The organism is Streptomyces zhaozhouensis, from assembly GCF_900230195.1.
Taxonomy (GTDB): Bacteria; Actinomycetota; Actinomycetes; order Streptomycetales; family Streptomycetaceae; genus Streptomyces; species Streptomyces zhaozhouensis.
Map to the genome: position 1 here is coordinate 1 of NZ_OCNE01000006.1, position 57671 is coordinate 57671.

The window sequence follows — 57671 nt, forward strand, 5'->3', positions numbered from 1 at the left end:
AAATAACTCAAAAATCTGGCATTGACTTTTGGCACGCTGTTGAGTTCTCAAGGAACGGACGCTTCCTTCAAACCCCTCTCAGGGCCCTCCGGGCGTTCCCTTCGCTGTGTCCACTACTTTAGAACCAACCCCGCCCGAATTCCAAATCCGGGCTCCGGAACCCCAATTCAGACATACCTCGGACAAGCCGAAGCAGACCCTCACCGGGAATCAGGTTCACACGAAGTGGGTGCCACACATGGCGGCAGAGTTGCGCCCTTGACGAGCGCTTGAGGAACCTTACGTGGTCACCCCAACGGCGTCAACTCGCGTCGGGGAGGGCGAACTCCGCCCAGACCGCCTTTCCTCCCTCGGGGAGCCTGCGGGCTCCCCACTCGGCCGCGATGGTGGCCACCAGGGCGATGCCGCGGCCCGCCTCGTCGGCCGGTTCCACCTGCTGGCGGCGGGGCAGATGCTCGTCCCCGTCCGTCACCTCGACGATCAGTCGGCGGTCGGTGCGACGCAGTCGCAGGCGCATGGGGGCGCGGCCGTGCTTGAGGGAGTTGGCGACGAGTTCGCTGGTGGCCAGCACTCCCCACTCCCGCAACTCCTCGGGGAAGCGCCAACTGGCCAGCACCCCGTCCGCGAAGGCGCGGGCGCGGGGCGCGGCCTCGATGCCGCCGAGCAGGTCGAGGGCGGCGCCCCGGAAGAGGTCCGCCTCCTCGCCGTGGCGCTCCGGGCAGGTGAGGACGAGCACGGCGACGTCGTCGTCGTGGTCCTCGGTGATGTCGAGGGCGCGCAGCAGGCGGTGGCAGGTGATGCCGGGGCTGTCGCCGGCGCCGGCCAGCGCGCGTTCCAGTGCGCCGAGGCCGACATCGATGTCGGCGTCGCGGCGCTCCACCAGGCCGTCGGTGTAGAGGACGGCCTGCGCGCCGGGGCGGAAGGGGACGGTGCCCGAAGCGTGGATCCAGCCGCCGGTGCCGAGGGGCGGCCCGGTCGGGTCGGTGACGCGGTGGACCGTGCCGTCCGCCTCGCGGATCAGCGCCGGCAGGTGGCCGGCCGAGGCATAGGTGAGGCTGGCCTCGTTGGGGTCGTAGACGGCGTAGACGCAGGTGGCGATCTGGCTGGCGTCGATGTCGGCGGCCAGGCCGTCGAGGAGGCCGAGCACCTCGTGCGGCGGCAGGTCGAGCTTGGCGTAGGCGCGGACGGCCGTGCGGAGCTGGCCCATGACGGCGGCGGCGCGCACGCCGCGGCCCATGACGTCGCCGATGACCACGGCGGTGCGTCCCGCGCCGAGCGTGATCACGTCGTACCAGTCGCCGCCGACGGCGGCCTCCAGGCCGCCCGGCTGGTAGACGGCGGCCACCCTGAGGTCGTCCGGCTGCTCCAACTTCTGCGGGAGCAGGCTGCGTTGCAGGGTGACGGCGGCGGCGCGCTGCTCGCTCTCGCTCTCCCTGAGGCGCTCGGCGGCGACCACCTGGTCGGTGATGTCCGCGGCGAAGACCAGCACGCCGCGCTGGGCGGCGCCGCCGTCGGGGCCGGTGAGGCGGATCGGGGTGCAGGTGAAGGTGAAGTGGCTGTCGCGGGTGTCGCCGGGGACGCTGCGGGACTTCATGGTGCGCGGGGTGCCGCTGCGCTGGACCTGGTCCATCAGGGGGAGGAGGCCCAGCTCGACCAGCTCGGTGAGGGACTCGCGGGCCGGGACGCCCGGCTGGCGCGTGCCGAAGAGCGCGGCGTACGCCTCGTTGACGTAGGCGACGCGGTGGTCGGGGCCGTGGACGACGGCGACCGGGGCGGGGACCTGGCCGAGCAGCTCGTGCACGGCGAGGGCGTCGACGCCGGGGCCGCCCGTGCCGCCGGTCGACGGGGCCCTGGCCGCCGGCTCGCGGGGCTCGGCCCTGGCCGCCGGGACGGAGGCCGCCGGCTCCTTGCCGGTGCCGGCCGGTGCCGGGGAGCGTCCTTCGGTGGCGCCGTGACGGCGCTGTGCTCCGGGCAGCCGGATTCCCCAGCGCGTCAAATTCACAGCGTTCCGATCCGATTCGTTCCGGGAGTCGTCTGTCTTCTTACTCTTGGGTGAGCGGCGTCCCACCCATGGTCACACGGTCGAGGGTCGGGTCGGACCCGTGGGCGTGGCCTCAGGGGCGCTTTCGGCGGCGGTCGGGGTCGGCTGCCAGCTCGAACTCGGCCCGCGGGTGTTCCAGCGAGCCGAGTGAGACGATCTCACGTTTGAACAATCCCGCAAGGGCCCATTCGGCGAGGACGCGCGCCTTGCGGTTCCCCGTGGGCATCCGCCCGAGGTGGTAGACGCGGTGGAGCAGCCAGGCGTTGAGTCCCTTGAGTTTCCGGCCGTATACGCGTGCGACGCCCCGGTGCAGGCCGAGGGAGGCGACGGAGCCGCCGTGGCGGTGTCGGTAGGCGGTGGTGGGCCGGTCCCCGAGGGTGGCGACGAGGTTGTCGGCGAGGGTGCGGGCCTGCCGGACGGCATGTTGGGCGTTGGGGGCGCACATCGGGGTCCGCACGCCGGGGTGCGGGGGTCGGGCGCGGGGCGCATCGGGGTGCGGCGGCTTGTCCGCGGTGGTTTTCGGGGCCTTCCCCTTCCGGGACTCGGCTGGTTCGGCTGCCTCGGCCGCCTCCGCGGCGGCGAGGTCGGGGACCGCGGCGGCGTCGCCGGCGGCCCAGACATGGGGGACGTCGGTGACCCGCAGGTCGGGGTCGCAGCGGACCCGGCCGGACTCGTCGAGGGGGACGCCGCAGTCGGCGAGGACGGGGTTCGGCTTGACGCCGGTGGTCCAGACGAGGGTGCGGGCCGGGTGGCGTGAGCCGTCGTCGAGGACGGCGACGCGGTCCTCGCAGCTGACCAGGCGGGTGTTGAGCCGCACGTCGATGTTGCGCCCGCGAAGCTCGCGCAACGCGTGGGCGCCCATCTCGGGCCCGACCTCGGGAAGGATCCGGTCGCTCGCTTCGACCAGCAGCCAACGTGGTTCGTCCGGGCGGATGTTGGGGTAGTAACGGCACGCGTACCGCGCCATGTCCTCCAGCTCGGCCAGGGCCTCGACCCCGGCGTAGCCGCCGCCGACGAAGACGAAGGTCAGGGCGGCGTCCCGGACCGTGGAATCCCTGGTGGAAGAGGCGATGTCAAGTTGCTCAAGCACATGGTTGCGCAGGCCGATCGCCTCCTCGATGTTCTTGAAGCCGACGCCGTGTTCCGCGAGACCGGGCACGGGGAGGGTGCGTGAGATGGAACCGGGGGCGAGCACAAGCTCGTCGTATTCCAGCCGGAGGGGTTCGCCGGACGCGTCGGCCTGGGCCGCCGTGCGGACCATCACGGTGCGCGTCACGGGATCGGCGCCGACGACCTCACCGGGCAGGAACCGGCAGTGCGGGAGCACCCGGCGCAGGGGAACGACGACGTGGCGAGGGGAGAGGGAACCGGCCGCCGCCTCCGGAAGGAACGGCTGGTAGGTCATGTAGGGATCGGGGCTGACCACGGTGATCCGGACGTCGCCGCCGCGCAGCTCGCGTCGCAGCCGACGTTGGAGGCGGCGGGCCGAGTACAGGCCGACGTAGCCGCCGCCGGCCACGACGATGTGCGCGGTGTGCTTGGTCACACGACCATGAGGCACCGGGGGACGGAGTTTTGTCCACAGGTCGTCGGAGGCCGTCTCCGTTCGGGGGGCTTCTCCGGGGCGTCCGCGGGGCTCCTTCGGGGGCGTTTCCCGGCGGCCGCGGCGCGTGCGGCCGGGGACGCGGCGGCGCGGCGCTGGTGGCGGGGGTCGGCTCGTTCGGCGAGGGACGGGGGTGTCAGTGGGGCGGCCTAGGGTGCCGTCGGAGGTTCGGAGAACCAGAAGCACCGACGAGGACGTGTTGCACGGGGGAAGTGGATCGACCGCTTCCTCGAAGGACTTGCCCGGCCGCGCGACGCGCGGGTGGGCTACGGGGGGTCACATGCGTGTCAAGGAGTCGGCCGACGGCCGCGAGACCGGAGAGAAGTCGAGCCTGGTGGTGCACGGGCGCTGGCAGGAGGGTCAGCGGCGTTCGGCGCCCCTGCGGGTCGACGCGCAGCGGAATCTGCGCCATGTGCTGAGCGCGGCGCGGGCCGTCTTCGGCGAGCAGGGGTACGGGGCCCCGATGGAGGAGGTGGCCCGCCGGGCGCGGGTCGGTGTGGGGACGGTCTACCGGCGGTTCCCCAACAAGGAGGCGCTGGTCCGGCACATCGCGGCCGAGGAGACCCTGCGGCTGACGGAGCGTGCCAGGGAGGCGCTGGCCGTCGAGGACGAGCCGTGGCACGCGCTGGCCGGGTTCGTGCAGCGCTCGGCGGCGGCGGGCGCGGGGCGGTTGCTGCCGCCCGAGCTGCTGTCGGCCGGCGGGCGCGGGGAACGGGTGCCGCCGCAGCGTTCGGTGCCGGCGGCGCCGGAGGCGGCGGCCGAGGCGGCGCGGGCGGTGGTGCCGGACGAGGCGGCGCGGGCGGTGGTGCCGGACGAGGCGGAGGAGGTGCCGGCCGAGTCGGGCGAGCTGCTGGCGGCGGTCGAGCAGTTGGTGGAGCGCACCAGGGCGGCCGGGCAGTTGCGCGCCGATGTGACCGTGGCCGACCTGCTGTTGGTGATAGCGACGACGCCGCCGCGGCTGGACGATCCCGCACGGCAGACGGCGGCCGAGGCGCGGCTGTTGGAGATACTGCTCCAGGGGCTGCGTCCCGGCGAGGGCTGACCGGGGGGACGCGGGTGCCGCGCGCGGCGCGTGCGCGGCGCGTGCGCGGGGGGAAGCCCCGGCGGGCGCGCGCCCGTTGAACGGCGAGGGCGCCCTGTACACCGCCCGAAAGGGTGGTTTGTGGGGTGCCCTCTCCTCCCCGGGTTGCGGTCATGGCAGCCTGTCGTCGGTGCTGACACCCGCGTAGACAGCGCGGGAGCCACGAGAACAACGGGGGCCGGTCCCATGGACTTTGACGGTCGGAGCGAACTCTCCGAGGAGTCCACCGTGCCCCGCCAGCGTGAGGAGCGCTCGGGGACGGCCGACCTCGCGCTGATCGACCGGATGCGTCGGGGCGAGCCGGGGGCGTACGACGAGCTGTACCGGCGCCACGCCGACTCCGTGCGCCGGTATGCGCGCACCTGCTGCCGGGACGCGGACACGGCGGACGACCTGACCAACGAGGTGTTCGCCGCGACCCTTCAGGCCGTGCGGGGCGGCGCCGGGCCGCGGACGGCCGTGCGCGCCTACCTGTTGACCTCGGTGCGGAGGGTCGCGGCCGAGTGGGCGCGGACCACGCGCCGGGAGCAACTGGTCGAGGACTTCGCGGTGTTCGCGCTCTCCGACGCGGCGACCAGGGACGGGCGTCCGGGCGCCGAGGAGTCGCCGGCCGAGGTGCGGGCGATGCGCGAGGCCGAACGCAGCATGGCCGTGCGGGCGTTCCGCTCGTTGCCGGAGCGCTGGCAGACGGTGCTGTGGCACACCGCGGTCGAGGAGGCGTCGCCGCGCGAGGTGGCGCCGCTGCTGGGGCTGACGCCGAACGCGACGGCGGTGCTGGCGCATCGGGCGCGCGAGGGGCTGCGGCAGGCGTTCCTCCAGGAGCACGTGAGCCGGACGCTGACCGAGGGCGGCGAGTGCGCGAGCTACGCGGAGCGGCTCGGGGCCTATGCCCGGGGCGGGCTGCGCATTCGGGCGGAGCGCGGGCTCCGCCGTCATCTGGAGGAGTGCCAGCGCTGCGCGTCGGCCGCCGTCGAGGTACGGGCGATCAACGAGAACATCGGGTCGCTGCTGCCGGTCGCGTTCGTGGGGTGGTTCGCCGCCGACGCGGGCGCGAAGGGCGGGCTGCTCTGGTCGGGCGCGGCGGGCGCCGGCGCGGGTGCGGGTGCGGCCGGTGCCGGCACGAGCGGCGGTGCGGGCGCGGCGAGCGAGGGGCTGGGGGCGCCGGTCAAGGCGGGCGTCGTCTCCGGGGTGGTGGCGACGGCGGTGGCGGCGGCCCTGGCGCTGGCCATGATGGGTGGCGAGCCGGAGCCGAAGGCCCCGCCGGAGGCGGCGGACGCCAAGCCGCCGGCCGCGCCCGCCCCCGAGCCGGAGCCGGCACCGGAGCCGCCCCCCGAGCCAGAGCCGGAGCCGACGCCGGAACCGGAACCGGAACCCGAACCCGAACCGGAACCCGAACCGGAGCCCGAGCCGACGCCGCCCCCCAGCGAACCCGGACCAGAGCCGGAACCCGAACCGGAACCCGAGCCGGAACCGGAGCCGGAACCCGAGCCCGAGCCCGAGCCGGAACCCGAGCCCGAACCCGCCCGGCCGTACGAGCTGCACGAGTTGGCCTTCGACGTGTGGGGCGCGCAGGACGAGCCCACCGTGCGGCTGGCCGACAGCACCCCGATCTGGCAGCGGGAACGGCTGAGCGTCGGCGGCGTCGAGCATCCGCACGGGGTGACCGTCCCGGCCTCGTCCTCGGTGGTCATCGACCTGAACGACAGCTGCCTGAGCTACTCGGCACTGGTCGGCATCGACGACCTGAGCCAGGGGATCGGCGCGGCCGTGTTCTCGGTGCACGGGGACGGCGCCGAGCTGTGGCGCTCCCCGGAGATCGCCGCCGGGGAGCCGGCGGTGCCGCTGACCGTTCCGCTGAACGGCGTGAGCGAGCTGCGGCTGGACGTCGAACCCCGGGGCGCGCTGGGCGCGTTGGCCCTGGCGGACTGGGCGGAGAGCCGGATCGTCTGCGGCTGACCGCCGCGTGCCCGCACGTCAGGGCGTGACGCCGCTGGTGACCGCGCGCGGGTCGTGGTGGCCCTCGGTGGTCCAGCAGGAGCCGCGCCGCAGCAGCAGACGGCGCAGCCACAGCTCGACGGAGACCAGCTCGGCCAGGCCGTCGAGCGCCAGCGACTCGCCCTGGGAGGCGGCGCGCAGCGCCTTGCGGACGACGCGGGCCTCGACGAGGCCCGCGTCGGCGAGCAGCGGCGCGTCGAACAGGTCGACGAGCGGCCCGACATGGGTGGTGAGCCCGGCGCGCAGGGTCTCGTGGTGGGCGGTGGCGCCGGTCGCGCCCCAGCCCGAGGGGAGGTCGCGGACCCCGGCGCCTTCCAGCACGGTACGCAACACGTCGGCACGCGCCCCGGGTTGGACGCGGACGCTCTCGGGCAGCGCCTGGCAGGCGCGGACCACCTGGTTGTCGTAGAACGGCGCGTGCAGCCGCTGGTGGCGCAGCTCGGTGGCCTGCTCGAAGACCCGCTGGTCGGCGGCGTGCCGGGCGAGCGCGGCGCGGGCCCTGCGCACCCCGGGGCGGCCGGCCATCATCGCGCTGCGGGGGCTCGCGGCGACCGCGTCGAGCCGAATCGATACTTCCGCGAGCGCCTCCCCCGTCAGCCAGCGGGCCGCCGGTCCCGGCCGGCACCAGGCCAGCGCGGCGAGCGAGGCGCCCAACGCGCCGTCGGCGGACCGGGTCTCGTCGAGCGGCTGGCGCAACAGCACCGCCGCGCTGCTCAGCCCCTCGTGGTACGGGGTGCGGGCCAGCCGGCGGGCGGCGCGGTAGACGGTGAAGGGGACGAGCACCGAACGGCCGCCCCCGCCGGCGGCCTTGGCCAACGCCGTGGCCGGGCGCAGCAGATGGCGTCTGCGGCGGTCCAGCACCAGGTCGGCGAGGCGGGCGGGGTGGGCGTCCAGCACCTCCCTGGCGCCGTTGCCGATGAGGTGGTCGGCGCTGCCGGCGGAGAGCCGGTGGCGGTGGCCCGCGGCGACGACCAGGGAGGGGCCCGGCTCGTCGGTGAGCGTGCCGGACTCCAGGTCGCCGAAGGGCAGCGCGTCGTCGCCGCCGGCGACCACCACGTGGTGGAGGCGCGGGTTCTCCCCTATGGCGCGGGCGCGTTCCAGCTCGGCGGCGCGCGCGGCGGCGGCGGGTCCCGCGAGCTGCGGCAGGTCGTTGAAGGTGACGGCGAGCAGGCGCTCGCCGGCCTGGGTCGCGCCGGTGCCGTACACCGTGCCCGGCATCCCCGGCAGGCCGGCGGCGAGCAGCGCCAGGGTGGCCGAGGCGCTGCCGCCGGAGAGGTCGGCGCCGACGCCGGGCGCCGGGTCGGGTCCTGAACGGGCGGCCCTGCGGTCGGCGGGGCCCATGCCGGGCACCGGGCCCGCGTCCCTGGCGGGTGCGTGCCGGGGCGCGGCGAGCCGGGTGCGGACAGCCTCGACCAGCGCCTCCCGCACCCCGGCGACCGCCGCCTCGCGCTCCAGCGGGGGCGCGGCGACGACCAGGGACGGGGCCGGCTCGTAGTCGGAGATGTCGCGGCTGCCGCCCTCGCGCAGCAGCAGCGCGTGGCCGGGCGGGACGCGGCTGACGCCGTCGTAGGGGGTGCCGTCGCCGAGCGCCTCCGGCGACTCGGGGCAGGCCAGCAGCGCGGCGAGGTGGCCGACGTCCAGCTGGGCCTCGGTGAGGTCGGCCAGCGGCAGGGCGGCCGTGGCGTAGGCGGTGCCGCCGGCCCAGTCGGTGTGGAAGACGGGGCGGTTGCCGGCCAGGTCCGCGGGGATCACCGTGCGCCGCCCGAAGCGGGCGACGGCGGTGTAACTGCCTGGCCAGGTCGTGAGTTGCCGGAGCGCGCCGGCGCGCGCCGAGACCAGCGCGCGGCGCAGGGTGGCGTCGTCCGCGCCGCAGTAGCCGAAGACCGCGAGATGGGTGTCCCCGTCGCCGGGGACCAGACGGATCTCGTCGGGCCGCCAGTCCCCCACGGCCCAGAGCGGATCGGGGCCGTCCCACAGGAGTTGGGCCCCCAACGGCTGAATGTCTCTGGCCGCGCTGGCGGATGCCCCGCTCCACCCGACCAACCACCGCATCGGCGCCTCCCCCACTGAATTTTCGGGCCCTGTGGTCCCGGCGGACCGGTGCCGTCGCGTAGGTGTCAAGGCCAATGCTGCCATGGGAGGGGCGGATGCGGGGCATACCGGGGAGGTAGTTCGCTCGTGTGGCGAACTACCTCGGACGCGACGGATGCCCGCGAAGGGCCGCCGCACTCTCTGATCCGCCGTCGGAGACGGCGTTTGTTTTCGGCCAAAGTCTCGTGGCCGCAAGCTACTTGATCAAGCGTCACGCACGTCGGGAGAGCTTGCGGTCCGGGAGACGCTGGCTGTCTCCCGGACCACACCGCCGTCCGCGGGGAATGAGACGACGGCTTCCCCCGACCCGCCGACCTTCGGGGCAGCGGGCCGACCCACGCGGAAACATGGAAGCGCTCACCTCGGAGACTGCCCAGAGCGCACACCCGGGCGCACGGCCACATGCCGGGAGCACGATCCCCCGACCGAACGGCACTCGTACGGGGGTACGGACATAATCCCGCCAACCGGCATCCACCCCCTTAACGGTGAGCAGGCGGCGAACTACGCTGGGTTCGCGGAGGCACGGGAATGCCCTGCGCTGGTCGTGGGGCTGCCGTTGGTGTGTCAGGGGTGCGCGCATGTCCAGGGAGCAACGCGGGCCGAACGAGAAGCTGGGCGCGGTTCTCGCCCTCGCGGGGATCAGTAACGCCGGGCTGGCCCGTCGGGTCAACGACCTCGGGGCGCAGCGGGGCTTGACGCTGCGCTACGACAAGACATCGGTGGCCCGATGGGTGACGAAGGGGATGATCCCCCAGGGGGCCGCCCCGCATCTGATCGCGGCGGCCATCAGCAGCAAGTTGGGACGCCGGGTCCCGCTGCACGAGATCGGCCTGGCGGACACGGACCCGGCCCCCGAGGTCGGGCTGGCCTTTCCGCGCGACGTGCGCGGGGCCGTCGACTCGGCGATGGAGTTGTACCGCCTCGATGTTGCCCCCGGCAAAGGCATCTGGCAGTCGCTGGCGGGATCCTTCACCGTCGCCGCGTACGCCACCCCGGTCTCGCGGTGGCTGATCACCCCCGCCGACGCCTATGTCGGTCGGGCCACCCCCGCGCAGGGGCCGGCCGCCGCCGGCCGCGTCGGGCACACGGACGTCTCCAAGCTGCGCGAGGCGGCCGAGGAGGCCAGGCGCTGGGACTCCAAGTACGGCGGCGGCGACTGGCGTTCGTCGATGGTGCCGGAGTGCCTGCGCACGGACGCGGCGCCGCTGCTGCTCGGCAGCTACGCGGACGACGTGGGCCGCTCGCTCTTCCGGGCGACGGCGGAGCTGACGCGGCTGGCCGGGTGGATGGCGTTCGACACCGGGCAGCAGGAGGCCGCGCAGCGGTACTACATCCAGGCACTGCGGCTGGCCAGGGCGGCGGCCGACGTGCCGCTCGGGGGCTATGTGCTGGCGTCGATGTCGCTCCAGGCGACCTACCGCGGCTTCGCGGACGAGGGGGTCGACCTGGCGCAGGCGGCGCTGGAGCGGAACCGCTCGGTGGCGACGGCGCGGACCATGAGCTTCTTCCACCTGGTGGAGGCGCGGGCGTTGGCCAAGGCGCACGACGCGCCGGGCTGCGGCGCCGCGCTGTCGGCGGCGGAGAGCTGGCTGGAGCGCTCCCGGGAGGGCGACGGCGACCCGGGCTGGCTCGACTTCTACGCCCACGACCGGCTGGCCGCCGACGCCGCCGAGTGCTACATCGACCTCAAGGTGCCGGGCCAGGTGCGGCACTTCACCGAGCAGGCGCTCTCCGAGCCGACGGAGGAGTTCGTGCGCTCGCACGGGCTGCGGCTGGTGGTGGCGGCCGTCGCCGAGCTGGAGTCGGGGAACCTGGACGCGGCGTGCGCCGCCGGTTCCCGCGCGGTGCAGGTGGCCGGGCGGATATCCTCGGCCCGGACGACGGACTATGTCCGCAACCTGCTGCACCGGCTGGCTCCGTACGGTGACGAGCCGCTGGTCAAAGAGCTTCAGGAGCAAGCTCGCCCGCTCCTTGCCACTCCGGCATGACCGGGCACATGACACCGGCACAGACCGCTGGCCCTCCGGGGGTCCGAGGCGTTTCGGACGGTCACCGTTCGTAGGCGTGGAGGCGCAGCTTCGGGGTCGGGGTGGCCAGGGCCGTGAGCAGATAGAGCTGGTTCTCGTCGAACGCGGCGAACTGGCGGTCGTAGGCGCGGTCCGGCGAGAGCGCGACCGAGTCGCCCGCCGAGATCTCGCCCGTGGCGGGGTCCAGCGTCCGCACCCGCAGCAGGTCCCCGTCCGTCGGCTCGGCGAGCAGCGGCTCGCCCGTCTCGTCCAGGCCCAACAACTGCGTGCCGGCGGTCAGTTCGGTGGTCCACCGCTGCTCGCCCGTGGCCAGCTCGTAGCCGGCGAGCGGCCAGACGTCCGCCGGGACCTCGGCGCCCGGTGCCGGCTGGTAGCGGGTCACCAGCGTCTCTCCCGCCACGACGGAGTGCTCCCCGGCCAGCGGCCCGGGAACCGGCGGGCCCTCCCCGTCGCCTTCCCGCGCTCGCTCCCCGCCGGCGGAGCCCAGCGGCAGGCGCCACAGCTCCTGCCCGGTCTCGCCGTAGGCGACCAGCCCCGCCTCCGCGTCCCGCCCCTCGACGAGCAGCACCGGGTCGCCCGCCACCACCTCGCGCAGGTCGAGACCGGCGCCCGGCGCCGTCTCGTGGCTCCACTCCCAGTCGCCGGAGTCGGCGTCGTGCACGCTCAGCTCCCTGCTGCCGGGGGTGCCCCGGCACTGGCTGAGCACCAGCAGCCGGTTGCCGCGCTGCCGGACGGCCACCGGCTGCCGCAGCTCCGGCCGGCACTCCGCCTCGGCCCGCTCGGGCGGCCGGGGCAGCGGCAGCGTCGCGCCGTCCGCGACGGCCAGCCGGTGGAACGCCTCGGGCGCGCCGTCCCCCGACAGGCCGACGGAGACCGTCTCGGGGCCGACGGTGACGGTCACGCCGGCCGCCCCGGCCGGCTCCTCGCCCGCGGCCAACTGCCGCCACCAGCGCAGCTCGCCCCGTTCGCCGTCCACCAGGGCCAGCACCGAGCAGCCGCCGTCCGCGCCCTCGTAGAGCACGGCGCCCTCGCCTGCGGCGTTGGCGCGGGGCGCGGCGGCGCACGGGGCGCCGGCGCCGGGCGGCGCGTCGGCGTCCCAGGTCTCGCGGCCGTCCACGGTCCGGTAGCCGCGCACCGCCCGTGCCGTCACGACGGTCACCGTCTCGTCGTGCGGCCAGACCCGGATCACGTCGGCGTCCGCCCCGCTCACCGGCGCCAACACGGCCGGCGCCGCCCAGAGCCTGGCCAGCTCCTCGGGGGGCGTCGGCCGCTCCTCCGGCGGGTTCGCCGTCTCCTCGGCCTCGACGGCGTCGCCGTCCTGGCGGGTCAGCACCACCACCGAGACGGTGAGCAGCGCCAGCAGCACCACGCCGACGGTGGCCACCAGTCCTATGCGGTCCTCGCCGTCCGCCACCGTTGCTCCCCCCGTCACGTGGATGTCGTCGGCGCCCCCGCGCGCCGTCGCGCGCGGGGGCGTCACGGCCGGTTCGACGCCCGCCTTCTGGGTCCGACGTTCCTCGCCGCCCGCGCGGTTCCGGTGCGCCGTACCATCGAAGGCACTGTGTCCGATTCACTGTCCGAACCCGCCAGCGCGCCGTCCGCCGTCTCCGCCGACGCGCGACCCCGCATGTTCCCGCCCGGCGTCGGCCCCGCCGCCGACCCGACCGAGGGCGGGCCGACCGAGCGGGCCATCCGCAGCTTCCAGCCCCGGCGCAGCCGGGTCACCCACGCGCAGCGGCAGGCGCTGCTGCGGCTGTGGCCGCGCTGGGGGGTGGAGATCGACGGCCGCACCCCTCTCGACCTGGGCGAACTATTCGACGGCCGGCCCGTCGTGCTGGAGATCGGCTTCGGCATGGGCGAGGCGACCGCCGCGATGGCCGCCGCTGACCCCGCGACCGGGGTGCTCGCCGCCGACGTGCACACCCCGGGCCAGGGCAACCTGCTGCGCCTGGCCGACCAGGCCGGCCTCGACAACGTGCGGGTCGCCAACGGGGACGCGATCCTGCTGCTCCGCGACATGCTGCCGGCCGGTGCGCTGGCCGGGCTGCGGGTCTTCTTCCCCGACCCCTGGCCGAAGACGCGGCACCACAAGCGGCGGCTGATCCAGCCCGCGTTCGTCGAACTGGCCGCCGAACGGCTGGCGCCCGGGGCGACGTTCCACTGCGCGACGGACTGGGAGCCCTACGCGGAGTGGATGCTGGAGGTGCTGAACGGCCACGAGGGGTTCGCGAACACCGCCCCCGACGGCGGCTTCGCCCCCCGGCCGGCACACCGTCCGCTGACCCGCTTCGAGCGGCAGGGCCTGGCCAAGGGCCACCGCGTCCGCGACCTCGTCTTCCGCCGGCTGCCCTGAGGGCGGCGGGGAGCGGCGCGGGACAGGCCGGTTGACGACTTCGGGACTGCCCCGGGTCGGGAACAGGCCGTAGGGTCATGGGGTGCGCCTCTCGCTCCCCCCATTTCTCGGCGCCCGCCGCCCTCCCGCTCTGGTCGTCTGCGTGCTGCTGTCCCTGTGCGCGCTGGTGGTCGGCGCGGTGATCCACGACGAGACGGGCACCGGCGGGTTTCTGGTCGGGTTCGGCCTGGCGACGCTGCCGCTGCCGTTCGTGGTGCTGGCCGCGCGCTGGCTGCGCGCGGTCGCTCCGCTGAGCCCGGGGGCGTGGCTGTTCGCGTTCGGCTGGGGCGCCTGTGTGGCGACGCTGATCGCGTTGACGGCCAACGGGCTGCTCATCCAGTGGCTCTCGGGCGAGCCGGCGCGGTTGGCGCCCTCGCAGCCCGACACCCTCCAACTGACCGTGATCGCGCCGATGGTGGAGGAGGCGGCGAAGGCGGGGGCGCTGCTGGTGTTCTGGCTGCGCGGGACGCCGCGCGGCCACGGGGTGCTGGTCGGGCTGGCGGTGGCCGGCTGCGCGGCCGCCGGTTTCGCGTTCACCGAGAACATCCTCTATCTGGGCAACGCCTTCGCGCAGGACCAGCGGCTCGGCGTGTGGGGGCTCTGGGACTCGGCGACGGTGGTGACGTTCGTGGTGCGGATGGTGCTGGCGCCGTTCGCGCACCCGCTCTTCAGCGGGCTGGCCGGGCTCGGCTTCGGGCTCGCGGTGGTCCTGGGACCGCGGCTGGGCCGCTGGCGGCTGGCGTTGCCGCTGGTGGGGCTCGGCCTGGCGATGGCGCTGCACTCGCTGTGGAACGCGTCGACCTCGCTGAGCTTCTTCCGCTTCAGCGCGGTCTATCTGCTGCTGATGATCCCGGTGCTGGCCGCGCTCTGCTGGGTGGCACTGACCGTGCGGCGGCGTGAACTGCGCGCGCTGCGACGCGTGTTGAACCACTATGTGGCGGCCGGCTGGCTCGCGCCAGGCGAACCGTCGGCGCTCGGTTCGCCCGGTGGGCGGGCGAGGGCGCGCAGGGCCGCGCGCCGGGCGCGCGGTGCGGCCGGCGCGCGGGCGCTCGCCGACTACCAGCGCGCGGCCACGGAGTTGGCCGGGCTGCGCGGCGAGGCGACCCGGGGCCGGGTCCCGCGCGACTTCGCGACGCAGGAGCGCACCCTTCTCCACACCCTGTGGAAACACCGGGAGTTCGCGTCCCCCACCACCCTGGCCACGGCGCGCGAGAACGCCGGCGCGCAGCAGGCGCACCGGCGTTGAACGCGCGCCCCGCGCGAACCGGGGCGCGGGGCGGCGGGTCAGCGCAGGCTGGTGACCAGTCCCTCGCCCGAGGTGGCGCGGGTCCGCAGCCAGTGGTGCTCCTCCGGGCGCAACTGGCCGGGGAGCGCCAGGCCGACGACGTCGATCGTCGGATTGACGTCGAGGTGGTCCAGCAGCCGCAGCAAGGAGAAACCGGTGGTGGGGTCGGTGGCCCAACGGGGTTCGCCGAGCAGCGCGGGGTCACGCACCGGGTGGCTGAGCGAACGGTCGCCGAGGAAGCTCTGCGCGCCGGGCACCAGCCGCAGGCTGACCGCCTCGGCCCACTGCTCGGGGCGTTCGCCGAAGACCAGCCGCACCTCCGCGCGGCGTCGCCAGCCGGGGCCGACGCTGGCGTGGGAGACGGCGTGCAGGTCGGTGCGTTCGCCGGTGCCCGACGGGTGCGGCACGTGCGAGTCGAGCCGCATCACCAGGTCGTAGCCGTCGATCCGGGAGCCGAGCCCGCCGGCGGCGACGGCCTCGCCGCCGCCCACCACGCAGACGCTCCGCCCGGCCAGCCACGCGCGCAGGCCGTCGACCGTCATCGGCTCGGGGGCCAGCGCCAGCGGCGCCTGCGCCGAGGCATCCGGCTCGGCGAGGGCGCGGTGACGGCGGTAGGCGTCGCTGGCCTCGCCGAGGCGCCCGTCGGCGGAGAGCGCGCGCCCCCGCAGCAGCCAGGCGTCGCCCGAGCGGGTGCGCAGCGCGACCGCCGCGTCCGCGAGGCGGCGCGCCAGGCGCACCTGACCGGCGGGTATCGCGGCCTCCCCGGCGCGCAGCAGCGCCGCGAAGGATCGGTCGGGGCACGGCTCGACCTCGGCCCGTTCGCGCACCAGCTCCCCGATGGCGGCGACCAGCCGGCCGGTCTCCGGGGCTGCCTCGCCCAGGACCCCGCGGCTCAGAAATCCGGCGCACTCCCGGACGCAGCCGGCGAAGAGGTCCTCCGCCCGCGCCACGCTGCCCGGCCAGGCGCCCGTCCGGTGCGTGCCCTGCGACCTTCCGACGTCCCTTGACCTTCTGATGGCCTTCATGGTCGCGACCTTCCCGCCCGTTCCCCCCGCGCGCGTTGCTCCCGGGTGCCGGGAAGGTGAACGTTGGCGAAATCGCCTTCGGCGCTGGGCACCGGCCCCTCCGGCGCTGGGCGCCGAGCGCCTCCGGGGCGCTGTCCCGCGCGCCCCGGCGCCCGGCTCGGCCGCCCGGCACGGTGGCCGCACCCGTCAGAGAGGTGTTCCGCTCGCGCGGGTGAGGTGTTCGACCTCCGCCTCCGTGAGGGTCAGCTCGTTGACGGTCAGCAGCGGCTTCAGCTGCTCCAGCGTCCGCGCGCTGGCGATCGGCGCCACGACCGTCGGCCGCGCCAGCAGCCACGCCAGGGCGATGGTCGCCGGCGCGACGCCCCGCGCCGCCGCGATCTCGTCCAGGGCGGCGAGCACGCGCCGCCCGCGCTCCGTCTCCAGGTGCCGGGCCGCGCCACCGGCGCGTTCGCTGGCGACCTCGACCCCCGGCCGGTACTTGCCGGTGAGGAAGCCGGCGGCCAGCGACCAGTAGGGGAGCGCGGCGAGCCCCCACTCGGAGGCGATCCGCTGCCGCTCGCCCTCGTAGGTGTCGCGGGAGACCAGGTTGTAGTGCGGCTGGATGGCGACGTACCGGGCCTTGCCGGCGTCGCGGGAGAACTCCAGGGAGGCGGTGAGGCGTTCGGTCGAGATGTTGGAGACGGCGATCTCCCTGACCTTGCCGGCGGTCACCAGCTCGTCGAGGGCGGTGACGATCTCCTCGACGGGCACCGACTCGTCGTCGAAGTGCGTGTAGTACAGGTCGATGTGGTCGACGCCGAGGCGGGCGAGCGAGGCGTCGGCGGCACGGTGGATGTTCTCCCGGGAGAGCCCCTTGAAGTCGGGGTGCGCCCCGACCTTCGTCGCCACCCGCACGTCGTCCCGCCGGCCGCGGCGGGCCAGCCAGCGGCCGATGACGGTCTCCGATACGCCGCCGGGGTTGCCCGGCGCCCAGGAGCTGTAGCTGTCGGCGGTGTCCACGAGGTTGCCGCCGCCGTCCACGTAGGCGTCGAGAACCGTGAACGACTGGGCCTCGTCGGCCGTCCAGCCGAAGACGTTGCCCCCGAGGCAGAGCGGGGAGACCTGGAGCGCGCCCACGGCGCGTGTCGTAGCCGTCATGGCGTGAGCATCTCACGCACCGTCCGTGACACAAGAGGGACCGGCGGCCCTGGCGTCGGGGGGCGCCGCCAGAGCCGCCGGCCGTCAGTGGGGGCCCGTCAGACGGACAGGCCCTTGCCCCGGAGCCAGCTCAGCGGGTCGATCGCGTCGCCGCCCGAGGGACGCACCTCCATGTGGAGGTGGGGGCCCGAGGAGTTGCCCGTGGAGCCGACCCGGCCGATGACGTCACCGGTGGTGACCTCCGCGCCGGCCGAGACGCTCATCGAGGAGAGGTGGCAGTACCAGACCTCGTTGCCGTCCTCCTGCTCGACGATGATCCGGTAACCGTAGGAGCCGGCCCAGGCGGCCTCCTTGACCGTGCCGGTGTGCACGTTCTTCACCGGGGTGCCGGTGGAGGCGGCGAAGTCGGTGCCCGTGTGCGTCGACTGCCACATGGAGCCGCTCTCGCCGAAGCCGGAGGTGAGGCGGTAGCCGCTGACCGGCACGGAGTAGCTGGCGCGCAGCTCGGCCAGGCGCCGCTCCTCCTCCTGCCGCTGCCGCTCCTCCTCCTCGGCGCGCTGCCGCTCCTCCTCGGCGACCCGCTCGGCCTCGGCCTGCTCCGCGGCCCGCTCGGCGGCGGCGGTCCGCGCCTGGGTCACGGCCTCGGAGCGCGCCTGGGTCTCGGCGCTGGCCTCCTGCTGGTCGGCCTGCTGGAGGATGCGCGCCCGCAGCGCCTCGCCGGCGTCGGCACGCCCGGAGGCGACCTCGCTCTCGGTGAGGCCGGCCGTGGTGAAGACGGAGGTGGTCGCCGCGTCGTCGCCGGTGGAGACGAGCGCCCCCAGCAGCGGCAGTTCGGCGACGTGGTCGACGGCGCCGCCCATGCCGGGGACCGAGCCGGCGCCCTCCTCGTTGGCGGTGGCCATGCCACCCGCGCCGACGGCGGCGATGACGCCCACGCCGAGCACGGCCCTGCTGCGGGCGATGGTGCCGCCGCGCTGGCGGGCTACGCGGTGCCGGCCGCGGACCGGGCGGAGGGTCTCCTCGCCCGGGTTCCACTCGGGGCGGGGCTCGTCCTCGGTGACCCGGGGGCCGTAGTACGTGGGGTGGGTCCCGTAGGAGGCGGCATAGGTGCCGTATCCGTCCTCCGGGGGGGTGGTGCGCTCCCGTGGCGGGGCGTCCAGGGAGTCCACGGAGGCGTGCCGGTTCGACGCCACAGGGGCGTTCTCCTTTCCTTCCCTCTCACCTACCGGGTTAGCTGACGGGTTCGGAGCAGGAAGGTCTCCTACGAGCGGCTGGCGGTCTCCCCCCGGCCGTCCGATTCACCCCAAGTGGTGGTTCCCCGGTTCCTTCGGTGCGTTGGTGGCGCACGCGCCGGATTCGGCGATTGCGACGCGGCCCCGCCTCTGGCGGCGGGGGTGACTACCGCGCTGCGTTATCGAACGTTAATAGACGGGACCGCTGGATTCCAAGTGCTGCCGGGAAAAACCCACGGGCGGCGGCGGGACCATCGCCTACCAACTCCTGCAAAACGGGCAAAATTTCAAACCAGTGTGGGCGGAGTCGCATCCTGACGGTGCGTCAATTGTTATCGCAGGGGCACCCTCCTTGCACCCTCGGTGACACCCCTGGGGCGCGTGGGGCGGCCGGGACACCGTCCCGGCCCCGGTCAACTCGCGGCAGTCGAGGGTCCGTTGCCCTCCGGACGCCGGTCAACGTGCTCAAGCCGTGGACGTCCGGGGCGCGTTGGCGACCGAGGACTGGGCGGCCAGCAGCGCCAGGTCGTCCTTGAGACCGCCCCCGCTGTGCGCCGTCACGTCGTCGAGCAGCCAGTCCAGCAGCGCCCTGGGCGTCGGGAAGCGACGGTCCCCGAGGCGCGCCAGCGGGTCGTAGAAGACGCCTTCCGCGTCCCTGGCCTCGCTCAGTCCGTCCGTGTACAGCAGCAGATGCGCCCCGGGCGGGAAGTCCGCCGTGGTCGCCTGGTCGCGGTGCGCCTCCAACTCCCGCAGGCCCAGCGGCAGCGCCGTCTCGGCGGCGAGATAGCGCGCCTCGCCGCCGGGGCCGAGCAGCACCGGCGGGGGGTGCCCCCGGTTGATCAGGCGCAGCCGCAGCGGAGGGCCCTCGGTGAGCTCGACGAGAACGGCGGTGGTGAACCCCTCGTTGGACTCCAGGTCCGGGCGGTTGTGGCGCTCGCGGATCAGGGTGTCCTCCATCCGCGCCGCCACCTCGCCCAGCTCCACCTCGCTCTCGGCTGCCTCGCGGAACGCCCCCAGCAGCACCGCCACCACCTCCGTGGCGCCGAGCCCCTTCCCCCGCACGTCCCCGACCAGCATCCGCACACCGTGGGGGGTCTCCCGCAGGGAGTAGAGGTCGCCGCCGATCAGCGCGTTCCGCTGGGCGGCCCGGTAGCGCGCGGAGACCCGCAGGGGCCCGACGCGCTCGGGTGGTTCGGGCACCACCGCGCGCTGCACGGTCTCGGCGATCCGCCGCGCGGAGGCCACGCGCGCGTCCCTGCGGGCGAGCAGGCGGTTCAGAAAGAGAGCGAAGAGGCCCATCAGCGCCACGGTGCCGATCTTCACCGGCGCCTCGGGGCCGTTGGGAGTGATCCTCGCCACCTCGAAGACGACCAGCAGCGTCGCCAGCACCGAGTAGACCGCCGTCGCCCCGAACGACAGCACGGGTGCCGCCGCGATCGGCGCGGCGACATAGAAGGGGGTGAGGGTGACGTGCGGCGGCGTCACGAAGTCGAGCACTCCCCCGACCACCAGCAGCGCCCCGGGCACGACGGGATAGAGCCGCCACCACGCAGTACCGGGACCCTTGCTCCGCACTCTCCCACTGTGCGCACGGCGCGCACCCCCCGCGACCGCGCCCCGCGGCGCGGCCGGGCCCCAGCAGCCCGGCCGCGCCATGGCACGGCCCCTCTGCGGCCGCGCGGCACCGATGCGCTGATCAGGCGATGGCCGGCCGATCGCCGCGTATCCGCCGCCACACGCCCCGGGAGCGCCGAGCGGGCACCCCAGAACCCACCGTTGGCCACCTCCCGTACCGCCTCATCGGGCCCCCTGCTGTCCCCACGCGACGGCAGCGCCGCGCTGCCAGGGCCAGCATTTCCGGTCGTCCCCGGCGCGAAAACGCCGCGACACCGGCGCGCGGCATCGTCCGGAGTGGTGAACGAGCACGCACGCGCGCCGGTTCGCGGAGCGGGGCGCACGCTCCGGCGTGCGACACAAGCGCCGGCGCCGGCGGGCTACCAGCGGTGGTGCACCTGGTCGCGCAGCCGCTGGTCGTAGAGGTCCCGCACGGCCCGCAGCGTCGGCTCGTCAAGCGGCGGCAGCCCGGCCGCCGCCGCGTTGGCCGCCGCCTGCTCCGCCGACCTCGCGCCCGGGATCACCGTGGTCACCCCCGGCTGCTGAACGGCCCAGCGCAGCGCGCCCGCCGCCGGGTCCACCCCCTCGGGCAGCAGCCGCGCGAACTCCGCGGCGGCCTCGACGCCGGTCGCGAAGTCCACGCCGGAGAAGGTCTCGCCCTGGTCGAACGCCTCACCGCGCCGGTTGAACGTGCGGTGGTCGTTCTCCGCGAAGACCGTCGAGGCGGTGTACCGGCCGGAGAGCAGACCCGACGCCAGCGGCACCCGCACGATCACCGCGACCCCGGCGTCCGCGGCGGCCGGCAGCACCCGCTCCAGCGGCTTCCGGCGGAAGGGGTTGAGGATGATCTGGAGGCTGGCGACCCCGGGCCTGGCGATGGCCGCGAGCGCCTCGTCGCAGGTCTCGACGCTCACCCCGTACCCCGCGACCCGCTCCTCGGCGACCAGGGTGTCCAGCGCGTCGAAGACCGCGTCCGAGGCGATCACCGCGGCCGGCGGGCAGTGCAACTGCACCAGGTCCAGCCGGTCCACGCCGAGGTTCTCGCGCGAACGGTCGGTCCACGCGCGGAAGTTGTCCAGCGTGTAGTGCTCGGGCGACTGCTCGACCCGGCGCCCCATCTTGGTGGCCACCAGCACCTCGGCGTCCGGCCGTTCCCGCAGGTAGCGGCCGATCAGCCGTTCACTGCGGCCGTCGCCGTAGACGTCGGCGGTGTCGAAGAAGGTCACCCCCGCGTCGAGGGAGGCGTCAAGTACCGCGTGTGCGGCGTCCTCCGAGACCTCGCCCCAGTCGGCGCCCAACTGCCAGGTGCCGAGCCCGACGACGGAGGCCCGCCGTCCCAACCTCTCCCACACACGTCGCTCCATGCCCGGCATCCTCTCACCGCCCGTCGGGGGGCGACCGGGGCCGGTGCCAGGTTGCCGACTCGGCGTCGGGCCCGGGGGCCGGGTGCCGCTACCGAGGAGCCGTTCGCCGCCGAGGCCATCGACGCCTAGGGCACCGCCTGGCCGCGACGTCGGTCCGCGGCGCCGCCACCGGCGAGACCGCCGCCGAGATGGCCGTGCCGTTACGGCGTCCCTGACGCCCTCGGGCTGCGCGGCCGGATCGCGTCGGCGATCGCCGACGCCGACAACACCCGAGGGAACGGACCCCGTGACCCACCTACGTGGGCGGCCCGTGCGGCACGGTCACTCGCTTCCGTGACTCGCCGCACCAGGCGATCACTTCGGGCCCGAAAACGGCGACGACCCCCGGTCAGGAGCACTCTGACCAAGGGTCGTTCTTGTAGGCCGTGTGGGACTCGAACCCACAACCAATGGATTAAAAGTCCACTGCTCTGCCAATTGAGCTAACGGCCCGCACGGAGCAGCATAGCCCGCCCCGCACGCCCGGTTCGAGGGGAATCAGCCATGTCGGCACGCCATCCGGGGCCAACAGTGCCACTCCCCCGCCGACCTGCCCGTTCGCCCGGGAGCCCCGGGAAACGGGCCCGCCCCGCCGGTGAGACGGCGGGGCGGTGCGTCGGGTCAGTCGTTGCGCTTCCAGCGCGGCTTGTCGGCGCGACGGTCGAAGGAGCCGCCGGAGCGCTCACCCCGGTAGCCGCCACGGTCACCGCCGGAGCGCTGCCGGTCGTCGCGGCGGAACCCGCCGCCCCCCCGGTGCTCGTCCCTGCGGAAGCCACCCTCGCGACGGAAGCCGCCGCCCTCGCGGTCCCCGCCCCGGTAGCCGCCGCGGTCGCCGCCGCCCCGGTGCTCGTCACGGCGGAAACCGCCGCCGTCCTCGCGCCGCCCGTGCGAACGCCGGTCGTCCCGGAACCCGCCCCGGTCGCCACCGCGCGGCCGGTCGTCGCGGCGGAACCCGCCCCGGTCGCCGCCGCCGCGGTGCCCGTCGCGGCGGAACCCGCCGCGCTCACCTCGTTCACCGCGCTCGTTGCGCGCCGCCTCGGCGCGGGCCGCCTTCTCGGCACGCCTGGCCTCGCGGATCGCCTCCCGCTCGGCCTCGCGCTCCGCCTCGGCGAGGGCCTCGGCCCTGGCCTCGGCGGCCTGCGAGATCGCCTCCGCCGGGTCGTCGCCGCGCTCCCGCGCGGCACGCGCCGTCAGCCGCTCGGCCTCCTCGACCAGCTCGGCCGAACGGCCCCTGGCCTTCTCCAGCTCCCGCGCCAGCCTGGCGACCTCGCGCTCGGAGTGCGTCGCGGCGCCCATCGCCGCCTCGGCCTGCACCTCGGTCAGCGAACGCGCGCCGACGATGTCGGCCACGTCCTGCGAGAAGAGGTCACCGCGACCGATGGTGTGGCGCGCGGCGTCCACGCCCGCGTCCTCCATCAGCCGGAAGATGGTCCGCCGCTGGTGCGGCAGCGCGAGCGAGACCACGGTGCCGGAACGCCCCGCGCGGGCGGTGCGGCCCGAACGGTGCAGGTAGTCCTTGTGGTCACCGGCCGGGTCCACGTTGAGCACCACGTCGATGCCGTCGACGTGGATGCCGCGGGCCGCCACGTCGGTGGCCACCAGCACGCTGGCCCTGCCGTCCTTGAAGTCGGCCAGGGTCCGCGTCCGCGCGCCCTGGGTCATCCCGCCGTGCAGCGCGTCGGCGCGCACGCCGGCCTCGCGCAACTGGCCGGCGACCCGGTCGGCGCCCAGCTGGGTGCGGACGAAGACGATGGTCCTGCCCTCGCCGGCGGCGATCGCCGCCGTCAGCGGGGCCTTGTCGCGGGGCTTCACGATCAGCACGTGGTGGCTCATGGTGGTCACCGCGCCCTGGGCGGCGTCCACCTCGTGGCTCACCGGGTCGACCAGATAGCGCTTGACCAGGGTGTCGATCTCGTTCTCCAGGGTGGCGGAGAAGAGCATCCGCTGGCCGCCGGGCGGGACCAGGTCGAGCAGCTCGGTGACCTCGGGCAGAAAGCCCAGGTCGGCCATCTGGTCGGCCTCGTCGAGCACCGCGACCTGCACGTCGTCCAGCGAGCAGGCACGCCGGCCGATCACGTCGCGCAGCCGGCCCGGGGTGGCCACCAGGACGTCGACGCCGCGCTCCAGGGCGTAGATCTGGTTGCCCATGGAGGTGCCGCCGCAGACCACCTTCAGCCGCAGGCCCAGCACGTCGCCGTAGGGCTCCAGCGCGTCGGCCACCTGCATGGCCAGCTCGCGGGTGGGCGTGAGGATGACGGCGCGCGGCCGCTTGGGCTCGGTACGGCCGCCGGCCAGCCTGGCCAGCAGCGGCAGGCCAAAGCTCAGGGTCTTGCCGGAACCGGTGCGGCCCCGGCCGAGGATGTCGTGACCGGCCATCGCGTCGGGGATGGTGGCGGCCTGGATGGGGAACGGGGTGGTGACTCCGTTCTCCGCGAGTTTACGAACGACCTGCTGGGGAAGTCCCAGATCGGCGAACGTGACGGTGGGCTCGTCCAAGGGCAATACGGCCTCGGGCGTGGTGAGGGACATGCGAGGTGAGAACCTTCCGGAGGTCTGGGTAGTCGGCACGCGCCGCCTTAGCTCCGTAGGTGCTCTGGACCGCCTGCGATGCGATCAGCCACGGCGAGAGGAGGTACGCGCCACACGGCGCGCATCAAGGGGGCGCCGGGCAAGTGGGATCAAACGATCTACAAGCATACGCACGCCGTCGCCCCCGGCGCAAACGCGGCTCGACACCCCTCGTTCCGGGGCGAGTTGGATCCCTCGTTCCGGAGCGAGTTGGATCTCGCCACCCGCCCCCCGGCCGGGCTCAGCCGTAGCCCAGGCTGTGCAGCCGTTCGTCGTCGATGCCGAAGTGGTGCGCGATCTCGTGCACGACCGTCACCTCGACCTCGGCCACCACCAGCTCCCGGCCGCCGCCCTCGCGCGCGACCATCCGCAGCGTCGGCCCCATGTAGACGGAGATGCGGTCCGGCAGCACCCCCGCGTACCACTCGCCGCGCTCCGTGAGCGGGGTGCCCTCGTAGAGACCGAGCAGCTCCGGGTCCTCCGGCGGCGGCTCGTCCTCGACGAACACCGCCACGTTGTCCATCAGCCGGGTCAGCTCCGGCGGAATCCGGTCCAGCGCCTCGCTGACCAGCCCCTCGAACTCCTCACGCGTCATCTCCAGCACAACCCGATTCTCCCGCACCAGCCCGGTCGGGGGGAATGGCCGGCGACCGGTCAACCGTTTTGCCGATCACGCGCGCGATCGCCTATGCTGCTCGGGCCCACGCCGGTGTATTGGTGGGCTTGCGATCAGGCCCCTGTCGTCTAGCGGCCCAGGACGCCGCCCTTTCAAGGCGGTAGCGCGGGTTCGAATCCCGTCGGGGGTACGTCGTATCGCCTTCTTTCCCACGCGGTTTTCCCTCCGTTCTCGTCGAGGGTCCGCTACGCCGCGTGGTCCTCGTTCCCCCCGCCGCCCGAGCGGCCGGCGAACGGGCGCGCTCTCTCCCCGAACCCCCCTCCCAACTGCGGCTTTCCATCCCGCGCCGCCCCCGTGGTGACACGTCGCCACCCCGCCGGGAAAGCGGTGCGGAGGGCCCTCCGCACCGTGATACGCTGATCCAGCGATGCCGGCCGGTGGCACACGGTGAACACTTCTTCACCGTCCATCGACGGCGGACAGCCGGGTCCTGTGGAGCAGTTTGGAGTGCTCGCCACCCTGTCAAGGTGGAGGCCGCGGGTTCAAATCCCGTCAGGACCGCTCCGGCTGGGTAGCTCAGTTGGTACGAGCGTCCGCCTGAAAAGCGGAAGGTCGCCGGTTCGATCCCGGCCCCAGCCACATCCCTTCGTTTCACCCCGGACCCTGGCAGGCCAGCCCGCCAGGGTCCTTTCTCTGTCCGCGGTCTCTCTCCGCCCCGCAGCCGCCCCGCCCCGCGGCCGGTTCGACGTCCGGGTCACCGCCCTCCCGGGTGGCGGTGGCGGCCGGCCAGGAAGACCGTGAGGGAGAGCGCGGACCAGCCGGCCAGTACCAGATACGGCTGAAGATGCTGGTGGCCGGGGAAGTAGACGGCGGCGTGCTGGGCGTTGACCGAGGCACCGGGCGGCAGCCAGCGGCCGACCGTGCCGAAGAGCGACGGCAGCAGCGGCCAGGAGACCGCCCCGCCCGAGGAGGGGTTGCCGAGGAGCATCAGCAGCCCCCAGGTGGGGAGCAGCGCCCACCGCCGAAAGAGCGTGTCGAACATCGTGAAGACCATGCCGGCCGTGAACATCGTCCCCGCGAGGATCAGCCACGTCTGGGGGAACGGCAGCGGCACCGCGTCCAGGATCCAGTCGACCGCCGCCACCACGCACAGTCCGCCGAGCAGCGAGTAGCAGGCGATCACGCAGATCCGCTCCCAGGGCCGCAGACGCGCCGCGTGCACCCCCAGTTGGATCGCGCCGAGGAAGCCGCAGACGATCACGGCCAGATTCATGTAGAAGAGCGCGAGTCCGCGCGGGTCGCCCGGGTGCAGGGGCTTGATGTCGCGGACGGTGATCTCGCTGCCGACCGCGCGGGCCGCCTCGGGGGCCGCGCGTTCCAGGACCTCGGCGACCGAGGCGCCGGCCGCGCCGGCGAGGTCGAGCTCCAGCCGCCCGCCGTCCCGGAGCCGGACGACGGCGAAGGCCCGCTGGTCCTCGATCTCGTCCAGGGCCTGTGGATAGCCGGCGACGCGACGCCGTTCGATCGCGCTGTCCAGCCCTCGGTCCAGGGCGTCCAGGAAGGCGGCCACCCGTGAGGCGCCCCCGGCCGGCTCCTCGAGAACGGCGATCGGGACGGCGCGCGGCGTCGGATCGGCCATGGCGTAGCTGTAGGAGCCGGCGAAAATCCCCGCCGAGACCGCCAGGATCAACGAGATGACCACGGCGGGCAGCAGCGCCTCGCTGCCCGAGGACGGCCGGCGTTCGGCGGTTGGCTGCTGACTCCCCACGAGGGCACCCTAAGCACCCGAAAGCCGCGTAACGGGCAGAACGCGCGCGGTCCGATATGGGCTCGCCGCCCGGCGCGCGAAGGTGAGATTCTGGACTCCGTATGTCTACCGACACTCCTCCCCTCTCCCTCGCGGCCGTGGCCGACCGCCTGCCGACGCTCACCCTCGCCGACGAGCTCCGGCTCGGCCGGCGGCTCGAGGGTGCCAGGCGTATCAGGAAGCCGGCGGCCCGGCAGGCCGTGCTGGCCGAGATCGCCGAGGCCGTCGACACCGCCGAGCGGCGGGTCGAGCGGCGCAGGGCCGCCGTGCCGGCCATCGTCTATCCAGAGCAGCTGCCGGTCAGCCAGAAGAAGGACGAGATCCTGGCGGCCGTCCGCGACCACCAGGTGGTGATCGTCGCCGGCGAGACCGGCTCGGGCAAGACCACCCAGATCCCCAAGATCTGCCTGGAGCTGGGCCGCGGGGTGCGCGGCCTGATCGGCCACACCCAGCCCCGCCGGATCGCCGCGCGCACGGTGGCACAGCGGGTCGCCGAGGAGCTGGGCGGCTCGGTGGGCGAGGTGGTCGGCTTCAAGGTCCGCTTCACCGACCAGGGCAGCGACCGGACCCTGGTGAAGCTAATGACCGACGGCATCCTGCTCGCCGAGCTCCAGCAGGACCGCGAACTGCGGCAGTACGACACGATCATCATCGACGAGGCCCACGAGCGCAGCCTCAACATCGACTTCCTGCTGGGCTACCTCGCCCAGCTGCTGCCGCGCCGCCCCGACCTGAAGGTGATCATCACCTCGGCGACCATCGACCCGGAGCGCTTCGCCCGCCACTTCCGCGACGCCGAGGGCGAGGAGGCACCCATCGTCTCCGTCTCCGGGCGGACCTATCCGGTGGAGGTGCGCTACCGCCCGCTGCTGGAGGAGGGCGGGGACGGCGAGGAGGCCGAGGGCGAGGACCGGGACCAGGTCACCGCGATCTCGGACGCCGTGGACGAGCTGATGGCCGAGGGCCCCGGCGACATCCTGGTCTTCCTCTCCGGCGAGCGCGAGATCAGGGACACCGCCGACGCCCTGGAGAAACGCCGGCTGCCCGGCACCGAGATCCTCCCCCTGTACGCGCGCCTCTCCCACGGCGAGCAGCAGCGCGTCTTCCAGCGCCACGCCGGCCGGCGGATCGTGCTGGCGACCAACGTCGCCGAGACCTCGCTGACCGTTCCCGGCATCCGCTACGTGATCGACCCGGGCACCGCGCGCATCTCGCGCTACAGCCACCGCACCAAGGTGCAGCGGTTGCCGATCGAGCCGGTCTCCCAGGCCAGCGCCAACCAGCGCAAGGGCCGCTGCGGCCGGACCAGCGACGGCATCTGCGTCCGGCTCTACTCGGAGGAGGACTTCCTCTCCCGGCCGGAGTTCACCGACGCGGAGATCCTGCGCACCAACCTGGCCTCGGTGATCCTCCAGATGAACGCGGCGGGGCTCGGCGCGGTGGAGCGCTTCCCGTTCATCGACCCGCCGGACCACCGCAGCATCAAGGCCGGCGTCCAACTGCTGGAGGAGCTGGGCGCGCTGGCCGGCTCCCGGCTGACGGAGACCGGGCGCAGGCTCTCCCGGCTGCCGGTCGACCCGCGGCTGGCGCGGATGGTGCTGGAGGCGGAACGGAACGGCTGCGTCCGCGAGGTGATGGTCGTCGTCGCCGCGCTGTCCATCCAGGACCCGCGCGAGCGCCCGGCCGACAAGCAGCAGCAGGCGGACGCGCGGCACGCGCGGTTCCGGGAGGGCCCCGGCGAGGACTCGGACTTCATGGCGCTGCTCGCGCTCTGGGAGTACGTGCGGGAACGGCAGCGGGCGCTGTCGTCCTCGGCGTTCCGCCGGATGTGCCGCGACGAGTTCCTGAACTACCTGCGGATACGCGAGTGGCAGGACATCTTCGGCCAGTTGCGGCAGGTCGGCAGGACCATGGGCGTGGAGCCGGCCGGCGAGGACACTCCGGCGGCGGCGCCGCAGGTGGTCCACCAGTCGCTGCTGGCGGGGCTGTTGTCGCAGGTGGGGCTGAAGGACCCGGAGAAGCACGAGTATCTGGGCGCGCGCGGCGCGAAGTTCGCCGTCTTCCCGGGCTCCGCGCTCTTCCGCAAGCCTCCGCGCTGGGTGATGTCGGCGGAGCTGGTGGAGACGTCCCGGCTGTGGGCGCGGATCAACGCCAGGATCGAGCCGGAGTGGATCGAGCCGCTCGCGGGCCACCTGGTCAAGCGGACCTACAGCGAGCCGCACTGGGAGCAGAAGCAGGCGGCGGTGCTCGCCTACGAGCGGGTGACCCTCTACGGGGTGCCGATCGTCGCCCGCCGGAAGGTCAACTACGGGCGGATCGACGCGGAGGTCTCGCGCGAGCTGTTCCTGCGCCACGCGCTGGTGGAGGGCGACTGGCGGACCAACCACCAGTTCTTCCAGGACAACCGCCGGCTGCTGGCCGAGGTCGAGGAGCTGGAGCACCGGGCGCGCCGTCGGGACATCCTGGTGGACGACGAGACGCTCTTCGACTTCTACGACCAGCGGATCCCGGAGGACGTCGTCTCCGGGGCGCACTTCGACGCCTGGTGGAAGCGGAAGCGCCACGAGGACCCGGATCTGCTCAACTTCGAGAAGTCGATGCTCATCAACGAGCGGGCCGGGCAGATCACCGAGCGCGACTATCCCGACACCTGGCGCCAGGGCGGCCTGCGGCTCCGGGTGACGTACCAGTTCGAGCCGGGCGCGGACGCGGATGGGGTCACCGTCCATCTGCCCCTTCAGGTTCTGAACCAGGTGACGTCGGCCGGCTTCGACTGGCAGATCCCGGGGCTGCGCGAGCAGTTGGTGACCGAGCTGATCCGTTCGCTGCCCAAGCCGCTGCGGCGGAACTGCGTTCCGGCGCCGGACTTCGCGCGCCGTTTCCTCGCCGAGACGCCGGAGCCGACGGAGGCGCCGCTGCGGGTGGCACTGGCCGCGGGGTTGACGCGGCTGACGGGGACGCGGATCGCGCCCGAGGACTTCGACCAGGACAAGGTCCCGGCCCACCTGCGGGTCACCTTCCGGGTGGTGGACGAGCGGCACCGGAAGGTGACCGGGGGGCCCGCGCCGGAGGACAAGGATCTGGAGGCGCTCAAGCTGCGCTTCAAGCCCCGCGCGCAGGCCGCCCTGGACCGCGCCTTCGACGGGGGCGCCAAGAGCTCCAGAGCGGCGCGCGGGGGCGCGCGCGGGCGTGAGGAGGAGAGCGGGGGCGTTCCGGAGCAGCGCACGGGGCTCACCCGCTGGACGCTCGGCACGCTGCCGAAGGTCATGGAGACCCGGCGCGGCGGTCAACCTGTGAAGGCGTTCCCCGCGTTGGTCGACGAGGGCGGCTCGGTCGCGGTGCGGCTCTTCGACAACGAGGCGGCCCAGGCGGAGGCCATGGCGAGGGGCACCCGCCGCCTGGTGCTGCTCAACCTGCCGTCGGATCCGGGGAAGTTCGCCCAGCGGAAGCTCGACAACGCGGGCAAGCTGGCGCTGGCCAGCACCCCGCACGGTTCGGTGCCCGCGCTCTTCGACGACGTGGTGACGGCCGCGGCCGACCGGCTGGTCGCGGCGCACGGCGGTCCCGCGTGGGACGAGGCGGGCTTCACCCGGCTCTTCGACGCGGTGCGGGCCGACATCGTCGAGCTGACGCTGCGGCTGACGCGGCAGGTCAGGGAGGTGCTGGCGGCCTGGGGCACGTGCGAGCGCCGGCTGGCGACGGTCCGGGGCGCGACGCTGGGGCCGGCGCTGGCCGACGTGCGGGAGCAGCTGAACGGGCTGGTCCACGCGGGCTTCGTCACCGAGCACGGCGCGCGGCGGCTGCCCGACCTGCTGCGCTACCTCCAGGCGGTCGACCGCAGGCTCCAGCAGTTGCCGCACCAGGCGGAGCGCGACCTGGCCAGGACGGCCAAGGTCAGGGAGATGATGGACGAACACGCGTGGCTGCTGGAGCAGTTCCCCGCCGGCACCCCGGTGCCCGAACGGGCATCGGAGATCCGCTGGATGATCGAGGAGCTGCGGGTGAGCTACTTCGCCCACGCGCTGGGCACGGCCTACCCGGTCTCGGAGAAGCGGATTGTCAGGGCGGTCGACGCGCTGGCTCCCGCGAGGCCTTCCTGACCTGGGAGAAGTCCGCTTCTCCCGGGCGGCGGGAACCGATTGGCACGGGACCCGCCGACTGGGGTAGAGTCACCGACGCAGCTTGGTCCTGTGGAGCAGTTTGGAGTGCTCGCCACCCTGTCAAGGTGGAGGCCGCGGGTTCAAATCCCGTCAGGACCGCGTTAGTTCAATTCTTTACCGAAAGCCCGGCCCCTCCGAGAGGGTCCGGGCTTTCGCCGTGTCGGAGCGGGGAAGGATCAAGTCGGGCAGCAAGCGGGCGTACTACCCCGCGAGCGGGGCGCGAGGCAAGCGGAGACGCGTGTGACGGGAGTCACTCAACTTGATTGCGCGCTGGACTCGTTCGACCCCGTAGAGACACCCGCCAATTTAATATGTGCAATTGCACCGGGAGTTGGGGGAACCTCACGGACCCTCAGGAACCGCCCCCGGGGCACAAAAAGATCGCGTCGGACCCGGCGGAGTCCGACGCGATCGAAGCCAAGCGGACCGGAGTGGGGGCCCCGGAGCCTGGGGTGTGCGGTGTTGCTCAGGCCTCGCCACGTTGCTGCGGGATGCCCGCCAACAGTGCGCGCACCTCCGCTTCGCGATAGCGGCGGTGCCCACCAAGCGTGCGGATAGACGTAAGCTTGCCCGCCTTTGCCCAGCGTGTGACCGTTTTAGGGTCGACGCGGAACATCGTGGCAACCTCAGCCGGGGTCAGCAGCGGCTCGGCATCAGGGGTGCGAGCGGTCATGAGCGGCCTCCTCGGGAGAACCGAACCATCACGGTTCTTTCCTCTAAATTCTGCACCTTGACCCACGTTGCCCGAAATGACAGACGCGAGTCGAGTCGGTTATAGGACGAACGGCTTGTCCTCGGCACTACAACTACACCATCCGTCCAGCCGGGTCGGCCAAACCGATGGAATTGCCCTCTCAGGTGTTCAACCTCGGCGGAAGCCGATGGACCATGCCATAGCGGACAGTCACACGACCGTGACGATCAGTCACAACGTGAATGAGTCGCCATCAGCCCTCCCAAGGAGGCGCAATACCGATCCATCCGCCCCGCGACGGACAGATGGAGCCCCTCCGAACTCCTTGTCCTATTTTGACACGAGGGGAGCACTTGAAGGCAAGAGTCCGTACAGTGCCTTCCATCACGCTTGGGGCTTTAGTCCCCTCACGCCCCGCTTTCAGTTGGCGAACTGGCGTTCTCGCACGGCCATCCAGCGATCGGTCAGCCCTTCGTAGATCCGCTGGGCCCGCTCCAGATCGCCGGCGGCCAGAGCGCTCAGCCCCTCCGCCACCTCGGCCGCCGAGTGATCGGCCGCCAGTTGGTCCTCGGAGATCGTATAGACCAACCCGCCGTAGTCCAGTTCGACCAGCGATCGGGGGTGGAACTCCTCGAGCCAGCGACCCACATCGGTGAGCGCCCCCACCATCGGCCCGTCGGGCATCGTCTCCCGGAGCGCGCGCAGCCCCCTGGCCACCCGGCGCCGCGCCTGGACCATCGGCGTGCGGTAACGAAGCCGCGACACTCCGTCCACCGAGGGGCGCCCCACCTCGCGGAACTCCCGCTCGTCGTCCGCGAAGAGCACGAACCAGCGCACCGGCACATGCCAGAGCGCGGAGCGTATCCAGGGGCGCGCGTCCGGATTGCGCTCACGCCAGCGCGTGTACTCGTCCGAGGCGCGCCGTCGCACGCCGGGCGGCAGGGCCGAGTCCACCACCGACTGCGGCATCAGCCACTGCCCCACCTCCCCCATCGCCTGCCAGGACCGCAGCCTGGTCCGCCACGGGCAGACGCACAGCACCCCGTCCAGCCAGGTCACGAACGCGTCGGCGCTCTCCCGCGCCGGCGCCACCCGCGGCGGCGTCGCGACGACCGCCCCCAGCGCCGCCCGCAGCTCGTCCTGGAGCCCCGGCAGCCGCGGGCGCCTGGCGTACTCCGCCCAGTGCGCGCGCTCCGGCTCGGGAAAGGCCGCGAGCGGCTCGTACACCCTCAGATACGCCGCGTACGGAACCTTCGCCACGCCACCCCTCCCAGCTCACGTCCGGCCCCGGCCGCCCTCCGCCCGGGGCCGTGGGCACCGCCCTGATCGTGTCACTACCGCGCACCCACGGCATCCCCGGCGCCCGACCCGCCGTACTCTCGTCTCACCAAAGCCCTCACCATCAACGAGGGCGTCTCGATCGACCTACAGGAGTCACCACCGTGACCGACGTACGTCCCGCTGTCACCGGCGACAGCGCCCCGGAGGCCGAGGTGCTCGACACCCTGTTCCACTCGGACCAGGGCGGACACGAACAGGTCGTCCTCTGCCAGGACCGGCCCACCGGTCTCCGCGCCGTGATCGCCGTCCACTCCACCGCGCTCGGCCCCGCGCTGGGCGGCACCCGTTTCCACGCCTACCCGGACTCCCCCCGTCCCGAGAGCGCCGCGCTCGCCGACGCCCTCCGGCTGGCGCGCGGGATGACCTACAAGAACGCGCTGGCCGGCCTGGAACACGGCGGCGGCAAGGCCGTGATCATCGGTGATCCGGAGAAGATCAAGACCGAGGAGCTGCTGCTCGCCTACGGTCGCTGCGTGGCCGCGCTCGGCGGCCGCTACGTCACCGCCTGCGATGTCGGCACCTATGTCCGTGACATGGACGTCGTCGCCAGGACCTGCCGCTGGACCACGGGGCGCTCCCCCGAGAACGGCGGCGCCGGCGACTCCTCGGTGCTCACCGCCTACGGCGTCTTCCAGGCCATGCTCGCCTCGGCCGAGCACCGCTGGGGCTCCCCCGAGCTCACCGGCCGCGCGGTCGGCGTCGCCGGCGTGGGCAAGGTCGGTCACCTCCTCGTCGACCAGCTGGTCGAGGCAGGCGCCCGGGTCCTGATCCACGACGTCAACGCCGAGGCGGTCCGCCGTGTGCGTGCCGCCCACCCCTCGGTCGTCGCGGTGGACACGGCCGACGAACTGATCGGCGCCCAGGAACTGGACATCTACGCCCCCTGCGCGCTGGGCGGCGTGCTCAACGACCACACCGTCCCGCTGCTCCGGGCCGCCGTCGTCTGCGGCGCGGCCAACAACCAGCTGGACCACCCGGGGGTCGAGAAGGACCTCGCCGACCGGGGCATCCTCTACGCGCCGGACTACGTGGTGAACTCCGGCGGGGTGATCCAGGTCGCCGACGAGTTGCACGGCTTCGACTTCGCACGTGCGAAGACCAAGGCCGCCGACATCCGACTCACCACGCGCGAGATCTTCCAGCGCGCCGACAGCGACGGCGTTCCCCCGGCCGTGGCCGCCGACCGGATCGCGGAACAGCGAATCTCGCAGGCCAGGGGCGTGGATCGCCCGTTTGCGTAAGACATGTCACCCCCTGCGGACGAGTCGTACTGGGAAAGAAGGTAAAATCGCCGTTGACCAGCAGAGAGGGTTCTTCGGGCGGCGGGCGTTGCGGCTCGGGTCCTGCGGACGACGTACCGCGGGGTCCCGGAAGCAGGTACGGTTAAAGGCCGATGGACTGGGCGCTTCTGAGAAGGGCCCACTCTCGATCATGAACGGATGTCAACACTCCGGGGCCGTCGTGCCCCGTCGTTGAGGGGGTCGAGCCAATGGGGCGCGGCCGGGCCAAGGCCAAGCAGACTAAGGTCGCCCGCCAGCTGAAGTACAACAGCGGCCGGACGGACCTTTCTCGCCTGGCCGAAGAGCTGGGTGCTTCTCCGACGCAGGACCAGCAGCCGTCCAACGGCGAGCCTGCCGAGAGCGACGATGAGCTGGACGACGACCTGTACGCGCGGTACGCGGAGCTGTACAACGAAGAGGACGAGGAGGACGACCAAGAGCCGTCCCCCGACTCTTCGAAACGGCGTGGCGCCTGACTGGCGTCGTTCGTCTTCGACCAACTCATGGCGTCCGATGGACGCGTGACGACTGGCCCGGTCCGGGAGCCTCCCGGACCGGTCTCAGTGTTGTGTGGGCCGTCGCCCGCACGCCGGCACGCGCTCCACGGGCGCTTCTTCCACCGCGCGGGCACGACCCGCGCGGTGGTCGGTGTGGGGACCGGTCCTGCCTCCGGCCCCACCGTGGGCGGCTCCACCGTCAACCCGGGTGGTTCCCGCTGAGCGTGGCCGTTCCCCCGTCGGTCTCCGCGGCGACGATCTCGCCGAGGACCCAGGAGGGGACGCCTCGTTCGCCGAGCAGCGCCAGCGCCGGGTCCACCGACTCGCGCGGCAGCACCGCGACCATGCCCACGCCCATGTTCAGCGTGCGCTCCAGCTCCTCCCTGGCCACCCGGCCGACCGCGCCCACCACGTCGAAGACCGGCGCCGGCCGCCAGGTGGAGCGGTCCAGCACCGCGCGCACGCCCTCGGGCAGCACCCGGCCGAGGTTGTTGGCGAGCCCGCCCCCGGTGACATGGGCGAACGCGTGCACCTCGACCGTCCGGGTCAGGGCCAGGCAGTCCAGCGAGTAGATCCGCGTCGGCTCCAGCAGCTCCTCGCCAAGCGTCCTGCCGAACTCGGGCACCTCGCGCTCAAGCCCCCAGCCGGCCTGGTGCAGCAGCACGTGGCGGACCAGCGAGTAGCCGTTGGAGTGCAGTCCGCTGGCCGCCATCGCCACGACCACGTCTCCCGGGCGGACCCGGTCGGCGCCCAGCAGGGCGTCCGCCTCGACCACGCCGGTCGCCGCCCCGGCGATGTCGTACTCCTCCGGGCCGAGCAGCCCCGGGTGCTCGGCGGTCTCGCCGCCCACCAGCGCGCAGCCGGCCAGCACACAGCCCTCGGCGATCCCCTTCACCAGGGCCGCGACCCGCTCGGGGTAGACCTTGCCGACGCAGACGTAGTCGGTCATGAAGAGGGGCTCGGCGCCGCAGACCACCAGGTCGTCGACGACCATGGCGACCAGGTCGCGGCCGACCGTGTCGTGGATGTCGAGGCGCTGCGCGATGGCGACCTTGGTACCGACGCCGTCGGTGGCCGAGGCGAGCAGGGGGCGCCGGTAGCGGGTCAGCGCCGAGGCGTCGAAGAGTCCGGCGAAGCCGCCGAGGCCGCCCACGCTCTCGGGGCGCTGGGCCTTGGCGACCCACTCCTTCATCAGCCGGACGGCGGTCTCGCCGGCCTCGATATCGACACCGGCCGCCGCGTAGCTGGCTCCGGGCACGTTCGTCGTCATCAGGTCTCTCTCGTGTGGTCGTGCGGCACCGGTGCCGGTCGGCTCACGGGCGACGCAGCGCGTCGGCCGCGCCGGGACCGGTGACCAGGGGCAGCGAGGCGCCCTGCCGCGCGGCGCCTTCGTTCCCCCGCTGCTCCAGGAGGTCCTTGCCGAGCAGCTCGGGGTCCGGCAGCTCCACCGGGTACTCGCCGTCGAAGCAGGCCCGGCAGAGGTTGGGCCTGGCGATGGTGGTGGCCTCGACCATCCCGTCGAGCGAGATGTAGGAGAGCGAGTCGGCGCCCAGCGAGGCGCCGATCTCGGCCACGGAGAGCCCGTTGGCGATCAGCTCGGCGCGGGTCGCGAAGTCGATGCCGAAGAAACAGGGCCACTTGATCGGAGGCGAGCTGATCCGGACGTGCACCTCGGCGGCGCCGGCCTCGCGGAGCATCCGCACCAGGGCGCGCTGGGTGTTGCCCCGGACGATGGAGTCGTCCACGACCACGAGCCGCTTGCCCCGGATGACCTCCTTCAGCGGGTTGAGCTTCAGCCGGATGCCCAACTGTCGGATGGTCTGACTGGGCTGGATGAACGTGCGCCCCACGTAGGAGTTCTTCACCAGGCCCGAGCCGTACGGGATGCCGCTGGCCTCCGCGTAGCCGATGGCCGCCGGCGTGCCCGACTCCGGCGTCGATATGACCAGATCGGCGTCGACCGGCGCCTCGGCCGCCAGCCGCCGGCCCATCTCCACCCGGGAGAGGTACACGTTGCGTCCCGCGATGTCCGTGTCCGGGCGGGCCAGGTAGACATACTCGAAGACACAGCCGCGCGGCTTCGCATCCGCGAATCTTGTGGAACGGAGGCCGTTCTGGTCGACGGCGATCAGCTCGCCCGGCTCGACCTCGCGGACCATCGAGGCACCGACGATGTCGAGCGCCGCGGTCTCCGAGGCCACCACCCAGCCGCGCTCCAGCCGGCCGAGCACCAGCGGGCGGAAGCCCTGCGGGTCCCGGGCGGCGTAGAGGGTGTCCTCGTCCATGAACGCGAACGAGAAGGCGCCCCTGACCCGGGGCAGCACCAGCGGCGCCGCCTCCTCCACGGTCAGCGGCTCACCCTGCTCGTCGCGCTGGCCCGCCAGCAGCATCGTGACCAGGTCCGTGTCGTTGCTGGTCACCACCCGCTGGCGGGAGGAGCGGCCGCCCGGCAGCTCGGCGACGAGCTGGGCCAGCTCGGCCGTGTTGACCAGGTTCCCGTTGTGGGCGAGCGCGATCGAGCCGTGTCCGGTCGCCCGGAAGGTCGGCTGGGCGTTCTCCCAGGTGGAGGAGCCGGTCGTCGAGTAGCGGGCGTGGCCGACGGCCATGTGGCCGGTCAGCGAGCCGAGGGAGGTCTCGTCGAAGACCTGGGAGACCAGTCCCATGTCCTTGAAGACCAGGATCTTGGAACCGTCGCTCACCGCGATCCCCGCGGATTCCTGTCCGCGGTGCTGTAGCGCGTAGAGCCCGTAATAGGTGAGTTTGGCGACCTCCTCGCCCGGGGCCCAGACTCCGAAGACGCCGCAAGCGTCCCTCGGGCCTTTCTCGCCGGGGTCGAGGTCGTGGTTGAGTCGTCCGTCACCACGTGGCACACCATGAGTTTAGGCCAGAGCGGGGGGTCGGCGAGAACCCCTCGATTGTGAGACATACCCCATGCCCGGCCCGGATCGACCGGAAAGCGGACGCAGGGCGGTCAGGCGAGCACGGGCAGTTCACCGGCGAGCGCCCCGGCCCGTTCGCCGCTGGCCCGCAGCCGGCCGGCGGCGGTGGCCGCCGCCCAGTCGGTGCGCCCGGTGGCCAGGCGCAGCCAGGTGATCGGGTCGCTCTCCACCACGTTCGGCGGGGTGCCCCTGGTGTGCCGGGGCCCGGCCAGGCACTGCACCGCGGCGAACGGCGGCACCCGCACCTCGGTCGAGGCGCCGGGCGCCTTGGCGGCCAGCGCGTCCGCGAGCACCCGAACGGTGATCGCCAGCGCCTGCCGGTCGAGCCGCACGGGCGTGCCCGTCGCGCGGGTCAGGTCGTCGCTGTGCACCACCAGCTCGACGATCCTGGTCACCGTGAAGTCCAACGCCCGCATCGCGCCGAACCGGTGGGGGACCAGCAGGTCCTCCCTGACCCCCGTCTCGATGACCGCGTCCAGCTCCTCGGCCGCGCCGTCGATCGCCGCCCGGTGGTCCTGCTGGCGGCCGGCGGCCTCGCGGGAGTCCCGGTCCAGCTCCGCCGCGAGGTCGCGAGTGCCCAGCGCCCAGCGCTCGAGGTCGACCTCCGCCCTGGTCACCGTGGGCGCCGGCCGCGCGAGCAGCCGGGGCAGCGTGTCCATCTCCTCGGCGAGATGCGCCAGCAGCACGCGCACGTCCCAGCCGGCCAGACCGGACGGCCGCGTCAGCCGCTCGTCGGGCAGTTCGTGGACGGCCAGCCGCAGGAACTCCACCTGGGCGAGCAGCGCGTCACGAACCCGTTCGGCTTGGTGGACACGGGGTTTGCGGCGGGCGGCAGACATGACACGGAGCTTACGTCGGCCACCCGGCATCGGATGGTGACAAGGTCATACCAACCAGACGCTCCCCCGGGCCGGCTGTCCCCGACGGGCCTAGGATGCGGCCATGGTGTACGCGGACCGGTATCTGGCAGAGGACGAGGAACTCGTCTACGAGACCAGGCAGCACTGGACGACGCTGGTCAGCGAGTTTCTGCTGCTGTGTCTGATCATCGTCCTGGCGAGCGCGGCCATCTGGGTGCTGCCCACCGACGAGGACTGGGGCGGCACCGGCGTCTGGGTGGTGCTCGGGGCGGCGGTGATCGCGGCGATCTGGCTCTGGCTGGTGCCGCTGCTCCAGTGGCGTGCCACGGTCTACTTCCTCACCACCAAGCGGCTGCACAAGCGCTCGGGCTTTCTGTCGAAGCGGGGCCGCAGCATCCCGCTGGCCCGGGTCAACGACGTGTCGTTCTCCGCCTCCCTCTGGGAGCGGCTGATGCGGTACGGAACGGTCCGCGTCCAGTCGGCCTCCGAGCAGGGGATGATGACGCTGCGGCACGTTCCGGACCCGGAGGGTCTCAAGAGCCGGGTCTACCAGGCGATCGACGGCCTGCGCGACGAGCCGCCGGCACAGCCGCCGTACTGAGCCCCCACCCCTCTCGGGCGATACGCCGCGAAGACCCCGGAAGCCCCGGGAGGCACAAAAAGGGGCGCATCACCTGAATGCCCCGCCGGGAACCGGGTACCCCGGACGGCATGGCTGGTATCGAACTGCACAGCACGGCGTTCAACGACCGCACGCCGATTCCAGGCCGCTACACCCTGGACGGCGAGAACGTGTCCCCTCCCCTGATCTGGTCGGCGCCCCCGAAGGGCACGACCGAGCTGGTGCTGCTCTGCGAGGACCCGGACGCCCCGTCCGGCACCTTCGTGCACTGGCTGGTCACCGGCATCGACCCGGACAGCAGCGGAGTCGCCGAGGGAGACGTGCCCGACGGCGGGACCGCCCACCGCAACGACTTCGGCGACCACGGCTGGGACGGCCCCCAACCGCCGGTGGGCGACCGGCCGCACCGCTACCGCTTCCGGCTGTACGCGGTGCCGGAACCGGTGCCGCTGCCCGAGGCGGCGACCGCCGAGCAGGTGCACAGGACCATGAGCCAGCACGGGCTGGCCAGCGGCCTGCTCACGGGCCTCCACCAGCGGTGATCCGGCGCGGGTCCAGCGGTGACCCCGCCCCGGCGGAGCAGAGAGGAGTGCGGCGATGGTCCGCAAGAAGGTCGAGGGCAACGAGGAGCAGCGGCGGGCGGCGGCCAGGGCCGCCAGGGCGGCGGGCGAACGCCCCAGCGCCCGCAACGTCACCACCGGCGCCTCCAAGCAGCGCACCCATCTGCCCGACCGGAACTCGCTCGACCACGACGAACGGATGGAGCCCCTGACGCGCGGCAAGCAGCGGGTCGAGGCCGCCGAGCAGGAGGCCGAACGCGCCGAGCCGCCGCCCCCCGAGCCGCCCGGCCGTTCGTTCACCGGCCGCGAGAACCCGGGCTACGGTCGGGAACACCAGGCCGTCTTCCAGGCCGTGGCCCAGGCCGAGCAGCGCCACGACGGCGAGGCCGTCCACGCCCACGAGGTGGCGCGCGTCGCCGGCCTCCCGCACGACCGGACGAAGGTGCTCCTGCACGACCTGGTGAGCTCCCAGCACCTGGTCACCAAGCTGGAACGCACCGACGACCCCGACCTGGGCCCGCGCTACGAGACCAGGCCCTGAGCGGGGCGCCGGGCGCGGGCCCCCCGGGAGGGGCGGCCGGCCGCGGTGCGAGCGGCCGCCCGACCCCGGTCAGCCGAAGAGCGCGCGGAGCGGGCGCTCGTGCGCCTCGCGCAACTCGTCCAGGGACAGCGTGAACTGCCCCTGGACCTCGATGTCCGCGCCGTCCACCACGCCGATCCTCGCCGCGGGCAGCCCGCGCGCCGCGCACATGTCGGTGAAGCGCACCTCCTCGCCGCGCGGCAACGCGACGACGGCACGCGCCGTGGACTCGGAGAGCAGGAAGGTGAACGGCGCCAGCCCCTCGGGCACCACGAGCCGCGCCCCGAGCCCGCCCCGCAGGCAGGACTCGACGACGGCCTGGATCAGCCCACCGTCGGAGAGGTCGTGGGCGGCGTCGATCATGCCGTCCCTGCTGGCGGAGATCAGGATCTCGGCCAGCAGCCGCTCACGCTCCAGGTCGACCCTCGGCGGCAGGCCGCCCAGATGGCCGTGGACCACGTCCGTCCACGCCGAGCCGCCGAACTCGTCCGCCGTCTCCCCCAGCAGGTAGAGCAGTTGGCCCTCGGTCCGGAACGCCATCGGGGTGCGCCGGGTGACGTCGTCGATCACGCCCAGCACGCCGACCACGGGGGTCGGATGGATGGCTGTCTCGCCCGTCTGGTTGTACAGCGAGACGTTGCCACCGGTGACGGGCAGGCCCAGCTCCAGACAGGCGTCGGCCAGGCCACGGGTGGCCTCGGCGAACTGCCACATCACCCCGGGGTCCTCGGGCGAACCGAAGTTCAGGCAGTCCGTGACGGCCAGCGGCCGGGCACCGCCCGCGGCCACGTTCCGATAGGCCTCGACCAGCGCCAGCTGGGCACCGGTGTACGGGTCCAGCTTGGCGTAGCGGCCGTTGCCGTCGGTGGCCAGCGCGACGCCGAGGTTGGTCTCCTCGTCGATCCGCAGCATCCCGCTGTCCTCGGGCTGGGCCAGCACCGTGTTGCCCAGGACGTAGCGGTCGTACTGGTCGGTGACCCAGGAGACGTCGGCCTGGTTCGGCGAGCCGACCAGCCGCAGCACCTGCTCCCGCAGCTCGGCGCCGTCGGCGGGGCGCGCCAGCCGCGCCGGGTCGTCGGCCTGGAGCGCGTCCTGCCAGTCGGGGCGTGCGTAGGGGCGCTCGTAGACCGGCCCCTCGTGCGCCACGGTGCGCGGGGGGACGTCCACCACCTGCTCGCCGTGCCAGTAGATCTCCAGCCGGTCGCCCTCGGTGACCTCTCCGATCACCGTGGCGATGACGTCCCACTTGGCACAGATCTCCAGGAAGCGGTCGACCTTCTCCGGCTCGACCACCGCGCACATGCGCTCCTGCGACTCGCTCATCAGGATCTCCTCGGGGGAGAGCGAGGAGTCGCGCAGCGGCACGGTGTCCAGCTCGACGCGCATCCCGCCGGAGCCGGCCGAGGCCAGCTCGGAGGTGGCGCAGGAGAGACCGGCGCCGCCGAGGTCCTGGATGCCGGCGACCAGCCGCTCGGCGAAGATCTCCAGGGTGCACTCGATGAGCAGCTTCTCCTGGAACGGGTCGCCCACCTGCACCGCCGGGCGCTTGGCGGGGCCCGTGGAGTCGAAGGTCTCGGAGGCCAGCACCGAGACGCCGCCGATGCCGTCGCCGCCGGTGCGGGCGCCGTACAGGATGACCTTGTTGCCCGCGCCCGCGGCCTTGGCCAGGTGGATGTCCTCGTGCCGCATCACCCCCACGCAGAGGGCGTTCACCAGCGGGTTGCCCTGGTAGCAGGGGTCGAAGACGACCTCGCCGCCGATGTTGGGCAGGCCCAGGCAGTTTCCGTAGCCGCCGATGCCGGCGACCACGCCGGGCAGCACCCGGCGGGTGTCGGGGTGGTCGGCGGCCCCGAAGCGCAGCGGGTCCATCACGCCGATCGGGCGGGCGCCCATGGCGAGGATGTCGCGCACGATGCCGCCGACGCCGGTGGCCGCGCCCTGGTAGGGCTCGACATAGGAGGGGTGGTTGTGCGACTCGACCTTGAAGGTGACGGCGTAGCCCTGGCCGACGTCGACGACGCCGGCGTTCTCACCGATGCCGACCAGCAGCGCGTCGCTGGCGGGGGCCTTCTCGCCGAACTGCCGCAGATGGACCTTGCTGGACTTGTAGCTGCAGTGCTCCGACCACATCACGGAGTACATGGCGAGCTCGGCGCCGGTGGGACGACGGCCGAGGATCTCCCTGATCCGCAGGTACTCGTCCTCCTTCAGGCCCAACTCGGCCCAGGGCTGAGCGGCTTCGGGGGTGTCGGCGGCGTGCTTGACGGTGTCCAGGACGGGCTTGGACTGTGCGGACATCAGGCGACCAGCTTCTTGAGTACCGAGGTGAAGAACGGGAGGCCGTCGGTGGTGGGCCCGGTCAGGGCCTCGACAGCGTGTTCCGGGTGGGGCATCAGGCCCACGACGTTGCCGGCGGCGTTGGTGACACCGGCGATGTCCCGGCGGGAGCCGTTGGGGTTCACGTCCAGGTAGCGGAAGACCACCCGGCCCTCGGCCTCCAGCTCGTCGAGGGTGGCCTCGTCGGCCACGTAGCCGCCCTCGCCGTTCTTCAACGGGACGGTGATCTCGGCGCCGGGCGCGAAGTCCCCGGTCCAGGCGGTGGCGGCGTTCTCCACGCGCAGTCGCTGGTCCCGGCAGACGAAGTGGAGATGGTCGTTGCGGGTGAGCGCGCCGGGCAGCAGATGGGATTCGCAGAGCACCTGGAAACCGTTGCAGATACCGAGGACCGGCAGACCGTCCCTGGCGCCCGCAATGATCGTTTCCATCACGGGAGAGAAACGCGCGATCGCGCCACAACGGAGATAGTCCCCATAGGAGAAACCTCCGGGCAGGATCACGGCATCGACCTGGTGCAGGTCTTTGTCTCCGTGCCACAACGCGACCGGCTCCCCGCCGGCGAGCTTTACCGCACGGCCCGCGTCCCGGTCGTCGAGAGATCCGGGAAATGTGACGACTCCTACACGAGTGGTCACCGGACCGCCCCTTCTTCCGCATTGTTGTCCGCGGACACGGCTTCGGCCGGGTCCTCGACGCGGACCACGAAGTCCTCGATCACGGTGTTGGCCAGAAACGTGCCGGCGATCTCCCTGATCCTGGCGAGCGCCGCCTCGTCGGCGGGCCCCTCCAGGTCGAGTTCGAAGCGCTTGCCCTGGCGGACATCCGCGATGCCCTCGAACCCGAGGCGGGGCAACGCCCGTTGGACCGCCTGCCCTTGGGGGTCGAGGATCTCCGGCTTGAGCATGACGTCAACTACGACGCGGGCCACTGGTTACTCCCGGTGGTGATGCGGTGGTGGTGAGACGGGACGACGCAGCCTGACACGGAGGTGACACGGTGCTTGACGCCGCATGGTTCAGCGTACCCGGCGGCGAAATCTACACGGGTAGACGACCGGATACTGGTCACGTTAAGGTATCGGGCCAACAAACCCCTGCAAGAAACGAGCATGAAAAAGTAGGGTCCCGGTACGTGACGACTCTCGACGTGAGATGCGGGAGAGATCACAAGATGGTCCGTCAGATGACACGCGACGGTATTTCCGGCGTTTCACTTAAGCGCCTCCAGCGCAGTACAAATTAAGAAGAAGCTCACTAACGAGGGGAGCGCCGAGTTCGTGGCCGCCGGGATACCGGCGTGACCCGCCCCGGAACGTCGGGGATACGGCGACACACTCCCGAAAGGACCGATATCCGTGGCACAGCGTGTAGTGGTCACTCTCTCCGATGACATCGACGGCGGGGAAGCCGCCGAGACGGTCGCCTTCGGCCTCGATGGCAAGATCTACGAGATCGACCTCAGCTCGGACAACGCCGAGCAGCTGCGCAGCGCGCTCGCCCCCTTCGTCGAGGCGGGGAGGAAGCGGAGCCGCTCGGGCCGCACCTTCCACCGCACCGCGGTGGCACCCGACCCGCGGGCGGTGCGCGCCTGGGCCGAGTCCAACGGGCTGGGCGTGCCGGCCAGGGGCCGCATCCCCCGGAAGGTGTACGACGCGTTCAACCAGGCGCACGCCACGGCGCGTTGAGCCGAACGACAACCGAGCGGGTGGCGGACTGAGCCGACTTGCCATGCACCCCGGGTGATCCGCTAGAGTCTGGAGCACGCCGAGGGGCGAAGGGCCGAAAGGCCGGAAGCCCCGAGGAGCGCGCGGGTGTAGTTCAGTAGTAGAACACCCTCTTTCCAAGAGGGAGGCGCAGTGTGCAATTCCTGTCACCCGCTCCAGCCGCTGGACCGGTCTTCGGATCGGGTACAGTAGGCCAGCATCACCCGCTCGCGGGTGGCCCACGCGGACGTGGCTCAGTTGGTAGAGCATCACCTTGCCAAGGTGAGGGTCGCGAGTTCGAATCTCGTCGTCCGCTCGGCACGAGGGCCCGATGTCGTTCATCGACATCGGGCCCTCGCTCTGTGCCCGTGTCCTGGTGAACGCCTCGCCCGTGTCCTCGCGACCGCCGCTCGGAGCGGCCCGCCCCCTCTCGTCTCCCGGCCGGTCGGCCCGCGCCGCCGCTCGCTCTCGCCGCCCCCTGACACATGCCCCGCCTCCCTCGCGGTCGCCGTCACGCTCCCGGAAGAGCCCCGCTTTCCCGGCCCCGGAAGCGGCTCTCTGTCCTGGTATGTCGATTCTTCCCGGGGCGGGCGGGCGAGGGAACTGACATCTGTCACATGGGTTGGTGACAGCTCGCACTGCCGACCGGGTCCAGGGGGCGGAAGGCTTGAGGGCATGGATACGGCAATCGAGGTGCAGGGGCTGCGCAGGAGCTATGCCGGCCGGGGGTCCGAGAGCGGGTACGAGGCCGTCAGAGGCCTGGACTTCTCCGTGCGGCAGGGTGAGGTCTTCGCCCTGCTCGGGACGAACGGCGCGGGCAAGACCTCCACGGTGGAGCTGCTGGAGGGACTGGCGCCGCCCACGAGTGGTCAGATTCGGATACTCGGGCTCGACCCGTTCCACGATCGGGCGGTGGTGCGCCCCTGGATCGGGATCATGCTCCAGGAGGGCGGGCTGCCGAGCGAGCTGACCGCCCTGGAGACGGCCCGGATGTGGGCCGGCTGCACCACGGACGCGCGGCCGCCAGAGGAGGCCCTGGCGCTGGTCGGGCTGGAGGGGCGGGCAGACGTCCGGGCCAAGCAGCTCTCCGGCGGTGAGCGGCGGCGGCTGGACTTCGCGCTGGCGCTGACGGGCCGCCCCAGGGTGCTCTTCCTGGACGAGCCGACCACCGGCCTCGACCCGCAGGCCCGCCGCACCACCTGGGAGCTGGTGCGAAGCCTTCGCGACGAAGGGACCACGATCGTGCTCACCACGCACTACCTGGAGGAGGCCGAGGCGCTGGCCGACCGGCTGGCGATCATGACGGAGGGCCGGATCACGGTCTCGGGCACCCCGGAGGAGGTGATGGCGGCACGTCCCTCGCGGATCAGGTTCCTGCTGCCCCCGGGGCTGGCCCCCGCGCAGCTGCCGCTCTCCCTGCCCGCTGCGGTGCACGACCGGCAGGTGGAGATCAGGACCCAGGACCTCCAGACCACGCTCACCGAGCTGCTGCTCTGGGCGAGGGCCCAGGGAGTGGTGCTGGAGGCGCTGGACGCGCGGTCCGCCTCGCTGGAAGAGGTCTTCCTGGAGATAGCGGGCGAGCAGAACGAGCTGAAGCGGCACGCCGCCGCTGTTCAGGGGGGAGAGGCAGCATGAGCATGACGCGGAGCGAGCAGCCCGAGCGGACGGCCCACCAGTCGCACCGGACGACGGCGGTGGTCAGCGCGGCCTCGGTGCGCCGGATGCGGGCGCTGGCGCGGGCGGAGTTGACGCTGCTGGTGCGCAGCAGGACAGCGCTGTGGGTGGCGCTGCTGATGCCGCTGATGATGGTGCTGGCGACCTACTCGGCGACCGAGGAGATGGATCTCTCGGAGGCGGGCCTGAGCCAGGGCGAGGCGGTGCTGACCGGGGGTGTCGGCATGGTGCTGCTGGTGGTCATCTATCTCAACCTGGTGCCGGCGCTGGTGACCCGGCGGGAGGAGCGCGTCCTCAAGCGGCTGCGCACCGGGGAGATAGCGGACAGCGAGATCCTGATGGGTACCGCGCTGCCGACGGTGACGGTCGCGCTGGTCCAGTGCCTGGTGCTGGTGGTCGCCGGCACCGCCCTGCTGGACGTGTCGGCGCCCGGTTCGCCGGTGGTGCTGCTGGCGGGCATAGCCCTGGGCGTGGCCGTGCTGGTCCTGCTGGCGGTGCTGACGGCCGGGCTGACCAAGACGGTGGACAGCGCCCAGATCACCACCACGCCGATGCTGCTGGTCTGCGCGGTCGGCAGCGGGCTGTTCATCCCGCTGGAGATCTTCCCCGACGCGATGACGGAGATCTGCCGGACGCTGCCGCTGACGGCGCCGGTCGAGCTGATCCGTCACGGGTGGATCGGCGGGCTGGACGGGACCGAGCTGGCCAGCGCCGGTGCGCTCTCCTTGGCGTGGGTGGTCGCCGGGGTGTTTGCTGTGAGGCGCTGGTTCCGCTGGGACCCGAGGCAGTGACACGAGCACGGTCGGGCTTCGGCCCTCCGGAGGCACCGGTCCGTGCCCCGGAGGGCCGCCGGGGCGGTGGTACCGCGCCCCCCGGATGAACGAGGTTGTCCAGAGGGGAAGGACCCGCTCGATGCGCTTGCCACGTTGGTGGTCCAGGATGCGCCACTCCAGCCACCAGAGGCGCGTGCACGCCTACACGCGCAGCTCGCTGTACTTCGTCGCCCTCATGGAGCTGGTGTCGACCGCGTTGATCCTGTTCAGCGCCAGTCCGCTGGACGGCGGTTGGGTGACGCTGGCGGTGTGTGTGCTGGTCACCCACCACACCCTGCTGATGCTCTTCACCACCAGGGACGGCCTGGACCACTACCTCCACCAGGGCGAGCGGCCGGTGAAGCTGCTGATCTGGACGGGGTTCCTGACATGTGTCACCTCGCTGGTGGTGGGCGGGGGCATCGCGCTGGACCTGCTCCCGGAGAAGGCCCTGCCCGTGGCGTTCCTCCTGTGCTCGTACTTCGGCGGGCCGGTGGCGCTGCTGGTCCCACTGCGGCGCATGGCCCCCCAGCTGGCGGCGCCGCTCGTCTGCTGTCTGGTGGCCTTCGGCCTCCAGTGCCCGGGGATCACCGCGATCCTGGCGCTCGCGGTCGTGCAGTCGGTGGTGATGGTCCTGATCGGCGCCACCTTCCGCACCTCGGCCTGGACGCTGCGGGTGCTGGATCGGGTGGACGCCGCGCGCGAGACGGAGAAGCGGTTGGCGGTGGCGGAGGAGCGGCTGAGGTTCGGGCGTGACCTGCACGACGTGTTGGGGCGCAACCTGTCGGTCATCGCGTTGAAGAGCGAGCTGGCGGCGCAGCTGGCGCGGCGGGGTTCGCCGGCCGCCGTCGACCAGTTGGCCGAGGTGCAGCGGATCGCCCGGGAGTCGCAGCGGGAGATCAGGGAGGTGGTCCGGGGGTACCGCCAGGTCGATCTGCGGGCCGAGCTGGCGGGCGCCCGCGGGGTGTTGGAGGCCGCGGACATCCGCTGCGCGCTGGTCGGGGTGGACTCGGTGGCGCCGGCGCTGTCGCCGAAGGCCGGCTCGGCGCTCGGCTGGGTGGTGCGGGAGGGCGTCACCAACGTGTTGCGGCACTCCTCCGCGGAGCTGTGCACCATCACGTTCGGCACCTCCCGGGACGGTAGGGCCGAGCTGTCCCTGGAGAACGACGGCGCGGTGGCGAGGGAGACCGCCGCCGCCGGGACGGGCACGGGGCTGGCGGGGCTGCGGGAGCGGCTGTCGGCGCTGGGCGGCACGCTGTCGGCGGAGCGCGCCGAGGGTGGGATCTTCCGGCTCACGGCGCGCGTTCCCCTGGATGCGGAGGATTCCGGGCCGGACGCCCCCGTGGCGACGGGCGCGGAGCGGGTCGGCGCCGGGGACGCGGGCGAGGCGTGGGACGCGGGGAAGGCCGGGGACGTGGAGAGAGAGGTGCGGCGGTGAGCGACGAGCGGTCGGTGATCCGGGTCCTGTTGGCCGACGACGAGCATCTGATCAGGGGAGCGCTGGCGGCCCTGCTGGCCCTGGAGGACGACCTGTTGGTGGTCGCCGAGGCCGCCTCGGGCCCCGAGGCGTTGGCGATGGCGCGCGCCCAGCGTCCCGATGTCGCCGTCCTCGACCTGGAGATGCCCGGCGCGGACGGGGTCACCGTGGCGAACACGCTGCGCACGGACCTCCCCCGCTGCTCCATCATGATCGTCACCGGCCACGGCCGCCCCGGGCATCTCAAGCGGGCGTTGGCGGCCGGCGCGCGGGCGTTTCTCCCCAAGACGGTGTCGGCCCAGCGGCTCGGGGAGATCATCCGCGCGGTGCACGCGGGGGACCGCTACATCGATCCGGAGCTGGCCGCCGACGCGATCAGCGCCGGGGACTCGCCGCTGACGGACCGGGAGGCGGAGCTGCTGGAGTTGGCGGCGGACGGGGCGCCGGTCGCGGAGATCGCGGAGCGGGCCGCGTTGGCGCCGGGCACGGTGCGGAACTACCTGTCCTCGGCCGTCGCCAAGCTCGACGCGGAGAACCGCCACGCGGCGGTGCGTCGTGCGCGGGAGCGGGGCTGGCTCTGAGGGTTCCGGAAGTTCACCCCCGCGAGTGACACGGCGCCGAGGAGTCGGGCGGGTCTCCGGGGTCCGGTGCCGGGCGCCGGTGCGGGGCGCGCGGCCCCGCCCTCGGGCGGGCGGGGCGCGAAGTCACTCGGACGAGTGAGGAGGGTCAGGACCAGGCGTTGCCGGTGAGGAGTTGGTACGCCTCGGCGTAGCGCTCCCTGGTCTGCTCGACGACATGCTCGGGCAGCGGCGGGGGCGGGGTGTCGCCCCGGTGGTCCCAGTCGGCGGCCGGGGAGGTGAGCCAGTCGCGGATGTACTGCTTGTCGTAGGCGTGTTGGGGCTGTCCCGGCTGCCACTCGGACTTGCGCCAGAAGCGCGAGGAGTCCGGGGTGAGCACCTCGTCGGCGAGCACCAGCGGGCGTTCCGACTCCTCACCCTCGCCGTCCGCCGGCCGTCCGAACTCGAACTTGGTGTCCGCCAGGATCACCCCGCGGTCCCGGGCGATGTCGCGGGCGCGGTGGTAGAGGGCCAGGGTGGTCTGCCGCAGTTGGGCGGCCGTCTCGGCGCCGACCCGGCGGGCGACCTCCTCGTAGGAGACGTTCTCGTCGTGCTCCCCGACGTCGGCCTTGGTCGCCGGGGTGAAGATCGGCGCCGGGAGTTCGGAGCCGTCCTCCAGTCCCTCGGGGAGGGCCAGTCCGCAGACGGTGCGGTGTTCGCGGTACTCGGCGAGGCCGGAGCCGGTGAGATAGCCGCGGGCGACGGCCTCGACCGGGACCATCTCCAACGGCTGGCAAATCATGGTCCGCCCCGCCCAGTCCGCCGGCGCGCCCGGCGGCGGTTCGGTGCCCACGACATGGCCCGGCACCAGGTCGGCCACTTGGTCGAACCACCACAGGGAGAGCCGGGTCAGGATGCGCCCCTTGTCGGGGATCTGGGTGCCGAGCACCCAGTCGTAGGCGGAGACCCGGTCGCTGGCGACCATGACCAGTTCGCCGGCCTCGTTGCGGTAGAGGTCCCGCACCTTTCCGGTGTGCAGATGCACAAGCCCCGGGATCTCCAACGGCTCGGGTCGCTCGACGAATCCTGGCACTGCGCCTCCCGGGGCTCGGAGCGGAGGGAGGAAGGCCGGTCCTGGCCGTTCGTGCCCTTCCGCGTGGTCCATGGGCATTCTTCCGCAGCCGACGTCGTCGACCGCACCCGGGTGCGCGGCTCCCGCCGGCCTGCGCGGGTCAGTCGCGTTTGCAGATGCGATCCAGCAGATTGGCGGTCGCCCGGCGGATCACCCGGTCGATGTGCCCCGGCCTGGCCAGGGCAGGCGCCCAGGCGAAGGTGCCGGAGGCGAAGACCCAGGCACCGCTCGGCGCCTGGTAGAGGGAGGTCTGCTGGTGCCGCCGGACGCCGTTCTCGTCCTCGTACGGCGAGTGCGCCAGCAGCACCCGGTCGAGGGCGTCCGGCAGCGGCGTGCGCGGGAAGTAACGGTCCGCCTCGCCCGCGACCAGGCCCGGCAGTTCGCGCCCCTCGCGCACCCCCGTCGACTCCCACAGCCAGTGGTCGGCGTTGCGCACCACCAGCGGGTGCGGCCGGGGCACCCGCCCCGCGTACTGGATGCCGAGCAGCAACTGCTCCGGCTGCCCCTGCTCGCGCCAGAGCACCGCGCGCCCCGGCCCCTGCCGTTTGCGGCAGTGCAGCAGCCGGTCGGGGTCGCCCGAGGGGAGCGGGCCCAACCCGACCTGCCAGTACATGGAGTTGGCGGCGAGGAAGACCAGCGAGGTGCCGATCTCCCTGGCCTCCTCGACGGCCCGGCGCATCGGCACCGACCAGTACTCGTCGTGCCCGGAGAAGACCAGCCCCCGGTAGCGCGCCGCGTCCACGCGCCCCGCGTGCAGGTCGCGCGCCGTCGCGTACGAGAGGTCGTAGCCGTACCCCTCGGCCCAGCGGATGAAGTCGTAGGCGTGCCCGGCGTGCAGCGGCAGCCCCGCGCCCGCGTACGGCCGGTCGAAGGAGACGGCGACGGAGGCGTCCTGCTCGCCGAGGAGCCGGCCCGTCGCGTCCCAGCCGTGGTAGAGGCTGGCGCCTGAGCGGCCGTCCTCGGGGAAGAGGTTGTACGCCTGCCAGGTCACGTCGGGCAGCACCAGCAGCAGGTCGGCCGGCCGGTCGTCGCGCACGGCGAACGGGACATGGGAACGGAACGCGCCGTCCGCCGTGGTCAACACCGCCACATGGGCCCCCGGTTGCCAGTCGGCGGGGACCTGGAGGCGCCAGGAGAGCCACCAGTGGTGGCACGAGGCCGTGCGCCCGGCGAGCAGCGGGTCGGACTGGCGGAGCCCGTTCAGCTTGGGGCTGCGCAGCAGTAACTGGGCGCCGTCGCCCGCGAAGTGGCCGATCCGGTAGACGTCGATGGTGAACTCCTGCGGCGGGTCGACCGTCACCCGGAAGTCCAGCGCCTGTCCCGGCGCGACCACGCCCTCGGAGGCGAACCCCTTGATCTGGCAGCCCACGTCGTCGGCGGTGCGCGGCCCGTAGGGCCCGGAGTCGACGCGCTGGGACGGCAGCGCGTACCCGGCGTCGTAGAAGTGCCCCTCGCTGGACCGCAGCCAGGGCAACGGGCCCTGCCCGTAAGGATCGGAGACCGCGTGGGAGAGCGTCGCCACCTCCCAGCGGCGAATGCGCCCGTTGCTCTCGTCCAAGCTCCCCTCCCTGCACCCGCGGTGTGGTCGTGCCGGAACCCAGCACATCACATATGGCGAGCGTACGGTCACCGTTTGTCGTGTGGTTGACCGTTGCGTGATACGCGGGCCGCCGGCGCGGCCGGATCGCGTCGCCTCCGTCGCGGTCGCGCCCCGTCGACTTCCGGCGGAACGGCCCCGGGCGCCCGCCGCGCGGGGCGAGGAGGCACCGCGACGCCGTCGGCCCGGGGTTGCCCCGGCGGTGCGCAACCCACCGGGGCTCAGACCAGCCGCACCGGCTTGTCCGCGCGGACGCCCGCCGCCACCAGCCAGTCGCGCAACGGCGTCGCGTCGCCGTCCTCGACGAGGGTGTGGACCGTGGTGGTCAGGTCCGGGACGGCGCCGCCCGCCGTGCGCAGCACCGGCCCGTCCAGCCAGTCGAGCCCCGGCGAGGCACCCGCCGTGTCCGCCGCCGCGCAGCAGACCGCCGCGGCCACGTGGTCCACCAGCGACTCCCGCCGCCCGCGCGGCGGTTGCGGGGGAAGGGGCAGCGGCCCCTGCCGCGCGTCGCCGGCCGGCCAGGGGCGCGGCGCGCGCGCCGCCTCCGCCCTCGCCGCGTCGGCGCTGAGCCGCGCGGCCAGCGCGTCCGTGCCGCCTTCGGCCGCCGCCGCCTCGGCCAGGCCGTGCAGCGCGCGCGCCAGCGTGGGCGTCTCCGTGGCGTCCAGCGCCCGGAAGAGGCGGAACGCGCGGTCGCGCCAGACCCGGTCGACGACCTCGTCCGGGTAGGCGGGCCACTCCACGGGGGCCCAGCCGTCTCCCCCGTCGACCGGCAGCCCGTGGAAGATCCGCGCGGCCAGCAGCGACACCTCGCGGTCCACGTCGCCGGGACGTTCCAGCAGATCGCAGGCCGGGCGCTGGCCGAGCCGCGCGGCGAAGCCCTGGGCCAGCCGGTCCCTGCTGGACAGCTCGGTGAGCGCCGCCGCGACCCCGGCGTCCAGGCCGCTCGGCCAGCGCCCGGTGCGCCAGGCAGGCAACGCGACCCGCGTCAACAGCCGGTCCCAGCCCGCGTAGGCGAGCCCGACCTGCTCCTGGGCGAGCGTGCGCAGCCCCTGGTCGACGTCCCTGGCACGGGCGGCCGACGCGGCGGCGACGCCGCGCTCCATCCCGGCCGAGTGGCCGGCCGCGGCCGCCAGCAGCCGGCGGGCCAGCCAGCCGGCGGCCACGGCGAGCGGCGCCGCGGCCGGCCGCAGCCCCTCGGCGCGGCCGGCCGCCGCGTCCCAGGCGCGCAGACAGCGGCGGGCCGAGGCGATGTCGGGGTGGGCGGCGGGGCCCGTGCCGGCGACCACGGGCGCCAGCAGCGCCCGCAGCTCGCCGACCCGCAGCCACCACAGGAACGGGGAGCCGATGACCAGCGTCGGCGCGGTCGGAGCCGCGCGGAGCGCGGGGCCGACCGGCTCCTCCAACCAGCTGTCGCAGTCGGGGGTGAGCGCGATCGCGCCGGGACGCGGCACGTCCAGCTGCGCCGCCAGCTCGACTATCAGCCGGTGCAGCGCGGGCGCCGCCGGCTCGGGCAGCGGGACGCTGGGCGTCGGCGCCTGCGGCGCGGTGGCGACCCGCGCGGCCAGCGCGCCGGCGAGGACGAGCACCGCGGCGGCGAACGCGGCCGCCGTCCAGAGGAACGCCGAGGGGGCGCCCACCACCGCCAGCACGACGGCCACGGCCGCCGGCGTCAGGGCCAGCGCCAGCGCCGTGTTGCGCACCCGCAGCACGGCCAGCGCGTGATCCCGCGCGGAGTATGTGGGGTTACGCGCCTCGCGCTGCACCATGCCCGACCCTCCGCCGTTTGTCCGCTGTCGTCCCCTTCTCCCACTGTGACACCGGGGACCGACAGCGCAAGGCGCGCTGCGCCGAACGCCTGAGGGGCCGGTGGGTGGGGTCGACGACGTTGCGCCGCCCGGTAGTTGGGCGTGCGCCGCACCCTAGTGCGGTGCGGCGGGCGCGTCAGCCGGACCGAGCATCGGTCACTCGATGGTGGGGCTTTGGTCAGAGGCCGCCCGCGCGGCGATGTCCGTGCGGTGCTGCGCACCGGCCAGCCGGATCCGGCCCACCGCCCGGTAGGCGCGGTCCCTGGCCTCGGTGAGGTCCGCGCCCAGCGCGGTCACGGAGAGCACGCGCCCGCCGGCGGAGACGACGCGGCCCGCCTCGTCCAGCCGGGTGCCGGCGTGCAGCACGTGCACGGCGGGGGCGTCCTCGGCGGCGACGGCCTCCAGCCCCTCGACCGGGTCGCCCGTGCGGGGGGCCGCCGGGTAACCCTCGGACGCGATCACCACGGTGACGGCGGCGCCGTCCGACCAGCGCAGCGGCGGGAAGGCGGCCAACTCGCCGGTCGCCGCCGCGTGCAGCAGCCCGGCCAGCGGGGTCTCCAGCCGGGCCAGCACGACCTGGGTCTCCGGGTCGCCGAACCGCGCGTTGAACTCCACCACCCGCACCCCGCGCGAGGTCAACGCGAGGCCCGCGTAGAGCAGCCCGGAGAACGGGGTGCCGCGGCGGCGCAACTCGGCCACCGTGGGCCGCAGCACCGTGTCGAGCACCTGCTCGGTGAGCCCGGGGTCGGCCCAGGGCAGCGGCGTGTAGGCGCCCATGCCACCGGTGTTGGGGCCCCGGTCACCGTCGAGCGCGCGCTTGAAGTCCTGGGCGGGGGTCAGCGGGACGACCGTCTCGCCGTCGGTGACGGCGAAGAGCGAGACCTCGGGGCCGTCCAGATACTCCTCGATCACCACCCGCTCGCAGCCGCGCGCGTGCGCCCTGGCCTCGGCGAGGTCGTCGGTGACGACCACGCCCTTGCCGGCGGCGAGTCCGTCGTCCTTGACGACGTAGGGCGGGCCGAAGGCGTCCAGTGCCGCGTCGGCCTCGGCCGGGGTGGCGCACACGTGGGAGCGGGCGGTGGGCACGCCGGCCGCCGCCATCACCTCCTTGGCGAACGCCTTGCTCCCCTCCAGCCTGGCCGCCTCGGCGCCGGGCCCGAAGACCGGCAGGCCCGCCGCGCGCACCGCGTCCGCGACCCCGGCGACCAGCGGCGCCTCGGGGCCGACCACCACCAGCTCGGCGCCGAGCCCGAGGGCCAGCTCCGCGACGGCCGAGCCGTCGAGCTGGTCGACCGGGTGGCAGGTCGCCGACGCGGCGATGCCGGCGTTGCCCGGCGCGCAGTGCAGCTCGGTGACGGCGGGGTCGCGGGAGAGGGCGTGACACAGGGCGTGTTCGCGGGCGCCGCCGCCGATGACGAGGATTCTCACGCGGGCAGCCTAACCGCGCCGTCCGAGGGCCGGGCGCCCCCGTCCACCACCCGGAACGTGAACGGAGTGAACGGCGCGCGCACGGTGCGGCCCGCGCGACCTCGCGCGTGAGACGCCGGGCACCGGGCACCGGGCTCAGCTGAAGACGATCATCGACCCCTGCGCCAGGCTCCGCGTCGCCGCCGCGTGCAGCCCGAGCCAGACGTGACGTTCCCGCGCGAAGGGACCGCCGCCCTCGACCGGCCCCGCCGCCGGCTCGTCCAGCCGGGTCGGGCGGCTCGGCGGGGTGGGCGGGGCCGGCGGGTTGGCGGGGTCGATCTCCAGCGCGGGCGCGACCAGTTCCAGCTCGCGCAGCAGACCGTGGCTGGAGCCGAGCGGCCCGCCGCCCGCCATCAACGCGTCGTTGACCAGCGGCTGCGGGAAGTCGACCGGCAGATAGGCGCCGGCGTGGTCGAAGTGCCACACCAGGTGCGCCTGCTGCGCGCCGCTCTCGAACATCTCCAGCAACTGCTGGTAGTCGCCGTCCAGCGCGTTCGCCGGCGTCACCGGAAGTCCGCTGCGCTGGAGCAGATAGGCGCGGCGCAGCAGGTGGAGCGCGGTGTAGTCGAAGCCGGCCACCGGCGCGACCTCGCCGACCATCCCCGGCACGTAGCCGAAGACCGGCACCGGCGGCAGCCCGGCGTCCGTCAGGGCCCGGTCGTACTCGGCGATCTCCTCGGCGAACGGATTGTCCGGGCTGTGGCACAGGACGTCAACGAGGGGGACCAACCACAGGTCACAGGCCACGTACGGGCTCACTTCCGGTCCGGCGTCAGGGCCCGCCGAGTTCGGCGGCAAGAGCCAGGATGTGCGACCGGTACTCACAGAGCAACTGTCCGGCCTCCGCGAGGTCGCCCGTCTCGATGGCGTCGGCGAGCGGCAGATGGCCGGCCCACAGCCGCCCGGCGAGGCGTTCCCCACCGCGCAGCCGGGGAACGAGGAAGGCCCAGCAGCGCACCCGCAGCCGGTCGAGGAACTCGCCGACGTGCGGGTTGTCCAGGAGCGCGTCCAACTCCCGCCAGTAGCGCAGGTCGTAGGCGATCAGGATGTCCAGGTCCCCGGCGAGGGCGGCCTGTCGGGCGGCGACCGCGCGGCGACGGATCGAGGTGAACGCGTCCCCCGCCTCCCGCCGCCGGGCTAACAGGGGGTTGCGGTGGAGGACGCCGTCGCTGACCAACGCCAGGGCCTCGACCATCTGTTGGAAGTCGGTCAGGGTCAGCTGCTTGATCCGGTAGCCGCGGTGCTGCTCCACCTCCAGCAGTCCCTGCGCCGACAGGTCGACCAGCGCCTCGCGCACCGGAGTGGCCGAGACCCCGTACTGTTCGGCGATCTCCCGAACGGTGAACTCGGCGTCGGGTGCGAGGCGCCCGGCGAGTATCTCCTCGCGCAGGGCCTCCGCCAGCTGCTCTCGCAGGGTGCTGCGTTGAATCACGGCAGCCCAGACTACCTTCACCCGTTCGACCGGCGGCTGTCATAATCGCCCGCCCCGCACGCCACCGCTTCCCCCGCCGCCGGCAGCCCCGCTGAACGGCACTCCCGCGCCGGCGCGCACCGCGGCCCTCCACGCGCCCCCGCACCCGCCGCACGCCCCCTGTCGCACCGTGCCCGCACCCGTGCCCCCACCCGGGTCCGAGGGTGTCCGCTGGTGGCCAGAAAGCCCCCGTCCTCGGTGGTGAACCGGCGTGTGCGGGGCGCGCTTTGACCTCTATCCTCAGGGTAGGGAACCAATGTCGTCACCGGGGGAGTCTGTTTCCACATGGATCGCCTGAGGCCGGAGGACCCGCAGCGTATCGGTGAGTACCGACTCCTCGGCAGGCTCGGCGAGGGCGGCATGGGACAGGTCTACCTGGCCCGTTCCGAGCGCGGCCGCACGGTGGCCGTCAAGACGATCAAGCGGGAGCTGGCGCAGGAGCCCGACTTCCGCCGCAGGTTCTCCGACGAGATCACCGCCGCACGGCGGGTCGGCGACCAGTGGACCGCGCCGGTGCTCGACGCCGACACCGAGGCCGCCACCCCCTGGGTCGCCACCGGCTACATCGCGGGCCCCTCGCTCCACGAGGTGGTGGGCCGCGACTACGGCCCGCTGCCGGAGCGCAGCGTGACGCTGCTGGCCAACGGGCTCGGCCACGCGCTGCGCGCCATCCACGCCGCCGGCCTGGTACACCGCGACCTCAAGCCGTCCAACGTGCTGATGACCATCGACGGCCCCCGGGTGATCGACTTCGGCATCGCCCGCGCCCTGGAGCCGGGCCCCGGCGCCGGGGTGACCAGGACCGGCGCCACCGTGGGCTCCCCCGGCTTCATGGCGCCCGAGCAGGTGCGCGGCCAGCGGGTCACGCCCGCCAGCGACGTCTTCTGCCTCGGCTCGCTCCTCGCCTACGCCGCCACCGGCCGCACCCCGTTCGGGGCGCTGGACTCGGGCGTGCACATCCTGATGTTCCGCATCGCCGAGGAGGACCCAGACCTCACCGGGGTGCCGGCCTCGTTGCGGCAGTTGATCACCGCCTGCCTGGCCAAGGAGCCGGCGGAGCGGATCGGCGTCGAGCGGCTGCTGGCCGCCACCCAGCCGGAGGCCGCCCTGCACGAGCCCTGGCTGCCGGGCGCCCTGGTGGCCCAGTTGGGCCGGCACGCGGTGCGGCTGCTGGACTCGGAGAACCCGGTCAGCCGGGTGGACAACCCGGTGCTGCCCAGGACCGAGCCCGCCTCCCCCGCGCCGCCCTCGCCGCCGAGCGGAGAGCGCACCCCGCGCCCCTCCTCCGGCCCGGTGCCACCGCCTGGCCCCCCGGGGCAGCCCGCCGGGCAGCCGCCGGGGTCCTGGCCCGGCGGGCGGCCCGCCCCCCGGCCGACGCCGATCCCCTCCCCGTACTCGCAGCCGGACGGCGGTCCGTACTCGCAAAGCTCCGGCGGCTGGTCCCCGCCCAAGTCGCCCTACGGCGCCCCCTCCACCGGCACCGGTTCCGGGGGCTGGCGCGACCGCAGGGGCCCGCTGCTCGCGTTGGCCGCCGCCGGTCTGGCGCTGGTGGTGCTGGCCGTGGTGCTGCTGGTCCGGCTGGGCGGCGGTGGCTCGGACACGGCGATAGACGAGGGGTACCTGGGCGTCTGGCAGGGCGAGTACACCAGCGGCGACGAGGAGGAGCCGCGGGAGCTGCGTTTCGAGATCGCGCAGGGCGAGGAGGGCGAACTGGTGGGTAACGCCCTCACCCTCACCCCCGGCATTCTGTGCGCCTATGATGTGCGGCTCGACTCCTTCGACGACGAGGGGCTGGGCTTCACCGAGGAGTCCGACTGGAGCGTTCCCGAGGAGCAGACCACCGAGGCCTGCCGGGACAACAGCACGGTGCAGACGCTCCGGCTTTCGGAGAACGGCGAGGAGATGACGTGGACTTACGGGGAGCAGGAGGCAACGCTGCACCGGGGTCCGGAACGCACCGACAGCGCCGTTCCCGAGGATCTGGTCGCGGGCTGGAAGCACGAGTTCACCGACCGCAGCGACAACGAGTGGTCGGATCTGATCACCATCGAGCAGGGCGCCGTCGGCGACCAGCTTCTGCGCTATGAAAGGACCAGGCGCGGGAGTGGGGAGATCGAGTGCGTCTGGGAGAACAAGCTGGTCAGGGTCGAGGGCGGGCAGCTTACCTTCGGTCCGGACCAGTTGGCG

43 protein-coding genes, 7 tRNA genes and 1 riboswitch (1 of these 51 running past the window's edge) are annotated in these 57671 nt (G+C 73.4%); of the genes, 23 read left to right on the plus strand and 27 right to left on the minus strand.

The features are described 5' to 3' along the window. Positions 1–301: 301 nt before the first annotated feature. On the minus strand, positions 302–2002 hold the full coding sequence (locus tag CRP51_RS11020) for an ATP-binding SpoIIE family protein phosphatase (RefSeq protein ID WP_097230922.1): 1701 nt from the start codon (positions 2000–2002) through the stop codon (positions 302–304). Between the two features lie 112 nt (positions 2003–2114). Beyond that, complete coding sequence (locus CRP51_RS11025; protein ID WP_097230923.1) at positions 2115–3587, minus strand: NAD(P)/FAD-dependent oxidoreductase; 1473 nt, start codon at positions 3585–3587, stop codon at positions 2115–2117. A 337-nt stretch (positions 3588–3924) separates the two neighbouring features. On the opposite strand from CRP51_RS11025, the gene CRP51_RS11030 reads away from it, so the two are divergent. Next, positions 3925–4686: a TetR/AcrR family transcriptional regulator gene (locus CRP51_RS11030; RefSeq protein WP_097230924.1), complete on the plus strand. Its 762-nt coding sequence runs from the start codon at positions 3925–3927 to the stop codon at positions 4684–4686. 225 nt (positions 4687–4911) lie between these two features. Beyond that, entirely contained in the window at positions 4912–6681 is a 1770-nt protein-coding gene (locus CRP51_RS11035) for a sigma-70 family RNA polymerase sigma factor (RefSeq protein ID WP_097230925.1), read from the plus strand. An 18-nt stretch (positions 6682–6699) separates the two neighbouring features. Here the strand turns inward: CRP51_RS11035 and CRP51_RS11040 are convergent, their stop codons facing one another. Then, positions 6700–8772: an asparagine synthase-related protein gene (locus tag CRP51_RS11040; protein WP_097230926.1), complete on the minus strand. Its 2073-nt coding sequence runs from the start codon at positions 8770–8772 to the stop codon at positions 6700–6702. A 620-nt stretch (positions 8773–9392) separates the two neighbouring features. Here CRP51_RS11040 and CRP51_RS11045 point away from each other — a divergent pair. Then, entirely contained in the window at positions 9393–10802 is a 1410-nt protein-coding gene (locus tag CRP51_RS11045; protein ID WP_097230927.1) for an NsdA family TPR-like regulatory protein, read from the plus strand. Positions 10803–10863: 61 nt separating this feature from the next. Here CRP51_RS11045 and CRP51_RS29950 read toward each other — a convergent pair whose 3' ends face one another. Then, the gene (locus tag CRP51_RS29950) at positions 10864–12273 is read right to left on the minus strand and encodes an outer membrane protein assembly factor BamB family protein (RefSeq protein WP_141514575.1); all 1410 of its coding nucleotides are present in this window, start codon (positions 12271–12273) and stop codon (positions 10864–10866) included. Positions 12274–12468: 195 nt separating this feature from the next. Here CRP51_RS29950 and trmB point away from each other — a divergent pair, with 195 nt between their 5' ends. Next, positions 12469–13194 (plus strand): tRNA (guanosine(46)-N7)-methyltransferase TrmB, encoded by a 726-nt coding sequence (trmB, locus tag CRP51_RS29460; RefSeq protein WP_099459300.1) that lies wholly within the window; start codon positions 12469–12471, stop codon positions 13192–13194. A gap of 142 nt (positions 13195–13336) precedes the next feature. Then, positions 13337–14479 carry a PrsW family intramembrane metalloprotease gene (locus tag CRP51_RS11055; RefSeq protein WP_170970514.1) on the plus strand — a complete coding sequence of 381 codons (1143 nt, stop codon included), beginning with the start codon at positions 13337–13339 and terminating at the stop codon, positions 14477–14479. 38 nt (positions 14480–14517) lie between these two features. Here the strand turns inward: CRP51_RS11055 and CRP51_RS11060 are convergent, their stop codons facing one another. The 8 genes from CRP51_RS11060 to CRP51_RS11095 all read right to left on the minus strand — a co-directional run bounded on the left by CRP51_RS11060 (position 14518) and on the right by CRP51_RS11095 (position 24101). Next, complete coding sequence (locus tag CRP51_RS11060; RefSeq protein WP_141514576.1) at positions 14518–15543, minus strand: tetratricopeptide repeat protein; 1026 nt, start codon at positions 15541–15543, stop codon at positions 14518–14520. Positions 15544–15729: 186 nt separating this feature from the next. Then, a complete protein-coding gene (locus tag CRP51_RS11065) occupies positions 15730–16680 on the minus strand; it encodes an aldo/keto reductase (RefSeq protein WP_097230930.1) in 951 nt (316 codons plus the stop codon). 98 nt (positions 16681–16778) lie between these two features. Then, positions 16779–17873, minus strand: coding sequence for a M23 family metallopeptidase (locus CRP51_RS11070; protein ID WP_097230931.1), 1095 nt, complete (start codon positions 17871–17873; stop codon positions 16779–16781). An 11-nt stretch (positions 17874–17884) separates the two neighbouring features. Then, positions 17885–18052: riboswitch (cyclic di-AMP (ydaO/yuaA leader) on the minus strand. Between the two features lie 325 nt (positions 18053–18377). Further along, positions 18378–19487 (minus strand): PP2C family protein-serine/threonine phosphatase, encoded by a 1110-nt coding sequence (locus CRP51_RS11075; protein ID WP_170970515.1) that lies wholly within the window; start codon positions 19485–19487, stop codon positions 18378–18380. Positions 19488–19906: 419 nt separating this feature from the next. Next, the gene (locus CRP51_RS11080) at positions 19907–20899 is read right to left on the minus strand and encodes an aldo/keto reductase (protein WP_439333151.1); all 993 of its coding nucleotides are present in this window, start codon (positions 20897–20899) and stop codon (positions 19907–19909) included. A 410-nt stretch (positions 20900–21309) separates the two neighbouring features. Further along, positions 21310–21382: transfer RNA gene (locus CRP51_RS11085), tRNA-Lys, on the minus strand. 168 nt (positions 21383–21550) lie between these two features. Beyond that, positions 21551–23458, minus strand: a complete 1908-nt coding sequence (locus CRP51_RS11090; protein WP_097230934.1) for a DEAD/DEAH box helicase — start codon at positions 23456–23458, stop codon at positions 21551–21553. 280 nt (positions 23459–23738) lie between these two features. Further along, the gene (locus CRP51_RS11095; RefSeq protein ID WP_212615891.1) at positions 23739–24101 is read right to left on the minus strand and encodes a metallopeptidase family protein; all 363 of its coding nucleotides are present in this window, start codon (positions 24099–24101) and stop codon (positions 23739–23741) included. A gap of 129 nt (positions 24102–24230) precedes the next feature. Between CRP51_RS11095 and CRP51_RS11100 the strand changes: the two genes are divergently transcribed. From CRP51_RS11100 to CRP51_RS11110, 3 genes are all read left to right on the plus strand, one after another. Next, positions 24231–24303 (plus strand) — tRNA-Glu (locus CRP51_RS11100). 296 nt (positions 24304–24599) lie between these two features. Next, a tRNA-Asp gene (locus CRP51_RS11105) sits at positions 24600–24674 on the plus strand. Between the two features lie 4 nt (positions 24675–24678). After that, positions 24679–24752, plus strand: a tRNA-Phe gene (locus tag CRP51_RS11110). Positions 24753–24867: 115 nt separating this feature from the next. On the opposite strand, the gene CRP51_RS11115 is transcribed toward CRP51_RS11110, so the two are convergent. Beyond that, positions 24868–25881, minus strand: coding sequence for an ABC-2 transporter permease (locus tag CRP51_RS11115; protein ID WP_097230935.1), 1014 nt, complete (start codon positions 25879–25881; stop codon positions 24868–24870). Between the two features lie 101 nt (positions 25882–25982). Between CRP51_RS11115 and hrpA the strand changes: the two genes are divergently transcribed. Together hrpA and CRP51_RS11125 are read left to right on the plus strand one after the other, a co-directional pair. Continuing rightward, on the plus strand, positions 25983–30020 hold the full coding sequence (hrpA, locus tag CRP51_RS11120; RefSeq protein ID WP_097230936.1) for an ATP-dependent RNA helicase HrpA: 4038 nt from the start codon (positions 25983–25985) through the stop codon (positions 30018–30020). A gap of 84 nt (positions 30021–30104) precedes the next feature. Beyond that, a tRNA-Asp gene (locus CRP51_RS11125) sits at positions 30105–30179 on the plus strand. A gap of 367 nt (positions 30180–30546) precedes the next feature. On the opposite strand, the gene bldC is transcribed toward CRP51_RS11125, so the two are convergent. Beyond that, entirely contained in the window at positions 30547–30753 is a 207-nt protein-coding gene (gene bldC, locus CRP51_RS11130) for a developmental transcriptional regulator BldC (protein WP_019431930.1), read from the minus strand. 441 nt (positions 30754–31194) lie between these two features. Then, complete coding sequence (locus tag CRP51_RS11135; RefSeq protein ID WP_097230937.1) at positions 31195–32034, minus strand: DUF8083 family protein; 840 nt, start codon at positions 32032–32034, stop codon at positions 31195–31197. 182 nt (positions 32035–32216) lie between these two features. Between CRP51_RS11135 and CRP51_RS11140 the strand changes: the two genes are divergently transcribed. After that, entirely contained in the window at positions 32217–33356 is a 1140-nt protein-coding gene (locus CRP51_RS11140; RefSeq protein WP_245880522.1) for a Leu/Phe/Val dehydrogenase, read from the plus strand. Between the two features lie 248 nt (positions 33357–33604). Next, a complete protein-coding gene (locus CRP51_RS11145; RefSeq protein ID WP_097230938.1) occupies positions 33605–33871 on the plus strand; it encodes a DUF3073 domain-containing protein in 267 nt (88 codons plus the stop codon). Positions 33872–34091: 220 nt separating this feature from the next. Here the strand turns inward: CRP51_RS11145 and purM are convergent, their stop codons facing one another. The 3 genes from purM to CRP51_RS11160 form a co-directional block, all read right to left on the minus strand. After that, the gene (purM, locus tag CRP51_RS11150) at positions 34092–35162 is read right to left on the minus strand and encodes a phosphoribosylformylglycinamidine cyclo-ligase (protein WP_097230939.1); all 1071 of its coding nucleotides are present in this window, start codon (positions 35160–35162) and stop codon (positions 34092–34094) included. 43 nt (positions 35163–35205) lie between these two features. Next, positions 35206–36762, minus strand: coding sequence for an amidophosphoribosyltransferase (gene purF / locus CRP51_RS11155; protein WP_097230940.1), 1557 nt, complete (start codon positions 36760–36762; stop codon positions 35206–35208). A 101-nt stretch (positions 36763–36863) separates the two neighbouring features. Continuing rightward, positions 36864–37670 carry a sterol carrier family protein gene (locus CRP51_RS11160; RefSeq protein WP_097230941.1) on the minus strand — a complete coding sequence of 269 codons (807 nt, stop codon included), beginning with the start codon at positions 37668–37670 and terminating at the stop codon, positions 36864–36866. A 103-nt stretch (positions 37671–37773) separates the two neighbouring features. Here CRP51_RS11160 and CRP51_RS11165 point away from each other — a divergent pair, with 103 nt between their 5' ends. The 3 genes from CRP51_RS11165 to CRP51_RS29145 all read left to right on the plus strand — a co-directional run bounded on the left by CRP51_RS11165 (position 37774) and on the right by CRP51_RS29145 (position 39414). After that, positions 37774–38292 (plus strand): PH domain-containing protein, encoded by a 519-nt coding sequence (locus CRP51_RS11165; RefSeq protein WP_097230942.1) that lies wholly within the window; start codon positions 37774–37776, stop codon positions 38290–38292. Positions 38293–38402: 110 nt separating this feature from the next. Beyond that, positions 38403–38855: a YbhB/YbcL family Raf kinase inhibitor-like protein gene (locus tag CRP51_RS11170; protein WP_097230943.1), complete on the plus strand. Its 453-nt coding sequence runs from the start codon at positions 38403–38405 to the stop codon at positions 38853–38855. Between the two features lie 55 nt (positions 38856–38910). After that, positions 38911–39414 carry a hypothetical protein gene (locus CRP51_RS29145; protein ID WP_212615892.1) on the plus strand — a complete coding sequence of 168 codons (504 nt, stop codon included), beginning with the start codon at positions 38911–38913 and terminating at the stop codon, positions 39412–39414. A 69-nt stretch (positions 39415–39483) separates the two neighbouring features. Here CRP51_RS29145 and purL read toward each other — a convergent pair whose 3' ends face one another. From purL to purS, 3 genes are read right to left on the minus strand one after another with little or no spacing between them, the layout of a single operon-like run. Beyond that, positions 39484–41751, minus strand: a complete 2268-nt coding sequence (gene purL / locus CRP51_RS11180) for a phosphoribosylformylglycinamidine synthase subunit PurL (protein WP_097230944.1) — start codon at positions 41749–41751, stop codon at positions 39484–39486. Next, complete coding sequence (gene purQ / locus CRP51_RS11185) at positions 41751–42425, minus strand: phosphoribosylformylglycinamidine synthase subunit PurQ (protein WP_097230945.1); 675 nt, start codon at positions 42423–42425, stop codon at positions 41751–41753. Before purQ ends, purL begins: the two co-directional genes overlap by 1 nt. Further along, complete coding sequence (purS, locus tag CRP51_RS11190) at positions 42422–42718, minus strand: phosphoribosylformylglycinamidine synthase subunit PurS (RefSeq protein ID WP_097230946.1); 297 nt, start codon at positions 42716–42718, stop codon at positions 42422–42424. The genes purQ and purS overlap by 4 nt, the downstream gene beginning before the upstream one ends. A 426-nt stretch (positions 42719–43144) precedes the next feature. On the opposite strand from purS, the gene CRP51_RS11195 reads away from it, so the two are divergent. From CRP51_RS11195 to CRP51_RS11225, 7 genes are all read left to right on the plus strand, one after another. Next, complete coding sequence (locus CRP51_RS11195; protein ID WP_097230947.1) at positions 43145–43474, plus strand: histone-like nucleoid-structuring protein Lsr2; 330 nt, start codon at positions 43145–43147, stop codon at positions 43472–43474. A gap of 122 nt (positions 43475–43596) precedes the next feature. Beyond that, positions 43597–43671 (plus strand) — tRNA-Gly (locus tag CRP51_RS11200). 64 nt (positions 43672–43735) lie between these two features. Continuing rightward, a tRNA-Gly gene (locus tag CRP51_RS11205) sits at positions 43736–43808 on the plus strand. 359 nt (positions 43809–44167) lie between these two features. Continuing rightward, a complete protein-coding gene (locus CRP51_RS11210) occupies positions 44168–45127 on the plus strand; it encodes an ABC transporter ATP-binding protein (protein WP_097230948.1) in 960 nt (319 codons plus the stop codon). A 2-nt stretch (positions 45128–45129) separates the two neighbouring features. Continuing rightward, positions 45130–45957, plus strand: a complete 828-nt coding sequence (locus CRP51_RS11215; RefSeq protein ID WP_097230949.1) for an ABC transporter permease — start codon at positions 45130–45132, stop codon at positions 45955–45957. A gap of 121 nt (positions 45958–46078) precedes the next feature. Then, a complete protein-coding gene (locus CRP51_RS11220) occupies positions 46079–47416 on the plus strand; it encodes a sensor histidine kinase (RefSeq protein WP_097230950.1) in 1338 nt (445 codons plus the stop codon). 14 nt (positions 47417–47430) lie between these two features. Beyond that, positions 47431–48036, plus strand: a complete 606-nt coding sequence (locus CRP51_RS11225) for a response regulator transcription factor (RefSeq protein ID WP_097231094.1) — start codon at positions 47431–47433, stop codon at positions 48034–48036. A 145-nt stretch (positions 48037–48181) separates the two neighbouring features. Here the strand turns inward: CRP51_RS11225 and CRP51_RS11230 are convergent, their stop codons facing one another. The 6 genes from CRP51_RS11230 to CRP51_RS11255 form a co-directional block, all read right to left on the minus strand. Further along, positions 48182–49105 (minus strand): phosphoribosylaminoimidazolesuccinocarboxamide synthase, encoded by a 924-nt coding sequence (locus CRP51_RS11230; protein ID WP_097230951.1) that lies wholly within the window; start codon positions 49103–49105, stop codon positions 48182–48184. Positions 49106–49244: 139 nt separating this feature from the next. Then, positions 49245–50750, minus strand: a complete 1506-nt coding sequence (locus CRP51_RS11235) for a N,N-dimethylformamidase beta subunit family domain-containing protein (protein ID WP_439333155.1) — start codon at positions 50748–50750, stop codon at positions 49245–49247. A 212-nt stretch (positions 50751–50962) separates the two neighbouring features. After that, entirely contained in the window at positions 50963–52507 is a 1545-nt protein-coding gene (locus CRP51_RS11240; RefSeq protein ID WP_097230953.1) for a M48 family metalloprotease, read from the minus strand. 195 nt (positions 52508–52702) lie between these two features. Then, positions 52703–53974 carry a phosphoribosylamine--glycine ligase gene (gene purD / locus CRP51_RS11245; RefSeq protein WP_097230954.1) on the minus strand — a complete coding sequence of 424 codons (1272 nt, stop codon included), beginning with the start codon at positions 53972–53974 and terminating at the stop codon, positions 52703–52705. A gap of 135 nt (positions 53975–54109) precedes the next feature. Next, positions 54110–54760: a putative DNA-mimic protein gene (locus CRP51_RS11250; protein ID WP_097230955.1), complete on the minus strand. Its 651-nt coding sequence runs from the start codon at positions 54758–54760 to the stop codon at positions 54110–54112. Between the two features lie 25 nt (positions 54761–54785). Beyond that, complete coding sequence (locus CRP51_RS11255; RefSeq protein ID WP_097231095.1) at positions 54786–55442, minus strand: GntR family transcriptional regulator; 657 nt, start codon at positions 55440–55442, stop codon at positions 54786–54788. A 327-nt stretch (positions 55443–55769) separates the two neighbouring features. Between CRP51_RS11255 and CRP51_RS11260 the strand changes: the two genes are divergently transcribed. Continuing rightward, positions 55770–57671: the 5' portion of a serine/threonine-protein kinase gene (locus CRP51_RS11260; protein ID WP_097230956.1), read on the plus strand. Its footprint extends 138 nt past the window's final position; only the first 1902 of its 2040 coding nucleotides appear in the window; its start codon is at positions 55770–55772; its stop codon lies off the right edge, out of view.

Bases quoted from the DNA above. Each gene is read 5' to 3' on its own strand.
- CRP51_RS11030 (WP_097230924.1), top strand. From the start codon at position 3,925: ATGCGTGTCAAGGAGTCGGCCGACGGCCGCGAGACCGGAGAGAAGTCG.
- CRP51_RS11035 (WP_097230925.1), top strand. From the start codon at position 4,912: ATGGACTTTGACGGTCGGAGCGAACTCTCCGAGGAGTCCACCGTGCCC.
- CRP51_RS11040 (WP_097230926.1), bottom strand. From the start codon at position 8,772: ATGCGGTGGTTGGTCGGGTGGAGCGGGGCATCCGCCAGCGCGGCCAGA.
- CRP51_RS11045 (WP_097230927.1), top strand. From the start codon at position 9,393: ATGTCCAGGGAGCAACGCGGGCCGAACGAGAAGCTGGGCGCGGTTCTC.
- trmB (WP_099459300.1), top strand. From the start codon at position 12,469: ATGTTCCCGCCCGGCGTCGGCCCCGCCGCCGACCCGACCGAGGGCGGG.
- CRP51_RS11060 (WP_141514576.1), bottom strand. From the start codon at position 15,543: ATGAAGGCCATCAGAAGGTCAAGGGACGTCGGAAGGTCGCAGGGCACG.
- CRP51_RS11065 (WP_097230930.1), bottom strand. From the start codon at position 16,680: ATGACGGCTACGACACGCGCCGTGGGCGCGCTCCAGGTCTCCCCGCTC.
- CRP51_RS11080 (WP_439333151.1), bottom strand. From the start codon at position 20,899: ATGCCGGGCATGGAGCGACGTGTGTGGGAGAGGTTGGGACGGCGGGCC.
- CRP51_RS11090 (WP_097230934.1), bottom strand. From the start codon at position 23,458: ATGTCCCTCACCACGCCCGAGGCCGTATTGCCCTTGGACGAGCCCACC.
- hrpA (WP_097230936.1), top strand. From the start codon at position 25,983: ATGTCTACCGACACTCCTCCCCTCTCCCTCGCGGCCGTGGCCGACCGC.
- bldC (WP_019431930.1), bottom strand. From the start codon at position 30,753: ATGACCGCTCGCACCCCTGATGCCGAGCCGCTGCTGACCCCGGCTGAG.
- CRP51_RS11145 (WP_097230938.1), top strand. From the start codon at position 33,605: ATGGGGCGCGGCCGGGCCAAGGCCAAGCAGACTAAGGTCGCCCGCCAG.
- purM (WP_097230939.1), bottom strand. From the start codon at position 35,162: ATGACGACGAACGTGCCCGGAGCCAGCTACGCGGCGGCCGGTGTCGAT.
- CRP51_RS11160 (WP_097230941.1), bottom strand. From the start codon at position 37,670: ATGTCTGCCGCCCGCCGCAAACCCCGTGTCCACCAAGCCGAACGGGTT.
- CRP51_RS11165 (WP_097230942.1), top strand. From the start codon at position 37,774: ATGGTGTACGCGGACCGGTATCTGGCAGAGGACGAGGAACTCGTCTAC.
- CRP51_RS11170 (WP_097230943.1), top strand. From the start codon at position 38,403: ATGGCTGGTATCGAACTGCACAGCACGGCGTTCAACGACCGCACGCCG.
- CRP51_RS29145 (WP_212615892.1), top strand. From the start codon at position 38,911: ATGGTCCGCAAGAAGGTCGAGGGCAACGAGGAGCAGCGGCGGGCGGCG.
- purL (WP_097230944.1), bottom strand. From the start codon at position 41,751: ATGTCCGCACAGTCCAAGCCCGTCCTGGACACCGTCAAGCACGCCGCC.
- CRP51_RS11210 (WP_097230948.1), top strand. From the start codon at position 44,168: ATGGATACGGCAATCGAGGTGCAGGGGCTGCGCAGGAGCTATGCCGGC.
- CRP51_RS11215 (WP_097230949.1), top strand. From the start codon at position 45,130: ATGACGCGGAGCGAGCAGCCCGAGCGGACGGCCCACCAGTCGCACCGG.
- CRP51_RS11220 (WP_097230950.1), top strand. From the start codon at position 46,079: ATGCGCTTGCCACGTTGGTGGTCCAGGATGCGCCACTCCAGCCACCAG.
- CRP51_RS11235 (WP_439333155.1), bottom strand. From the start codon at position 50,750: ATGTGCTGGGTTCCGGCACGACCACACCGCGGGTGCAGGGAGGGGAGC.
- CRP51_RS11240 (WP_097230953.1), bottom strand. From the start codon at position 52,507: ATGGTGCAGCGCGAGGCGCGTAACCCCACATACTCCGCGCGGGATCAC.